40 protein-coding genes (2 of these 40 running past the window's edge) are annotated in these 57,671 nt (G+C 56.3%); 25 read left to right on the top strand and 15 right to left on the bottom strand.

Translation table 11 applies throughout. The features are described 5' to 3' along the window. On the top strand, positions 1–74 hold the 3' end of the coding sequence (locus O3S85_RS19080; protein WP_269542595.1) for a GntR family transcriptional regulator. Its footprint begins 1,078 nt before the window's first position; 74 of the gene's 1,152 nt are visible here — the last part of the coding sequence; its start codon lies off the left edge, out of view; the stop codon is at positions 72–74. Positions 75–160: 86 nt separating this feature from the next. On the opposite strand, the gene O3S85_RS19075 is transcribed toward O3S85_RS19080, so the two are convergent. Next, positions 161–3,289 (bottom strand): alpha-mannosidase, encoded by a 3,129-nt coding sequence (locus tag O3S85_RS19075; protein ID WP_269542593.1) that lies wholly within the window; start codon positions 3,287–3,289, stop codon positions 161–163. Between the two features lie 448 nt (positions 3,290–3,737). Between O3S85_RS19075 and O3S85_RS19070 the strand changes: the two genes are divergently transcribed. The 3 genes from O3S85_RS19070 (at position 3,738) to O3S85_RS19060 (ending at position 10,244) form a co-directional block, all read left to right on the top strand. Beyond that, a complete protein-coding gene (locus tag O3S85_RS19070; RefSeq protein WP_269542590.1) occupies positions 3,738–5,027 on the top strand; it encodes a Gfo/Idh/MocA family protein in 1,290 nt (429 codons plus the stop codon). Continuing rightward, a complete protein-coding gene (locus O3S85_RS19065) occupies positions 5,024–5,905 on the top strand; it encodes an alpha/beta hydrolase (RefSeq protein ID WP_269542587.1) in 882 nt (293 codons plus the stop codon). Before O3S85_RS19070 ends, O3S85_RS19065 begins: the two co-directional genes overlap by 4 nt. A gap of 136 nt (positions 5,906–6,041) precedes the next feature. Then, positions 6,042–10,244, top strand: coding sequence for a glycoside hydrolase family 5 protein (locus O3S85_RS19060; RefSeq protein WP_269542584.1), 4,203 nt, complete (start codon positions 6,042–6,044; stop codon positions 10,242–10,244). A gap of 365 nt (positions 10,245–10,609) precedes the next feature. Here O3S85_RS19060 and O3S85_RS19055 read toward each other — a convergent pair whose 3' ends face one another. Genes O3S85_RS19055 through O3S85_RS19040 form a run of 4 tightly spaced genes read right to left on the bottom strand, consistent with a single transcriptional unit; the run spans position 10,610 to position 15,986 of the window. Next, on the bottom strand, positions 10,610–11,671 hold the full coding sequence (locus O3S85_RS19055) for a hypothetical protein (RefSeq protein ID WP_269542581.1): 1,062 nt from the start codon (positions 11,669–11,671) through the stop codon (positions 10,610–10,612). 15 nt (positions 11,672–11,686) lie between these two features. Then, positions 11,687–14,605: a glycoside hydrolase family 5 protein gene (locus O3S85_RS19050; protein WP_269542578.1), complete on the bottom strand. Its 2,919-nt coding sequence runs from the start codon at positions 14,603–14,605 to the stop codon at positions 11,687–11,689. A gap of 49 nt (positions 14,606–14,654) precedes the next feature. Continuing rightward, the gene (locus tag O3S85_RS19045; RefSeq protein ID WP_269542576.1) at positions 14,655–15,338 is read right to left on the bottom strand and encodes a hypothetical protein; all 684 of its coding nucleotides are present in this window, start codon (positions 15,336–15,338) and stop codon (positions 14,655–14,657) included. Positions 15,339–15,350: 12 nt separating this feature from the next. Continuing rightward, positions 15,351–15,986: a prepilin-type N-terminal cleavage/methylation domain-containing protein gene (locus O3S85_RS19040; RefSeq protein ID WP_269542575.1), complete on the bottom strand. Its 636-nt coding sequence runs from the start codon at positions 15,984–15,986 to the stop codon at positions 15,351–15,353. A 111-nt stretch (positions 15,987–16,097) separates the two neighbouring features. On the opposite strand from O3S85_RS19040, the gene O3S85_RS19035 reads away from it, so the two are divergent. Further along, positions 16,098–17,132 (top strand): LacI family DNA-binding transcriptional regulator, encoded by a 1,035-nt coding sequence (locus O3S85_RS19035; RefSeq protein WP_269542572.1) that lies wholly within the window; start codon positions 16,098–16,100, stop codon positions 17,130–17,132. Between the two features lie 72 nt (positions 17,133–17,204). Here the strand turns inward: O3S85_RS19035 and O3S85_RS19030 are convergent, their stop codons facing one another. Then, entirely contained in the window at positions 17,205–18,071 is an 867-nt protein-coding gene (locus O3S85_RS19030) for a PEP-CTERM sorting domain-containing protein (protein WP_269542570.1), read from the bottom strand. A gap of 382 nt (positions 18,072–18,453) precedes the next feature. Here O3S85_RS19030 and O3S85_RS19025 point away from each other — a divergent pair, with 382 nt between their 5' ends. From O3S85_RS19025 to O3S85_RS19010, 4 genes are all read left to right on the top strand, one after another. Continuing rightward, the gene (locus O3S85_RS19025) at positions 18,454–19,806 is read left to right on the top strand and encodes an ABC transporter substrate-binding protein (protein WP_269542567.1); all 1,353 of its coding nucleotides are present in this window, start codon (positions 18,454–18,456) and stop codon (positions 19,804–19,806) included. Further along, a complete protein-coding gene (locus tag O3S85_RS19020; RefSeq protein WP_269542564.1) occupies positions 19,803–20,720 on the top strand; it encodes a carbohydrate ABC transporter permease in 918 nt (305 codons plus the stop codon). The genes O3S85_RS19025 and O3S85_RS19020 overlap by 4 nt, the downstream gene beginning before the upstream one ends. Continuing rightward, a complete protein-coding gene (locus O3S85_RS19015; RefSeq protein WP_269542562.1) occupies positions 20,717–21,559 on the top strand; it encodes a carbohydrate ABC transporter permease in 843 nt (280 codons plus the stop codon). Before O3S85_RS19020 ends, O3S85_RS19015 begins: the two co-directional genes overlap by 4 nt. Positions 21,560–21,636: 77 nt before the next feature. Then, the gene (locus O3S85_RS19010; protein ID WP_269542559.1) at positions 21,637–22,350 is read left to right on the top strand and encodes a type II secretion system protein; all 714 of its coding nucleotides are present in this window, start codon (positions 21,637–21,639) and stop codon (positions 22,348–22,350) included. 17 nt (positions 22,351–22,367) lie between these two features. Here the strand turns inward: O3S85_RS19010 and O3S85_RS19005 are convergent, their stop codons facing one another. Then, positions 22,368–23,390, bottom strand: coding sequence for a LacI family DNA-binding transcriptional regulator (locus O3S85_RS19005; protein WP_269542557.1), 1,023 nt, complete (start codon positions 23,388–23,390; stop codon positions 22,368–22,370). Positions 23,391–23,538: 148 nt separating this feature from the next. Between O3S85_RS19005 and O3S85_RS19000 the strand changes: the two genes are divergently transcribed. The 4 genes from O3S85_RS19000 (at position 23,539) to O3S85_RS18985 (ending at position 29,829) form a co-directional block, all read left to right on the top strand. Next, a complete protein-coding gene (locus O3S85_RS19000) occupies positions 23,539–26,034 on the top strand; it encodes an amylo-alpha-1,6-glucosidase (RefSeq protein ID WP_269542554.1) in 2,496 nt (831 codons plus the stop codon). A 53-nt stretch (positions 26,035–26,087) separates the two neighbouring features. After that, positions 26,088–28,244 (top strand): glycoside hydrolase family 66 protein, encoded by a 2,157-nt coding sequence (locus O3S85_RS18995; RefSeq protein WP_269542551.1) that lies wholly within the window; start codon positions 26,088–26,090, stop codon positions 28,242–28,244. An 80-nt stretch (positions 28,245–28,324) separates the two neighbouring features. Beyond that, a complete protein-coding gene (locus O3S85_RS18990) occupies positions 28,325–29,020 on the top strand; it encodes a hypothetical protein (RefSeq protein WP_269542549.1) in 696 nt (231 codons plus the stop codon). Between the two features lie 44 nt (positions 29,021–29,064). After that, a complete protein-coding gene (locus tag O3S85_RS18985; protein WP_269542547.1) occupies positions 29,065–29,829 on the top strand; it encodes a PEP-CTERM sorting domain-containing protein in 765 nt (254 codons plus the stop codon). Between the two features lie 95 nt (positions 29,830–29,924). Here O3S85_RS18985 and O3S85_RS18980 read toward each other — a convergent pair whose 3' ends face one another. Next, positions 29,925–32,810 (bottom strand): alpha-amylase family glycosyl hydrolase, encoded by a 2,886-nt coding sequence (locus O3S85_RS18980; protein WP_269542546.1) that lies wholly within the window; start codon positions 32,808–32,810, stop codon positions 29,925–29,927. Positions 32,811–33,189: 379 nt separating this feature from the next. On the opposite strand from O3S85_RS18980, the gene O3S85_RS18975 reads away from it, so the two are divergent. The 7 genes from O3S85_RS18975 (at position 33,190) to O3S85_RS18945 (ending at position 47,012) form a co-directional block, all read left to right on the top strand. Then, positions 33,190–37,359 (top strand): TIM-barrel domain-containing protein, encoded by a 4,170-nt coding sequence (locus tag O3S85_RS18975; protein WP_269542544.1) that lies wholly within the window; start codon positions 33,190–33,192, stop codon positions 37,357–37,359. A gap of 171 nt (positions 37,360–37,530) precedes the next feature. Then, complete coding sequence (locus O3S85_RS18970) at positions 37,531–40,425, top strand: alpha-amylase family glycosyl hydrolase (protein ID WP_269542542.1); 2,895 nt, start codon at positions 37,531–37,533, stop codon at positions 40,423–40,425. A gap of 25 nt (positions 40,426–40,450) precedes the next feature. Further along, positions 40,451–41,572 (top strand): ABC transporter ATP-binding protein, encoded by a 1,122-nt coding sequence (locus tag O3S85_RS18965; protein WP_269542539.1) that lies wholly within the window; start codon positions 40,451–40,453, stop codon positions 41,570–41,572. A 92-nt stretch (positions 41,573–41,664) separates the two neighbouring features. Next, positions 41,665–42,846 carry a polysaccharide deacetylase family protein gene (locus tag O3S85_RS18960; protein WP_269542536.1) on the top strand — a complete coding sequence of 394 codons (1,182 nt, stop codon included), beginning with the start codon at positions 41,665–41,667 and terminating at the stop codon, positions 42,844–42,846. A gap of 168 nt (positions 42,847–43,014) precedes the next feature. Beyond that, complete coding sequence (locus tag O3S85_RS18955; protein WP_269542533.1) at positions 43,015–44,262, top strand: hypothetical protein; 1,248 nt, start codon at positions 43,015–43,017, stop codon at positions 44,260–44,262. 123 nt (positions 44,263–44,385) lie between these two features. Then, positions 44,386–46,491 (top strand): polysaccharide deacetylase family protein, encoded by a 2,106-nt coding sequence (locus tag O3S85_RS18950; RefSeq protein WP_269542530.1) that lies wholly within the window; start codon positions 44,386–44,388, stop codon positions 46,489–46,491. Beyond that, positions 46,476–47,012 (top strand): hypothetical protein, encoded by a 537-nt coding sequence (locus O3S85_RS18945; protein ID WP_269542529.1) that lies wholly within the window; start codon positions 46,476–46,478, stop codon positions 47,010–47,012. Before O3S85_RS18950 ends, O3S85_RS18945 begins: the two co-directional genes overlap by 16 nt. Positions 47,013–47,047: 35 nt before the next feature. Here O3S85_RS18945 and O3S85_RS18940 read toward each other — a convergent pair whose 3' ends face one another. Genes O3S85_RS18940 through O3S85_RS18930 form a run of 3 tightly spaced genes read right to left on the bottom strand, consistent with a single transcriptional unit; the run spans position 47,048 to position 50,504 of the window. Next, entirely contained in the window at positions 47,048–48,529 is a 1,482-nt protein-coding gene (locus O3S85_RS18940) for a hypothetical protein (RefSeq protein ID WP_269542526.1), read from the bottom strand. Next, positions 48,489–49,679 carry a hypothetical protein gene (locus O3S85_RS18935; protein ID WP_269542523.1) on the bottom strand — a complete coding sequence of 397 codons (1,191 nt, stop codon included), beginning with the start codon at positions 49,677–49,679 and terminating at the stop codon, positions 48,489–48,491. Before O3S85_RS18935 ends, O3S85_RS18940 begins: the two co-directional genes overlap by 41 nt. Positions 49,680–49,688: 9 nt before the next feature. Next, positions 49,689–50,504 carry an ExeA family protein gene (locus O3S85_RS18930; RefSeq protein WP_269542519.1) on the bottom strand — a complete coding sequence of 272 codons (816 nt, stop codon included), beginning with the start codon at positions 50,502–50,504 and terminating at the stop codon, positions 49,689–49,691. Between the two features lie 283 nt (positions 50,505–50,787). Here O3S85_RS18930 and O3S85_RS18925 point away from each other — a divergent pair, with 283 nt between their 5' ends. Together O3S85_RS18925 and O3S85_RS18920 are read left to right on the top strand one after the other, a co-directional pair. Beyond that, positions 50,788–51,069 (top strand): FtsB family cell division protein, encoded by a 282-nt coding sequence (locus O3S85_RS18925; protein ID WP_269542515.1) that lies wholly within the window; start codon positions 50,788–50,790, stop codon positions 51,067–51,069. A 31-nt stretch (positions 51,070–51,100) separates the two neighbouring features. Next, entirely contained in the window at positions 51,101–51,526 is a 426-nt protein-coding gene (locus tag O3S85_RS18920) for a hypothetical protein (protein ID WP_269542513.1), read from the top strand. A gap of 25 nt (positions 51,527–51,551) precedes the next feature. Here the strand turns inward: O3S85_RS18920 and O3S85_RS18915 are convergent, their stop codons facing one another. Next, a complete protein-coding gene (locus O3S85_RS18915; RefSeq protein WP_269542512.1) occupies positions 51,552–52,127 on the bottom strand; it encodes a hypothetical protein in 576 nt (191 codons plus the stop codon). A gap of 215 nt (positions 52,128–52,342) precedes the next feature. Here O3S85_RS18915 and O3S85_RS18910 point away from each other — a divergent pair, with 215 nt between their 5' ends. Then, a complete protein-coding gene (locus O3S85_RS18910; RefSeq protein WP_269542511.1) occupies positions 52,343–53,689 on the top strand; it encodes a hypothetical protein in 1,347 nt (448 codons plus the stop codon). 42 nt (positions 53,690–53,731) lie between these two features. Beyond that, on the top strand, positions 53,732–54,001 hold the full coding sequence (locus O3S85_RS18905; protein ID WP_269542508.1) for a DUF167 domain-containing protein: 270 nt from the start codon (positions 53,732–53,734) through the stop codon (positions 53,999–54,001). A 346-nt stretch (positions 54,002–54,347) separates the two neighbouring features. Here O3S85_RS18905 and O3S85_RS18900 read toward each other — a convergent pair whose 3' ends face one another. The 3 genes from O3S85_RS18900 to O3S85_RS18890 form a co-directional block, all read right to left on the bottom strand. Then, the gene (locus O3S85_RS18900; RefSeq protein ID WP_269542506.1) at positions 54,348–55,160 is read right to left on the bottom strand and encodes a rhomboid family protein; all 813 of its coding nucleotides are present in this window, start codon (positions 55,158–55,160) and stop codon (positions 54,348–54,350) included. 452 nt (positions 55,161–55,612) lie between these two features. Continuing rightward, positions 55,613–56,701, bottom strand: a complete 1,089-nt coding sequence (gene holA / locus O3S85_RS18895; RefSeq protein WP_269542504.1) for a DNA polymerase III subunit delta — start codon at positions 56,699–56,701, stop codon at positions 55,613–55,615. A gap of 83 nt (positions 56,702–56,784) precedes the next feature. Continuing rightward, entirely contained in the window at positions 56,785–57,429 is a 645-nt protein-coding gene (locus O3S85_RS18890; protein WP_269542502.1) for a hypothetical protein, read from the bottom strand. 72 nt (positions 57,430–57,501) lie between these two features. Between O3S85_RS18890 and ribD the strand changes: the two genes are divergently transcribed. Beyond that, on the top strand, positions 57,502–57,671 hold the 5' end (the start) of the coding sequence (gene ribD / locus O3S85_RS18885) for a bifunctional diaminohydroxyphosphoribosylaminopyrimidine deaminase/5-amino-6-(5-phosphoribosylamino)uracil reductase RibD (RefSeq protein ID WP_269542500.1). 961 nt of this gene lie beyond the right edge of the window; the window shows 170 of its 1,131 coding nt (coding positions 1–170); it begins with the start codon at positions 57,502–57,504; its stop codon lies beyond the right edge, outside the window.

Here is a 57,671-nt window from a genome sequence, read left to right as displayed (position 1 = left end):
ACCGGAATAATCGCTTACCCTGCCACCTGGTCATTCGTGAGTCTTCAAAGAAAGCTGTGACTGTTGAGACTTAATCCGTGGTGATGACGCTCCAGCCCTTCATTTGCTGGCAGATCAAATACACCTGAGTTCGGTTTACAGGCCTTTTTTGTCGCTTACTTTATCGAGTCAGGCGGACGCTACGGATGCCAAAGGGGCGATGCCATTCCGGCGTGTCAACCGGTTCCTCAAGAAGGTTGCAATCCGTTTGCTGGGTCAGTGATGCGGCTGGCGTGAAGGCGAGCTTTGAGGCAGCACCGGCGGCGTCGTAAAGGCGCACAATAATACCTCGGCCGTCCTCGGCGGGCTTGATGGTTTCCACGACAGCATTGGGAGCGACGTTGTCGATTAGCGATGCCGTTTCGCGTGTGGCGCTGGTGTGAATCAACAGGGGCGTATTCTGCTCATAAGCAGGCCGCACGACCGACTCGACTGAAAAACCGCCATGATGAGGCAGCAGCGAGTAGGTGAAAAAGTGGAAGCCGCGGTCGCCGCGCGGGTCCGGGTGTCCACCACCTTTCATGAGGGACAGGCGAATCTTGCCGCCGCGAACCGAGAGGCCGTATTTACCATCATTGAGCAAGGCGACGCCGAAGTCCGCCTCCGACAGATCGCTCCACTTATGTTGGCTGACTTCGAAACGCGCACGGTCCTCGGAGAAGTTTGCATGGGTGCCGCGCTGCAGGTGCCCAAACTGGATTTCGTGCCGCGCCGTTGGGCTATGAATAGCGAGTGGAAACTCCGCCCCCAGGTAGCGATGCGGCTCCTCCCACTGGACCGCAGTTTCGAAGTCGACGCGTGCGGTGTGGGCGTGAAATACCATATCCTGCTCCAGCCAGGAGCGTGGTGTCAGCTGCACTTTGCGCCGCAGGCGTAGTTGCAGTGAGCCCTTGGCGGCGACCTTTATTTCGCACTTGGATACGAGAGGCGCGAGCTTGCTTTCGAGGTCGGCGTCAATGTCCCAATTGTCCCATTGTGCTGGAATGTCTTCGCCGAAGACCAGGTTGTTGAGTGGGCCTCGGTTTGGGGCGCGCAGCTCGCGTCCGCTGGCCAGGTCGATCCACGAGTCGATACACCCGGCCTCATCGAGTCGGATATTCGCGTATGGCGTTGTGACCACGGAACCGTCGAAGGTAAAAGGGCAATCGGTTTCGGCTGCCGCTTTGTTGGTATCCTGCGGTATGCGGTTGATTGGCAATACGGAGGCGCCGAGCGGTGGCAGATTGAGCCCGGCCAGGATGTGGCGACGCTCACCCCACGGCGTATCGATGGTTTGCGCAACGACGTTGGCGGGAAGAGGAAACTCGGCGGGGATCCATGCGGATTCTCTGTTCCAGCTCAAGGTATTGTGTAGGCTGATCGCGTCGGTGGCGGAGTCAGATAATTTATCCAGCAACTCGGTGCTGAAGGCGCGTGCATCGGCGACGAGAGCGCTGAGCTCCCGGATGGCGCGATCGTGAACTTCAGGGATTGAGGTGCCTGGCAGGATGTCGTGAAATTGGTTTAGGAGCAGAGTTTTCCAAAGGCGTTCGAGCCGTGCGCGATCGACATTTACGTCGGTTAATTGAGCGCGCGCGGCACAGTATTCGAGGTTGTGTAGGGCGAACTCTGCGGCGCGGTTTAGTCGCTTGATGGAGGCCTGCTGGGTGAAGACGCCGCGATGGCTCTCCACATAAAGCTCGCCGCAATAAAGGGGGGCGCGGACGGCGTGGTTTTCCAATTCCTGCATGAAGTCGGAGACGGTGGTGTATTCGCCACGCGGGCAGCCGTCGATGTCCCCCACACGGCGGGCCACCTCGAGCATGGTAAAGTCGGGCCCGCCGCCGCCGTCGCCCTTGCCGAAGGAGACAAGGCGCATCTGGTTGACGTCAGGGTGGCGCACACAGTTTTCTGTGGTGCGGAAGTCTTTGGGGCCAGAGCCAGCAAGCTTGTTGAGCAGCGTGCCGGGGTCGGGAGCGCAATGGATGTCGTTGAAGTGTGTAAATACCTTTGAGCCGTCGATACCTTCCCACCAGAAGGTGTCATAGGGGAAGCTGTTGGTCTCGTTCCAACTCAGTTTAGTGGTCAGGAAGTAGCGGATGCCGCAGCCGAGCAGGATCTGGGGAAGGGCAGCGGTGTAGCCGAAAGTGTCGGGCAGCCAGAACACATCCGACTTGTAGCCGAAATGCTCTTGGGTGAAGCCTTGACCATAAATGAATTGGCGGATGAGCGCCTCGCCGCCTGCGAGGTTTACGTCGGGCTCAACCCAGGCTCCGCCATTGGGCTCCCAGCGGCCTTCGCGCGCGCGTCGCTGGATGCCGTCGAAGATCTCAGGGTAGTGTTCGCGCATGAAGTCTGCGTGGAGTGCAGAGCTCTGAACAAAACGATATTCGGGATACTGCTCCATGAGGCGCAGTACGTTGCTATAAGTACGCGCGCATTTGCGGATGGTTTCGTCGATGGTCCACAACCAGGCAGTGTCGAGGTGTGAGTGGCCGACGAGCCCCGCCCGTGGTGCTGAATCGCCATTGCGCTTGGCCAAGACGGTTTTCAGGATTTTGGACGCCCGGCGTAGGCACTCACGCCAGACATTTTCTTCGACTGTGTCGGGTTCTTCCCAGATTGTGGCGAAGACTTCGCTCAGTGCGGCGAGGAGCTCGCCCTTGCGAAAATTGCGCTCCGGCAGGCCTTCCTCCAGCGTACGTGCCAAGTGGAGATCAATCACGAAGTCCATGACCTGTTCGTCACGGCGGAGTAGGTTGATCGTTTTATATTCGCGGGTGAATGGCGGGCGGTAGGCGTCCTGAGTTTCCGGCGTGTCGCCGGGATGCACGCCCACGATTTCATGACCGGCGTAGGACTCCACAGCGATCTCGAAGGTCTCTCCAGCGCGCGCGGATGTGGTCAGCAGCAGCGCGACGTGGTCGCCGCGCTGATGCTTGTAATCGGCATGGTTGAAGATGCCTGCAGGTTTGCCGTTGATCCAGAACATGGCTTCGCAGCCGCCGGTGTCGGCTGCGATGAAGAGGGGCTCATGGTAATCCTGGTCTGCGGTCCAGGAAGCGAGAAACCAGGCGCTGCTACCCGAGCTGCCCCACTTGAGGCCGCTATCGGCGTGTTGCCAGTTGGAATTTTTGGCCGGGACCGCGCGCCAGTGCTCGCTGGTTTCTAAATACTCGGAATTGAGCACCGATTGAGGAAGAAAGATGCGAGCGCGGTAATTTGCTTCGATGCGCGCCAGTTTGGCCAAAGTCTTTGGAGAGGTGATCACGATAAATTATTGGAACGGTTGAGACGTCTGCACTACGTCCAGCATGGGTGATTATCTTTAAGAAAGTGGTAAGACTGTAAAATGTTTTTTTTAGAAACAATTGGTCCGCGCCATTTCCCGACCTGAGTCGTTTCAGTGCTTGATCCTAACTTTTCCAATATTGAAGAAGGCGCAGGTAGGTAGTCCGGTAGGTTGCTGACTTACAGAGATTTATGATTCACTGTCTGAAATGCCGATCATCTACGAGATACTGGTTGTAATTTCGCGTGGATTTAACCCCCACAATCATAGTCTTCCTTCTGATGCTTATAGCCCGTCGCGATACGGGTAACGCAACCTCTAGGTTGAGACACTGCCTGAAAGTAGTGCTATTGTTTTTCCATCAATCTGAACTACCCCGGGCATTGATCGCCTCAATGATCTCCCGCCCAGTAAAAAGAAAGTGCCAGTGGGAATTGAAACCAAAAATGTCTACGTTGCTGGAATCGGTGGCTTCGCTGAGAAGCATCATGAAGTGCTCCTTCAGTTAGAGAATGAAGGCTTGTTGAAGGTCCGCGCCGTTTGTGATCCAGAGATCGAGAGTTTAACTGAGCTCTGTGAAGCTTTTCGATTCGCAGAGCGAGGGGTCGCGCTTTATGCAGACTTCGATCAGCTGCTGGCCGCGCATGCTAATGAATTCAAGCAAAACGATTGGGCGTCAATTGCTGCGCCATTCATCGTTCATGCGAAGATGCATCAGCAATGTATTGATGCCGGGCTGGCTTGTTATTTGGAAAAACCGCCGACGCTGGACCCGCTTGAGTTGGATGCCATGGTCAAGTATGATCTGCACGCGAAGCTGTTCACCGCAGTCGGTTTTAATCACATCGGTCAAACCGAACGGCTTGAGCTGAAGCAGCGAATCCTTGCCGGTGAATTCGGTGCGCTGAATCAAGCGCGCTTTGTTGGCGCATGGCGCAGGTCATGCGGCTATTTTCACCGTAATGCCTGGGCAGGGCGTCTGCTTCTTGGCGAACAATTAGTACTGGATTCCTGCTTTGGAAATGGAATGGCGCACCACTTGCACAACTTATTATTCTTTTGTGGCACTGGTGGGCTCTATTCTTGGGCAAAATGCGTGTCCTTGGAATCAGAGTTATATTCGGTGCAACCGATCGAAGGGCCTGATACGGTATTTGCTCAAGGGCTTTTAGAAAGCGGTGTGGTTGTGCGTATCGCGGTAACCAATGTCTGCAAAGAAATTGAATACACTTCGGAAGAACTATACTTTGATCACGCGCAAATTCACATTGCTCCGAATGACCACATAAAGATTACATGGAATGACGGTCGTAAGGAGAAAATTCCGCTAACATCTGATCGGCTGTTGGAGCAAAACATCCGTAACTTTCTAGCCTACCTGGATGGTGAATTCGAACGCCCGCCGACTACGCTTGAGGATTGCCAGGCGTTTGTTCAGCTCAATGCACTGACATACTTGGCGAGCCAGGGTATTTGCCGACTTGAACCGACCGATTATGCCTTTGTCCCAGAGACAAAAGACAAGAAATCCGTTCGCTATATTCATGGCATCTTGGATTGCCAACGACACTTTGCAGACAGCGGAAATTTTCCATCTAGCCAAGGCGTCTCGTGGGGAAAGAAAGGGGGATATGCGACGGTGGAACAATTAGAGAATCTGCATTCCCATGTTCAGTTAATCCAATCGCCTAAGGTTGCTTGCGTAAAGTCATCATGAAAAATTTAACTCTTACTTTATTTCTAGTCATCCTGTTTGGCCCAGCGATGAGCATCGCAGAAACAGACATCGTCGTGAAGCGCAACATTGCTTACTTGGGCGATGATCGCAGCGAAAAGCTGGACGTCTATTTGCCGCCGGATTCCTTCGAGCGACCGCGCCCAGCGGTGGTCGTCATCCATGGCGGAGCCTGGCGCATGGGCGACAAAAATGATCGCCGCGAACAAGCCTTTGGCAACGGGCTGGCCGAAGAGGGCTACGTGGTCTTCTCGATCAACTACAAGCTCAACGTTTTTCACCGCGACGAGAACGGTAAGTGGCTTGGCCAAACGGTCGCTTGGCCGCAGAACCTCTACGACTGCAAAACAGCCGTGCGCTACATCCGCGCGCATGCGGAGGATTACGGCGTCGATCCGAATCGCATCGCGGTGATGGGCGGGTCTGCCGGAGGACATTTGGCATTGCTGACCGGAAGCACGGTAAACGTGGAACGTTTCAACCAGGATGGACTTTACCTGGATCAGAGCAACGACGTCAGCTGCATCGTGAATTTTTATGGCACGGCGTGGGTGAACAATCCGCATCGGGCACCCAAGTTCGAGGGCGGCATCCCTGGCTTGCCCGAGGGGGAAAACGCGAAGCTCGCATCGCCCGCCACATGGCTAGGTGACGACACGCCGCCGATCCTCATCGTGCATGGCGATAGCGATCCATCTGTTTCAGTGAAGTTCTCGCGCAAGCTGGTCCCCATCCTACAGGAAAAGGGCATCGAGCACACCTACATTGAAATACCGGAAGCCAAGCACTCATTTGGTTGGACTGCCGCCGGGACTGATGTGAAGCCCGCTGTTCTGGCATTTCTCAAAGCGCATTTATAAACCTCGTATAGCCTTCGGAACAAACCCCCCAAAGCTTTCCCCGTGACTGGCAGCTATTAGCCGCCGTTACGTTTCCCCAACAATCCCAAACCTACACCCCCATCAACCAATGAAGACCCCCTACAGGTGGCTTTGCATGGCTACCGCATACCTTAGTTGCCCGCTCGTGGGTAACGCACTGCTCGTGGACGAATCGTTCGCGCTTGGTGGCAACGCCAGCGCTGGCGAATACACCACCAACAATGTCTACAACCAGGCGCCGACGGTGACTGGTTTTACCGGCCCTTGGATCATCACCGCTGGCGGCGGCCCGGCGGTCAGTGGCAGCACACTGATCTACGCCGACTCCACCGGTACCGTCGACACCACCGGCGGCTCGCTCATCATGGGCTCAAACAACTCCCGCGCCGCGCGGCAGCTGTCCGCCTCGCTCGACAACTCCTCCAGCGGCACGTATTACCTGAGCTTCGTTTACAAGCAAGCCAGTGATCTTGCTGGCTATCGCAGGATGGGCCTCTACGATGGCGGCGTTGGCAGCTCTTATCGCGAGCTCTCCCTCGGCGCCGATTCGAGCACCGACGGCAAGCTCAGCCTGAGCGCCTTTGGCAATACTGTGTCCGAGTTTGCCGACGTCGATAACAACGCCGTGTTCTTCGTTATGCGCTTTGACATGAGCACGACGCCTGGCGGCGACAGCTTTACGCTTTACGTGAACCCGGGCCTGGAGACCGAGCCCGGCAGCGGCATTGTCAACTTAAGCGGGCTGGACATCTCCTTCGACCACTTCGGGCTCGAACGCTACACCTACGCCAGCTACACGCACGACTTCTCGGTGGACGAAATTCGCATGGCGACGAACTACGACGACGTCACGCCAAGCAACGTAGTCTACGCCGGCGTCGTTTACGAAGATGACTTTGACCGCCCCGACAACGATGCGCTCGGCTTTACGCCGTTCCGCGGCAAAGGCTGGATCGAAACCGAAGGCAGCGACGATTCTGTGCGCATCGATAGCGACGCCATTCGTGTCACTAGCGTGGACCCCGGCGGCGCCGGCGCGCGCTTCTACGTCGACCGTGATCTGGACGAGCTTCTTAACTACACCATCGAGGCAACGCTTGACCTGTCGCAAATGAACGGGTGGACATTCGCTGGTTCCGGCCTCTGGCTGCTGCCCCGCGCTCAGGGCAACGATTTGCCGGGCAACCGCGGCTGGTATCTGCGCATGGTGGACATCACTGCGACGGACAGCATCTCGGTCTATCAATACGACGGCGCCGCGGCGGACGGTAACGGCAGCATCACCGGCACGGAGTTGACCTCGACCGTTTCCGAACGGCTCGACCGGGACAAACTGATCGATGTCCTCATCGAAGTGAACGGAAATGACGCCACCTTGACGCTCGACCAGTCGCCCTACGGCGGCGGCAGCTACACAGCGTCGACGATCGACGTCAGCGGCGGTTCCGGCTTTGCGGACAACGGCGTGGCCGACGTCTTCCTGATCGGCGCGCACCAAGTGCAAACCGGCAATCGTGATATCGACGCGAGCATCGATGACGTCGTCGTAAGCGCTTACGCGGGCGCCGAGATTCCGAATAAAAGCGTGGTTCTCGATTACCTCGACGGCTACCGCATTTTGCTGGAGCACCCGTCACCGGAAGGTTTGGAAATGGGCGCGGGCAAGGCGATCTTCGACCAGATGCACACGGCTTACCTGAACAGCAACATCACTGAGTTCAACGCCTACCGTGAAGACCTGCAAAATTGGTTCGCGGCCGTCGTCGCCTGGCATGCCGCGAAGGAGGATTACACCCACCGCATGCTGCACGGCCAAAATTACTCTGCCGCGCAAAGTTACTTGGACAGCGCGCTGGCGCTGATCAACAACAGCCAGTCCGCTGGCGTGAAAGCCGAGCTGGCCAACCTCGTGCCGCTGCAAGATGCTGCGGGCGCGCCGCCGGTTTCCTACACCGGTGGTGAGAATCGCTGGGGCTGGATCAAGAGCTTCGACACGATGGGCTTCCGCCACCACCCCGACCTTGGGGAAAACTTGGAACCCGACCCGTGGTTGAGCGTGTGGGAGGAGACGCACGATGGTTGGAAGCCGTCCAACTTCAGCTTCTTGCGCGAAGACCCTTCTTACGACTATGTTTTCTCGCGCACGATTAAGCAGATCCCCTACAGCGAGGCGCACTTTAATAACGTGCCGAACAACCACGTGTTCACTCACGAGCGCAACTGGACCACGACGCATTGGCTGCACGACGATGGCTGGGAAGTCATCTACTCCGTGTTGACGCCCCTCGTGCTCTTTAAGAATACCGACGAATTCTACCTGCGCATCCCGATTGCCTCGTGGACGGAGTATCCGGAAGTCATTCAGCAGCTATGGGTGCAATCCGGCGGCAGCTACACGGCCATCACGCCGAGCACGACCACACTGCCGACCATCGACTCCGCCAAGGCGATTCTCGAAACCACGGACGGTTATTACCTGATCGTGATTCCCGAATACGTGGACGACATCAGCATCACCGACCGCGAGCTGATCATCGAAACACAGTCGGCGACGAACTTCGCCTTCCACAAACTGCAGGGCGGAAACGAGCCCGATGGCGCGAACCCCAGCACGTGGCCCTACATGCTGGCCCGCGTGGATTTCTGGACGTCGGTGGCGCTCGATTGCCCGGTCTCCGTCGGCGAATCCATGCAGGGGAATACCGTCACTTACGACTACAATTACCTGACCACGAGCAGCGTTCACGGCGAAACTTCGCAGCGCATTGCGCCGGTTCCCGCCTTGGCGGTGCTGGCGGACCTCAGCATCACCGGTGTGCAAACCACGTCGTTCAACATCGCGACCAGCGAAGACTACGGCGACTACGAATACGTCACTGGCTCGCAAGTGAGCTTCGACATTCCGGCGATCACGCACCAGCCGTTGCACGGCGCCAATGTGCCGATCGACCGCACTGTCGATTACGAAGAACTCGCGGCTTACGGTGTGAAGGTGGCGCGGCTCTACCAGGCCTCGACCACGGATCGCCAAACACTGAAAGACATGTTCGAAGACGCGCTCGCTGAGTGCGAGGCCAACGGCATCAAGGCGATCATCGATCCGCATACCGCGCTCTACCGCATGAGTTATAACGACATCTTCGTTGGCCAGGAGTTGCAGGACTACATCGACTGGTGGGTCGAGCTCGCTACGCTGGCTCAGCCTTATAAGGACATCCTTGCCGGCTACGATTTCTACAACGAACCACCGCTGGACCGCGGTTCGTTGATGGATGACTGGGTGGCGCAGGCGCAGTTGGTCAGCGACGCGATTGTCAATGTCGACCCCGACACGCTGCACTACGTTTCGGCGATTTCCTATGGCGGCGCCGACGGCCTATGGTATCAGGATACGGAAATGCCGGACCCGCTGATGCGCCCGACGTTCCACTTCTACACGCCGTATTCCTTCACGCACCAAAAGGTGCCGCAGCAAACGAGCGACGCGCCGAACACGTATTACCCGTTCTGGGTGCCTGGTGTCGACCACGGCAACGACCACTATGGCTCGAACCGCGAACCGACTTTCTACGACAAGTGGAACGTGGGCGCGGCGATGATGCCGGTGCTCGAATACCTGGCCAAATACAACAGCGACATCCTGCTTGGCGAGTTCTCGCCGCTGGGTTATTCGCGCTCTGGTGGCTCGCAGGACGGCGCCGCAGTGTGGAACCAGCACGTTATCGAATGGGCCTCCCGCTTCGCGCTCGACACCACGCTCTGGGCCTACCATGGCTCGGGCCTGGAACACCCGGAAGTGGCCGACCAGATGATCGACTTCTGGGGCCTGCAAACGGGCATGCAACTCAATGCAGCCGACATCACCGCGTATGGTTCAGGGCAAAATGGCCAAGGCGGCCATGGGGCGAACTTCACGCTCTCAGCCGACAAGCGGGCCATCACGCTGACCGGCAACTCCTGGTATAAGTTCGCGCTGCCCGAAGGTTACACGATGACGCCCAACACGATGCTCGACGTGACCTTCAGCAGCAACTCCATTGGCGAACTGCACGGCATCGGCCTGGACGAGAATAACTACTATGGCGACCACGACCGCGCGGTACTACTCTACGGCACGCAAGGTTGGAACGGCGGCATCGCAATCAACTCGGCGGACAACTATTCGAACTTCGCGCCCGACGAAATGATCTACTCGATCCCGATTGGTTCGTTCTACAACACGACCAACACGATGGACTACCTAATCTTTGTGAACGATGACGACACGGATGGTTCCGGCGTCAGCGTTTTCAGCAACATACGCATCTACGAAAATTGATGCGCATATCATAAGGGTAAGGGGCGGGGGAGACCGATTTGGTCTCCCCCGTTTTTTTTTGCGCCAAGGCCGGGCGATGAGCTTCAAATTTTTCCAATGCTCTAGGCAGTGTCTGCGGATTAGGAAACTGCCGCGTTGAGGCAAAAGATTTTCCAGACACTCTCAAGCACGCCAAAAAAGTTTCCCTATGGGCAAACTGCGCGTTTGCCTACGTGTATTGCGACCGTTTGCCCCGGGGCATTGCAATCGTTTGCTTATGGGCATTCAACCTGTTTGCCCAAGGGCAAACAATCCGTTTAGGCATGGGCAAACGATTAGTTTGGGTATGGGCAAACTTTTGCCGCCAGTTGGCGGTTGCCGGTCGGCTAACTGACAAAGGGATTGCGCACGCGGCAGACGCGATTGAGCGCGCCGCTTTCGTCGGCTTCGTTGAAATAGATCCACCGGGCGTCGGGCGAAAAGGCCGGGTGCGGGTGGCGCGGGTGGGTGTCGCCCTTGCGGCTGCGAGCCACGAAGGTGCGCTCGCCAGTGGTCGCGTTGATGAGCAGGATGTCGCTGGTCGAGCCGGCGTTTTCCCAGCCGCGGCCCGGGGCGTCGTGCGGGCCAGTGGTGTCGGTGACGAGCCATTGGCCGTCGGTGCTGATGTTGACATGCCAGTCGCGGTCGCCCTCGCTGATAAGCTTCGGCTGTGCGCCGCCAGGTGAGCAGAAGTAAACGCCACGTGGGCCGCCGGGGCTTTCGCCGTAGGCGACAACAACGCAGCTCGTGCGATGAAAGCACCATCGTTCGTGACCGAACAACAAGCTGCTGCCGGTTTGATCAAACAGGCAGCAGCCAGTGGGAGCGTCTTCGCCGTGCCAGCCCCACACGCGGTCCATGATTGTAGGCGCCGCGCCTTCGTGCGAGAAGGCGATCCAGCGCTCGTCGTGCGGGCAATGGTGAAAGTGGTTCGCGTGCCAGGGCAGTTGAACGAGCTTCTGCGTTTTGCCGGAAGCGACGTCGACTTGCCATGCGCCGAATTGCTCATCGAGCCGCGACTCAAACAAGATGCGCGCGCCGTCGTCGGTGATGCTGGGCAGTTGTCCGCCGTTGGGCGGGGCAGGGTTCTCGGCGATGCGCGGGCTCGTGTCGGGTTCATTGATCAAACCGGAGAACCGATAAACACCATGGCCAGCGTTGACCGCGACGTCGTCGGTTTCGCGCGCGACATCGAACCACAAAAACTGTTCGCTCGGGTTGCGGTCTTTCGGCGTGAAGGAGCGCAGCAGCTGTGTGGTTTTCGTTTCCGGGCAATAGCGCACGAGGTTGACGTCGTCGCCAGCCTGCTGCCCGAACACCACTTGGCCATTCGAGAGAAAGCCGTTGGTGTGCGGGTAGGCAAGGTAGCAATTTTGCTCGAACTCGGTGAGGGCTTCGACGTCGTGCATCCTCTTGAGCGTGCCTTAACGTTCGTCCGCGGGCAACAGGGAATTGTCCGACCAGTGCGCCTTCGCGACATCGGCGACCGGCTCAATGACCAGCCCGAATCCCTGGTTCCACAAGTGCCAAGGGATACCGTGTTGCTCCAGCACGTCGATCGCGTCGCGCGTCCAGAGGCCCGAGCTGTCGGACGCTTTTTTGCGCGAGTAACCGATTGGCGCGACTTCGCCGCAGTGGAAGGCGACATCGTTTGCGGCGGCGAATTTCAGCACCGGCCACATCGACGCGGCGATGGTCCAGCGGTCCCACCATTGCAGCGGGGACTTGCCGTAAACTTCGTTGTTTTTCCAGTCGATCTGCGGAATCCAGCCCGGGTAAAACACGAAGGCATCGTTGGTCGAAGCGCGGAAAATCTTCTGGTGCGAGAATGAGTGCGGCGCGTAAAAGTGAAACGAGTAAACAAGGTTTTCCTGTTCGATGGGCGCGGCCTCGAAGTAGCCCGACGGGTTCGACATCTCGACGCCGGAAATGTAAATCGGCGTGTTCGGATCGATCGGGCGGATGACTTCAATCGCTTCTGTCGCGAGCTTGTCCCACGTGTGCCAAAGCGGCTTGCGGACCTTGAGCTCGTTGTAGAGATCGTAGCCAACGACGACGTCCGGGTGCTTGATGGAAACTTCGGCGAGGTTCTTCCACAGGTCGAGGAAGGCTTGGCGCTCCTCGGGATCTTCCGGAATGCCCTTGCTCCAGTCGTGAACCTTGAACTGGAAATCGTGCGGGTCGACGAGCGCCTTCATGCCGTGCTTGCCGAGGCGCGTTAGAACTACATCCAGTTCGTCATAAGCTTCTTGCGGATCGCCTTTAAAGTCCTTCGTGCCGAAGCAAACGCGCACCCAATCAATGTCCATGTCAGCAAATTCCTGCACGCGCCGTTCGTTCAAACGCGCAAGGTATTCGTTGATGCCGCGTCGCTGCGTGATGTTGCGCTCGCGCAGGGGAACCGTCAGTGTGTCGCTCTCAACGTAGCGGAACTCACCCGCGCTGGTGCGGTAGGCTGACGTCTGCCAATCGCTGTCCTTATTGTGCATCACCGTGAGCGGTGGGACGGGCGCAATGACCTTTGCTGGCGTGTCGAGATGGTTCGGGCGGTCGGCGTAAAGGTAGTGGTGGGTGACGGCGTCGTCCTTCGGCGCGTCGACGACATCCTTCGGCGCCTTGACCGCGACGCTGGCCCAGAATGCGGCTTCGGTCTTCACTTGGCCATCGAGCCACGCGGTGGGGATATGCATCAGCGACACGGAACCTTTTTCCGAAAGCGTGAGCGTCGCGTTGTTGCCGTCGCGATGCATGGCGGCGGGCTGAACGGTCGGAAAGAGCAGCAGTGAAAAGCGCGAGCCGCGCAGCCAATACCAGGCGCTTTTGCTTTGCGACAAGTCGATGCTCTGGTTGCTCGTTTGATCGAAGTCCATGCCATCCTGGCCAGCCCAGGCGAGCTTGGTCGGCGTGCTGGGGAATCCGCTGAGCGGCAGCTCGGTGATGTTGTCCACGGCGATGAGCGGCGTCAACACGGAGAAGGTGTAAGACGGACCGGCGGGGCTGCGCCAAGTATTGCGGACCCATGTGCGCTCGACCTCGAAGTCGGGCAGGGCGGGGCCATCTTGTGGCACGAGCGAGAGCGTGGAATCTTCCGCGCCCGCGCCGCCGGAGGGCCAAGTGATCGCGTTCGGGTATGGTTCGCCGGGCGTTAGGTCGTCGGACGGGCCGATGTAGCCCAGCGTCTCAAACACCTTGAGCCAGCTAAACGGATTGTAGTCCGTCATCGGAAAATAGCCAAAGCCGTATTGCTCGCGGACGGCGGTTTCGGCCTCGTCTAATGCCGTGCGCGCTTGGGTGCTGAGTTCCATCGAGCGGTCGAGCTCGGCGGCGTTCAATGCGGCGACGGCTTGGCTCTGGAGTTGGGCGATGTCCGTCGTGCTGGGGCCGTCGAAAATTTCGTTGAATAGCTGCAAATGCGTGAGGCGGTCCTGCACGTCATAGACGCGGCCCTGGGCGTCGAACCAGTCTTCGCTTTGGTTCACGAGATACTTGGCCTCGCTTTCGTTATCCGCGTCAAAGGCGGTGTTGGCTTCGGTGAGCCACTTCTCCGGCAGCTTGGTGTCCACGCCGGCAATGGGCGCTTTTTCCAGAATGCGCGGATAGGAGCGCAGCTTGATCGAGAGCACTTTTTCGACGGGCTCTTCCTGAACTTCGGTCTGCTGCTTTTCGATGGTGAAGCGCAGCACGTAAGTCTTCGGGCCGGGCTGTTTGCCGGTTTGCGAAATGAGTTGGGCGCGCGCTTCGCGGCGGCCGCTGGTGTTCCACACGGAGAGGACGGCCCAGTCGGTCATCTTGATTTCCGCGTCGACGCCGGGGATGACGATCTGGTTGCCGTTGCCCCAGATGTTTGAGATCGGCAGCGTGACGGTGCGGTTGCCGATCATGATGTTGCGGTCGTCAAAGCACTCGCCCTCGAACTGCACGCTGAGGAACGGGCCGCGTGAACGCTCCTGAATTTCGTATTCGACGGGGCGGTCCAGACGATACTCGACCTCTACCTTGTCGCCGCGATCCCAAACAGTCTGCTCAAACTTCATAATGGCGCCGCCTTTCGTATACTCGCCATGCCATTGCCACTGGTCGCCGGAAGCGGCGGGCGTAAGCGTGGGCGTCACGTCGTCCTGCGTTTCGCGGCGCCAGCCGGGCGTGTAGCAATCGACGGAGAGCATGGCCGTGCAGGCGGGATCGTCACCAGTGATGACGAGCTGGCCGTTGGTTTTGATGTCCACGGTCCCACCGTCGAAATCGAGGCGATGCATTTTCTCATCGGCCGCATGGGCGAGGGGCAGCAGCGCGGTTTGCGCGGCGGCGAGCATTAAGTACACGGCGGTGCGATGCCAGTTCATTGACTTCATGGATACGAGTAAATTGGTGAAGCGTCGAGCGCTCGGGTAATTAGTTGAGGGCGAAGCTGCCTTCGTAAATGACAACGCCGTTTTCCAGTGTTTCGGTTTCCTTCAGCGGAAACCTTACGGAGCTGCCGCCACCCCCGCCGACTTTCCAGACCGAGAGCGAGAGTCGCTCGGCGGAGGTGATGTCGAGGCCCCAGGCGGGAAACAAGACAGTGTCGCCATACGCCCAAAAATTATCGTCCGGTAGCGTCACCGATTTGCCGGCAACGGAAATGCCCTGGCCGGAAGAGCTGGCGCTGGGCATGACGGCTTCCAGGTGCGGGCCCTTTGAGGCGGACTCAAAACGAAAGCCCGGGTCCTTCTCCAGCCGGTAGCTAATGGTGACGCCGGTTTCCGTTGCGGTCACTTCTTCTGTGAGCACAGCCTTTACTTCGCCGGATTGTGTAAAAGTATTTGTCCAGACCCACTGGTTGTTGCCCTCGCTTTCGAGGCTCGAAGCGGAAGGGCCAAGCTTCCATTGAGAGCGTGGGCTCCAGCCGGGGGCATAAAATTCGACGGAGAGGTTTATCTCGCCCTGATCGGACCGGTAGGCAACCGCGCCGCTGGCGTCGAAGACCAATTTGCCCGCGCCTACTTTGATTTCGGGCGCTTCTCCCGCGCTGGCTGTGGATACTAGACATGCCGCGAGGAGGGCGGTGCCGAGAACTTGCTTGAATGGGTTTATCATAAAATTCGTATACTATTTATTGGGATTGAAGGCCGGAATGATGCGCTCATCGATTTCACTTTCATCCACGGATTCCACGTGACCATCGAGCATGGCCATGTTGGCCTTACCGCCGTGGCGGAAATGGACCCAATTTTTGATCTGAGATTCGGAGCTGTTTTCGCTTTTGGCGTGGTGGCCCTGTGAGAGGGTGCAGTCGATTACCGCCATTGTGCTGGATGGATTTGGAATGCTGTAAAAGCTTTTGCCGCTCAGGTATAAGTTGGACCCGTAGCTGGCGGTGTCGCGCCAGTCCTGATCGCTGTCGCTCTTGGCCGGGCAATACCAGATGTAGTGCTGGTCGCGGTTGGAATCGGGGTCGATTACGTAGTCGTAAAGTTGCTGCCGCCAATTTTCCACGTTGCCGCCGCCGGTAGCCTTGAAGGTGGGAAATACTCCGTCGTGATCTTGCGAATAGAGGAGAAAACCGCTGGCAATCTGTCGGACATTCGAAGCGCATTTCGCTTCATTTGCGCGGGTCTGTATGCTGCCCACTACGGGTATGAGAATGGCCGCCAAAATCGCGATGATGGCAATACAGACCAGCAATTCGACTAAGGTGAATCCAATGTTTGCACGGGGAGATGCGGTGATCTGGGGGTGATTCATTTTCGATGGGGTTGGTGGGCATATGACTCGCTCAGGAGATATTTTTATCATTTCACCATTGTATTGATGGATCAAACGCCTTTGTTTGTTACAAGTAACGCTGATCCCCCAATGAGCTCCCCACCTACTTTACAAGATATCGCTGATCATGCTGGCGTCAGTCGCATGACAGTGAGTCGGGCGCTAAGAAATGAACCGCGCTGTTCGCCTGAAACTCGAGAAAGAATCCAGAAGATTGCCAAGGAGATGGGCTATCGGCCCAACCCCTTGGTGGTGGCCCGGATGCAACAGATGCGCCAGCGTCACCCGTCCAGGGATACTTGTCTGGCCGTGGTCCAACCAGGGGAAGTGGGTAGCGGCCTCAAGGACAACGAAAATTCCCGACAATGGTATGCAGGCATTACGCAGCGAGCGGAAGAGTTGGGTTTTCGCACCGAATTGGTTAACTTACCCACACGTGCTGATGCCGCTAAAGCGGTGATACGGACCTTGGCTTATCGCCAGGTCGAGGGACTGTGTTTTCTACCCTTTCCGAAGTGGGGTTGGAATTTTGACTTGGATTTACGGCAATTTTCCATGGCGGCGATTGGCTTTACATTGCTTGAGCCGCATATCCACAGGGTAGCGTCTGATCATCGGGAAGGGTTGTCGATCGCACTGGCAAAATTGAAAGAACTGGGATATCGGCGCGTGGGCTTAGTGCTCGAAGAAAATACGAGTAGTCGCGTGGATCATCAGCACCTTGAAATTTTTCTGAGGCATCATTTATTTGACCAAGACATTTATCCAGTTTCTCCGCTAATAATTGAGGTCAAATCAACGCCTAAAACTCAAGCGCGCCGATTCCAGCAGTGGCGCAAGGCGGAGCAACCCGATGTGCTAATTTCAAATTTGGATAGTTTGTCTTTCATTAAAGGCTTGAAAATCGGAGTGCCTGAAGAAATCGGTTTTATTAGTTTGGACGTGCAGGCTAATCATCCATCGATCTGTGGCATAGACCAGCAGCCTCGCCGTGTTGGAGCCTGTCTAACTGATCGTGTAGTCTCGCAGATTTATTGCAACCAACGTGGGATTCCAGAATATCCTGAGCTTACCTTAGCGCCTCCCAAGTGGAAGGATGGTGATTCTTTGCGACCGCAGGCGTGAAGAAAACGTGTGCAGAAAAATGCCTCCCAGTCATAAACTGAGAGGCATCCTGTGTAATCGACCAACTAAATTTTAAGCCATGGCCTGGCGTCGCCGACGTATTACAAAGGCACCGGTTAAAATGCAAATTCCGGAAATCATTGCCGATGCGGTGGGCTCGGGAACCGCAACTGTCGTGACTTCATTGTAGTCTTGGCTCATGCGAATCTCATCGAGCCAAATGGTGCGGTTACTGCTTCCAGAGGTGTACCGCTCAAGGCCAATGTAGTCGAAGCTAATGTCCAAGCCGGATGCAGAGAAAAGTGCGACGCTTGGCTCGTTGGCAAGATCGGGGTTCATATACAGCGTAAAGGTATCGCTTTCGGCTGTTGAATTCATATCGAAGCGCATGACGAAGAATACGACATCCGTTCCAATCGTTGAGATATTGTCTTGTGTGGCTCCAAACGCGTTGATGTTGAGTTCATAATCGTTGGTGGAATCCTGCGTAAGCCCCAGGGTTCGGTTTGTGCTGCCGGTACCACCATCGAATAGATCGATGCCGCGATAGCCCGAGAATGTACTGGCTTGCTGATACATGAAGCTTAGGTAGTAGGTGCCACTGGATGAGTCATCCAGGCCGGCCGTTAGTTGCCGACCACCTCTGGAGTTATTATTCGTCATTGCGATGGCTCCGCCAGAACTGGCTACGGTTCCAGATGCATTGGAGTAGCTGAGACCAGCAGACTCAATGACAGGACCACCTCCGGCATTAATGTTCCATGCTCCTGTGAATCCCGTGACAGTTGGATTTTGTCCACTGACTGAGCCCACGGTATATTCACCGGCAGCTGGGTTTGCCCCGGTGAGAAAGTTTTCTTGGACGATAATCGCCTGGGCTGTAGACGTAACTAGGATGCTGCTTGCTGCAAGAATGGCTAGGGTATTTGGAGTATTCATTTTTCTAATTGGTAGTGAGTTTATATTTCTGAGTTAAACACGCTACCAGTGCTGTTTCTCTATTCAATGGAACATCTGCGGTATGAGTAACGCACTGCGGCATTATTGATAAATCACACAGTCCACCTCTCGCTTTCTCATGTGGATTTGCTTCTATGTTTTTTAGGGAAATCACTTTTTCCATATCCAGAAATCTACCGGGGAAGCGGTCAAATTGTCCGACAGGCAGCGCGAACCGCATCCGCTAATGAGCTTCACGAATTGTCTTGGACAAAGTCGATTTCGGAGAGTCGCTATTTAACTGATTAATTAGACGTTGGTCGCGCGCGAGCCGTTCCTGATTCTTAGATGGAAGCATGTGCTTAATGGCACATTCCCCATCATGATTTCGTTGAAGCCCTGGATACTAACACTTGCCTCGCTTTCCCTCATTGGTTACTTGCTGTTTGCCGGTAACCAGAGAGACGCGCAGCGGGCGGATGGGCGCATTGAGATCGAGTACTGGGAGAAGTGGACCGGTTTTGAGCGCGATGCGATGGCGAAACTCGTTGACGAGTATAACGCCTCGCAGGACGAAGTCTTTGTAAAGTTCCTTTCGGTCAGCAACATCGACCGCAAGCTGATGCTGGCCACCGCGGGTGGCAATCCGCCAGACCTTGCAGGGTTATGGACGGCGAATTTGCCCGTGTTTGCATCCAATGGAGCCCTGATGCCGCTCGATAAAATGTTGGCTGGGTCTTCACTGAATGCCGATGACTACCTGCCGTCGATCTGGCAACAGGTCGTCGTGTATGATCGCGTGTGGGGGCTGCCAACAACGCCGGGAACCATCGCCCTGCACTGGAATAAGCGCCTCTTCCGTGAGGCCGGGTTGGACCCCGAGCGTCCGCCACGCACCATGGCAGAGTTGGAGGCATTCAATGATCGGCTGACGCGCTACAGCGACGCCGGACGCATCCAAGTAATGGGGCACATGCCCATTGAGCCGGGGTGGTGGAGCGCGAATTGGAGCATCTGGTTTGGCGGCGATATTTGGAATGGCGAAGATAAAGTGACCGCCGATAGCGAGGCGAACATGGCTGCTTTTGAATGGATTGAGAGTTACCCAGAGCGTTATGGCGCGGAATCGTTGATGGCGTTTCGCCAACTGAGTGGCGTCTTCGCTTCGCCGGAGAATCCATTCTTTCGTGAGCGCATCGCGATGGTGTTACAGGGGCCGTGGATGTTTAACTTTATCAATAATTTTGCACCGGATGATTTCGAATGGGGCGTGGCACCGTTTCCCACTTGGCGAGAGGAAGACTATGGTGCGAGTCTGGTGGAGAGCGATTGCCTGGTAATCCCGCAAGGTGCGGCGCATCCCGAGGAAGCTTTTGCGTTCATGGAGTGGCTGCAGGAGCCGGAGCAGTTGGAGGCGTTGAGCTTGGCGCAGTTAAAGTTCAGCCCACTGCGGGAAGTTAGTGATGAATTCTACGAGCGGCACCCGAATCCGCACATCCATGTTTATCGTGAGTTGGCGGAAAACGAGCACGCCCGCATGCGCCCGCAGATGGTAACCTTTAACGAGTTCAGCAATGATATGGTCAACGCGATTGATGAAATAATGCGCGATGAAAAGACCGCGACGCAGGCTGCTGAGGAAGTGCAACGTCGGCAGCAAGATCTCTTCGCGCGCAAATACGAAAGCTGGCTCAAAGTGCGCGAGGCACGGCTAAAGGAATGGGACGAGCGATGACGAAAACTGAAAAACGCAACATGATCGTCGGGCTGTGTTTTATCAGTCCCTGGATCGCCGGGTTCATCCTGCTGACGCTTTATCCGTTGGTCAGCTCCGCCTATCTGTCGCTAACCGATTACTCCGTGCTGGCTGAGCCGGTCTTCATCGGCTTCGACAACTATGAGCGACTGGCGGTGGATGAGCTTTTCTGGAAGTCGATTTGGAACACCTTCTATTTCGCCGCGTTGTCGATTCCGATTAACCTCGTTTCGGCTTTGCTGCTGGCCGTGTTGCTGAATTTTGACCTGCCGGGGAAAAAGATTTTCCGGACCATTTATTTCCTGCCGTCGCTGGTGCCCATGGTGTGTTTAGGCGTGCTTTGGCAGTGGATGCTCAATGGCGAGATCGGGCTGATAAACCAAGCACTCGCCCCAGTGTGCGATGCGATTAACTACGTATTCGGAAGCTCGCTGCAACCACCCAATTGGCTCGTGAATCCCGCCTACGCGAAGCTGGGTCTCGTATTGGCGAGCATGTGGGGCGTGGGCAACGCAGTCGTGATATTCCTCGCAGGACTACAGGATGTTCCGCGCTCACTCTATGAAGCGGCGGAGCTTGATGGCTGTGGCTTCTGGCAGAAGACGTTTCATGTAACGCTGCCGATCATATCGCCGGTGATTTACTTTAACGGCATTATGTCGCTGATTGGTTCATTTCAAGTTTTCGCGGTGCCCTACGTAATGACCAATGGTGGAGAAGGCCCCGGGCGTTCGCTGCTGTTTGCTGCCACTTATGTCTTCAACAAAGGCTTCCAGGCCTGGAGCATGGGCTATGCATGCGCCGTCGCGCTGATCCTGTTTATCATCATTCTGGCGCTCACGTTGCTCGCGACGCACGTCTTCGAGCGCCATGTACACTACGCCGCCAAATGACTTCTCAATCTGCCAGTTTGGTTCAGCGCATCTGCATCTACGTGATCCTGTTGATCGGTGCCTTCGTCTTCATCGCGCCGTTTGCATGGATGGTTTCGACCTCGCTGAAGCCGCTCAATGAAACGCTGAGCATGCCGCCGCGTTGGTTACCGTCGACGGTGCAGTGGGAGAACTACCCACAGGCCATTGACGAAATGAAGATGTTTTGGCGCTACACGGCGAACACAACCTTTCTCTGTGTCATGACAGTCATTGGCACAGTGCTAAGCAGCTCATTGGCCGCCTACGGCTTTTCGCGCATCGAATGGCGGGGGCGCGATAAAATATTCGTCTTGGTTTTGGCGACGATGATGATTCCGTTTCCAGTTATCATGGTGCCGCTCTACACATTGTTCCGAGAGTTTGGTTGGATCGGCACCTACAAGCCACTTTGGTTTCCAAGCTTTCTCGCAGGTGCGTTCAATGTGTTTCTGCTTCGGCAGTTTTTTCTGACATTACCCAAAGACTTGGAGGAGGCAGCGAAGATCGATGGCGCTAGTGAACTGCAAGTCTTCTGGTTGGTGATTCTGCCGCTGGCCAAGCCGGCTTTAATCGTCGTGGCGCTATTTCAATTTATGGCCACGTGGAATGACTTTCTCGGGCCACTGATCTACTTAACAGACCAGGCTGACTTCACCCTGGCGCTAGGGTTGCAGGCTTACCAAAGCAAGGGCGGCGGCACGGATTGGCATTACCTGATGGCTGCATCAACACTGGTGGTCCTGCCCGTGATCGTGCTATTCTTTTTCACGCAGCGCTACTTTGTGGAAGGCATTGCGACAACTGGCGGCAAGGGTTGAAGGCGCTTTCTGCGGTTAACTGTTTAGCTTTGCTTTACTCGACTTTTAAGTGATAATCACAAAACATTGTTTTCAAGATGAATCTCGATACCCCCCAACACCCTAGAGCTGGATTCACCCTCGTTGAACTTCTGACGGTAATCTCCGTCATTGCGATACTGGGGGCACTAATTTTTGTGGCAGTGGGCAAGGCCATAGATCGGGCAAATATCACGAAGTCCGGCACGCAGATTCGCCAGATATGTTTGGCGGCCCAACTATATGCCAATGACAACCAAGGGCATTTGCCGAAAGTAGCGGCGGACAACGTTGGGTTGGATGATCCTTCTGATTACTTTTTTGTCACGCGCAACGGCGTAGCCGAATTGGAGAACACGGCCTTGGCCCGCTATTTGGAGAGCGCAGCCGCGGCTGAGGAAATTATCCAGGCACCCAGTGATGACGGGTTGACGGAGACTGGCGAGGCCGGCCGGAATTTTAGCTACTCTTTCAATTTTCTAATCAATAAAGGTGAGATCGCGCCCGGAGCTTCTTCACCCAGCGGTTTTGAAAAGGCGCTCGGAACGGTTAAAATGAATTACATTACAAGCCCGGAATCGAAGGCGATGGTTTATGAAGAAGATGCGCCCAATGATTCATTTTGCGTATGGTTTATTGACCGGCCAACGACGCGCTACAATGGACAAGCGCACATTGGCTTTGTCGATGCACACGTTGAGTTACTTCCCAACGAGGAAATCTATGGCAACGGCGACTTGGGCGATCTGGTACCGCCGAATCGCCAGTATTGATCGGTGTTCGCGCGCGGTTATTGTTCGCGAACGCTGGGCCCCGGCGTCCATTCACTCATAATGGTCACGCACTTGGGAAATGGCGGAAGGTGCAGCTCATTCCGATTCAACTTGCCAATGAGCATGTCGACCGCGGCCTTGCCGACATGTTCGTGGTTCTGATTCATGCCGGCCCAGTCTTTGAGGGATGGCTCGTGGTCCAGATGCACCAGCCCGATGTGATCCGGCGCGCTGACATTGATGGATTGTAACCAGCCTTTTATTTCAGGATGCAGGGTGATGATGACATCCGGTTGATGCTTCTGGAACCATTTTAGAAACGGCTCTTGGCCCGCCTCATCATAGTCGTATGGCGCGATCCAGTCCCGCTTGGGCAATTGGCGCTGCTCGACGAGAAAACCGCCACTCAGCCGCTGCTCAAGAATGCGGTCGACATACGGGTGAACACACAAGGCTGGCTTGCGGTAGCCCAGCAGCCGAACTTGAATCATTGCTTGGCGAACGGTGTTAAATTGATCGTTGATCACGCACGAGAGCGAGGGCTGAAACGGCCGCTCGCCAAGGACAACCGCCGCATACCGTTGCCAGAGCAAATCGTATTTGGCATCAATGGTGTTGTCCTGAAAAGGCCCGGTGATGATGAGCCCCTCAATGCCGCGCGAATCGAGCACTTTCATTAATCGCTCCGGGCGCAGTGGCTCCTTGGCCAATACAAAACGATCCACGCTGTAGCCTTGCTCAGTTGCGCGCTCAACGCTGGCATCGATCCAGCAACGAACCGTGCGCTCCTCGACATCTTTCAAGTGTTCGGCGGTATTAACCAGCGCCAGCGTGCTTTTGAAATTAGTGGTCTTGCTCGCCCGAACTTGAGCGATTAGCCGAGAGACAATGGGGTTGGGGCGGTAGCCTTCTTTGGCGGCAATGCCTTGCACCCGCTCACGCACCTGGGAGCTGATCCGGGGGTCATTTCTCAAGGCGAGGGAGACGGTGGCGGGCGACACGCCAGCGAGCTTTGCTACACTACGAATCGTTGGGGTCATGCCATATATTTTGATTGGAGGCAGTCCAAAATGTCAACCGCAAGTTAACTGTTTAAGGGCTCACGTTTTGATTTAACAGTTCATTTAGCGTGTTTTGGCAGAACTGAAAATCAGTCATTAACAACGCTTAACACACCCCGATAATTCTGTGGAATCCCCTTCGTTCATCCCGCTCAGTGGCGCAAAGCATCGTGCAACTTCTAAGGCGAATAATGCCCGAGGCCAACAGGTCACGATAGTCTCCGAGGCCGCAGACGGCGCACGTGTCTATGAGTTCGAGACAGACATCGAGCTGCGCGATGATTTGCCGCCCGGGGGGCGCTTGGAAGTGGCTGAGCAAAGCGATCAAGCACGTTGCCGTTCAGGCAACACACTCTTCGATGGCCTCTATGCGATGGCTATCGAGGAGGCGCGATTGAACGCTGTATCCAGCATCGAAGACGCCGATTATGCCCACGGTCAACCGATTGAAACCTGTGTCTATAAAACGGGTGAAAAGTGGAATTATGTTTGGACGCGTGACTTGGCTTACGCGCTGCATTTGGGCCTCGCTCCGCTGGATACAGATCGTGCATTGCGTTCGCTGAAGTTCAAAATCTCAGCGCTGAAGGAAAGCGTTCGCGATGGCTTAGGAAAGCAGATCGTTCAAGACACTGGCTCTGGCGGAAGTTACCCGGTTTCGACGGATCGCGTGGTTTGGGCGCTTGGCGCTTATGAAGTGATGAGCCATCTTACTTCCACGCAGCGCGCAGATTTTGTCTCGGAGGTTTATCCGTATTTGCAGGATACCATTGAGCAGGATCGCGTGTTGGTATTCGATGCGGCTGCCGGTCTGTACCGGGGCGAGCAGTCGTTTCTTGATTGGCGTGAGCAGACCTACCCGCAGTGGACGGAGAACGATACCTTGGCGATCGCGATGTCCAAGGCGCTGTCCGTGAACGCGCTGAATGTTTTCCTGCTGGAGCTTGCGGCAAGCTTTGCTGACTCGATGGGGCACACTGCCGAATGCGAGCGCTATGGTGCTTGGGCGAAAGACCTACGTGAGGCTATTCATCATCATTTCTATGACGCGGAGGCGGGTCTTTTTCGCACTTATGTGCTGTCGGAGTTTGGAGATGTTGACCTCTCGCTGCCGCGCTATGATTTACTGGGTAACTGTTTAGTCATTCTGTTCGATATCGCGAGTGAAGAACAGGCGTGCGACATCCTGAATTGCTACCCAACGGGACCGCATGGGCCGCCGGTAGTTTGGCCACAGGAGCGCCAAACACCAATCTACCATAACCAAGGCATCTGGCCTTTCGTGACTGCTTACTGGATCAAGGCAGCGGTAAAGGTTGGCCACGCGCCGGTAGTTGACGCGGGTGTGCAATCGCTGATGAAACTCTCCGCTGTGAACCTTTCCAATATGGAAAATTTCGACTTCGTATCCGGGCAGGCGTTCGTCAAGACTGACACTCAGGAGGGGCCGACGATTAATTCCCGCCGACAGCTGTGGTCCGTTGCGGGCTACATATCATTAGTGCAGAATATGTTGTTTGGGCTGCGTATGACGGACTCTGGCATGCGTATCGAACCGTTTATTACACGATGGATGAGAGCCAGTTTATTTGCCGATGAAAAGTGTCTGCGCCTGGTCAATGTCTCCTTTTTAAACGCGTCTCATTCAGTGACATTGCACTTGCCTGAGGCCGATTCATTCATGTCGGAGAAGGCGATTGTTAAACGTGTCTTACTGAACGGTGACGAAATTTCCGGGCAAGTGGTGAGTCAAGATGCGCTGCAGCCCCGTAATGATTGGGAAGTCTATTTGGATGCAGATGTTTCGACACAGACTCGTTGTTCTTTGCCGCTCGTTGACGTGCAATGCAAGGATGCTATCTACGCGCCACAACCGCCTGAGTGGAATGGGGAAGCGGGCGTAAGTTTGCAAGGTGGGTTGTTGCACTTGTCCTTTCGGCATCCCGATCCGGATTCGGTGTTAATAGATATTTATCGAAACGGCGCGCTTCACGCGACGATTAAGGATGCGAATACCTGGCTCGACTTGCGATCTGGGAATTATCCGAATCAACGCTACGTTTATCAATTGGTTGCGCGTTGTCGGCAGCGTGGTTTGACCTCACACCCGACACGTGGCCGACAATACCAAGAGCCATGGCAAACGCAGATTATTCGCTCCGATGAGATGTCGTGCGTTGGCGGGTGCTTGGTTGATGATCATCTTGAGGATTGGGGCCTGGATTGGCATGAGCTTATCGCCCGAGATGTAAGTGTTCGCCAGTCCGGGCAATATGCGGTTCAAGTGAATTACGCCAACGGTTCCGGGCCGATCAACACTGGCATCACCTGCGCAGTTAAACGGGTAGAGGTTTTCTCGGACCTGAATGAATGCTGCGGAGCGGGTTATTTCATCATGCCACAAACGAGCGACTGGACACGCTTTTTACTTTCAAACCGAATCGTCGCATCGCTTCAGGAGGAGCGACGATATGCGATTCGTATCAGTGAGGATGCCTACTGTCGCAATATGAGTTATCTCGCCAGTAATATTGCCTATACTGCCCGGGCGGGTGGTGGTGGCGATAGCTACAATTTCGTGAATATCGCTGAGATGCATCTTGGCTATATTGGCTCTTTATAAATTGATTTTAACCTAAGCACATGTTACTCACATTTACTGTTTGTTTTCCTCTCATGTTAACCCGTCTCGTCTTTAGCACCCTGCTTCTGCTGGCTACCTGCATGTTTGCGAGTGCCGAGGAGATGTCGGTAGCTAATCCGGATCTTGAAAACGCCCTAAGGCAATCAGGACCGCCGCTGTACGACGAGTCTGGCGTGCTTTTTCGCTTCGAACCAAACACTGACCTGAAAGTGGAGAATGTTTACCTCGCTGGGTCATTTAATAACTGGGCTAACAATGATAACGGGGTCGTTAATAACCCGCGCTTTGCGATGCAAAGTTATCCCTCTGGTGTTTGGTATGCGTTCATTGATCGTCCGGAACCGAACTTCCAGTATCGCTATGTTGTCGAGACAGCCAATGGGCAAATGATTTGGACGCATGACCCGCACGTTAAGGAGCGAGCAGGGGATAATTCTGCGGCGATTTTAAGTGAATTAAAGCCGATGAATAGCAATCAATCTTTGGCGAAAACAGCGAGCGAGGTGTCCTTGTCGCTCGCACTGGAGCGGGTATGGGTCGAGCCATCGGTAAGCAACCGTTTATACATCGATGTAGATTCAGCAGAGTCTGGCTTAGAGCTCGCGATTCAAATATCGACACCGCTCGGTCGCTCACTCTTCAGCGATAGTCGTAGCGCTCGAAACGGACGCAATGAAGTTAATCTTCCCGTAGTTGCCTGGACCGGTGGCTATGTGGTGAACGTTGAGCTGAAGCGTTCGGGTGAAGTAGTTGCTGCAGAAAAGATCATTTTATCGGTCACCGATAGTCCGGCTGATGACCTGCGTTATGGCTTCTTTGCGACGTATCCTGAGGGGCAGCAAGACTACGCTGCGAAAGCCGCGATGCTGGCAGATATCTACATTAATGCCGTTGAGTTTTATGACTACTTTCCCGCGCACGGCGACTATGCTCCGAGCGAGGCTCGCTATGCCTTTGAACCATTTGGCGTGGCCATCAATGGGCTGGATGTGAAGGCGAAGATCGAGGCTTGCCAGGAACGCGGTATCCTCGCGTTGGCTTACATATCTGCCTATGCTGCTTCTAAAAGTGTTTACGACAGAATTACTGATCCGATGACCGACATAGAAGGTCAGCCAAAGGTATTTAATGGCGAGATCATGACCGAGGCGGAAGCAGAAAGCCGGGGAAAACCCAAGTGGTTTTGGCTGATGAATGTTTCGGAAGGTTCCCAGTGGCGCTCTTACATCATGGAGGAGCTGCGGCAAACGCTGGAAGATAATCCGGGCGATCTAGTCGCTTTTGACGGCTTTGAAATCGATACCTATGGCGATCCAGCTGATGCGCGTTTCTACGCCAATGGTAGCCCGCATGACGGAGCCTCGTTGGCGGAGGTATTGCAGGGCTTTGTCGCGGACGTTGCGACGATGACGCATTCAGTGAAACCACACGGATTGGTCTCATTCAATAGCGTGAATGAGTTTGGCGTGCAGAACATGTATGAGGTGACGGACTTTCTGTTTCTGGAGATCTGGCGCTGGCAGGCCAAACGATTGAGCGATCTCGTGGACATCTGCTACTTCCACCATGGCGCGAGTGGGCAGCGCGTCATCCTGAAGCTCTATCCGGCGGATATGGAGCCGGCGCATACTTCTTGGCCGAAGTGGACGTTGGCGCGCGTTCTTGGCGCTACGATGACGGGTGGCGGGTCGCTCATGGTTGCAGGGGAGCCGGATGAAGCGGCTGGCGAAATGCACGCGCTGAACTCACTTTACTACCCCGACCACCAAGTGCTTCCCGAAGACCATGCCGAGCTGCTCAAGCGCTACTATGCGCACGACGCCATGCTCTACGAATACACGCACGGAGGCAATGTCTCCAATCTTGATTTGCGCGTTGCGTTAGCCGACGGCATTACCCGCAGCTTCCATGCGCCGGATCGCAATGCCATTTGCGTGCAGCTGCTCAACTTTAGCGGTCAGCCAGAGTGGGACGATTCGCCGGCCTCCATCTCGCCGCGCCGGGACGTCGCCGTTAATGTTCCCTTGCCGCAATGCATTTCGCCGCAGGCGGTGTTTTTTGCCAGCCCTGATAGCACTGAGTATGAACTGCCAAAGTCGGTAAACTTCGAGCTCAAGGATCAATCCATCACAGTCACGGTGCCCGAGTTGTTGGTTCACGGCACAATCATCATTAACTACAGTGAATAAGGGTTAACTGTTTAATACACAGGTGCTGGTCCAATGCACTACCTTCTACAGACTATATCTATTATAAATTTCCCCCACTCATGAAGCTTTTTGGTAAGCATGTTATCCCGTATGGATGGCTCACGCTGGCACCGCTTGCGTTGCTTGGCGCGGATTACGATGACGCTTCCCAGCCCGCCTATGCCGATGGCTGGGAAAACCTGGAGGATGGCTCCGCCGAAGAAGACGGATTGGGCGGCTGGGTGTTTGATGAGTCGGCCATTCGCTTTGGCGATAACATTGGCATCGAGACATCTGCTCTGAGAAAGAGCGGAGACAATATTGATACCGACGGACTCGCGTTTATGCTCCATGACCGCAATGGCCAGTTTGTGGAGCTTTACCGGTTCTTTGATCCGGCTGGTTTGAGCCCAGGCGAGACTTTTTCGATTGAGCTGATCGTGAATGGCGAAGCCGGGTATCAAGGTTTGGACCTGCGCAATGACCACGACCAAACGATTTTTAATTTTAACGGTGGCATTGAACCTTACACGGTGAGCAAGGCAAAGTCTGGCGACGGCGCATTGGATTTAAATGCCAAGACGCGGGCGCTTTTTCAGCTTAGCTTTAAGCAGCAAACCGATGGCGGTGAATGGCAAATCTCCGAAGCAGGGGGACGCAAGGTGTTGGCCCGTGGCCAATATCAAGGCCGTGCGCGCAGTATCCGGCTCTATGCTGGCGATCAAGGTAGTGCCGTAGCGAACGCGCTTTTCTTTAACCGCCTGGTAATCAAGTGACGATTTTCTCTGATCCACAAGCATCTTAATCCCAAGATATCGATATGAAAAAAATACACTACCTCGCAATGTCCGCCATCAGCAGCGTTGCTTTTACTTCCTCCTTATCTGCCGCCGTTGTCGGAACCGATAACGCAAGCGCTACTGCCTATAGCGGTGGTTGGCTGGATGGAACCGACGGCTCCATCACTGGGCCTGGCGCCTACGGTATTTGGTTCCTGAATCCTGGTGCCGATATTACTCATGAAGTGGCTTCCGTGAGTAGCCTGAGCGGTAACCCTCCCAGCCTCGACACCGGCGGCGTGTCTTTCCGTATGCTCGGCAATGGTGCTGAGGCAACCGCATTTCGTTTTATTGATCCGGCCGGCCTGAGCGTTGGACAGAGCTTCTCAATCGACCTAGCGGTAAACTTCCGAGGCGGCAACAAAGGCATCGACATGCGCGGATCCGGAGAAGCTACGATATTCAACTTTAACATCGGTGGTGACGACTACACGGTGAATGGTGCTGCGACTGGCAATGGCAGTATCGGCAGCGCCTACAGTGACGATACCTTGTTCACCCTTACCTTCGAACAAACTTCTGGCAGCGGTGGCAACTGGTCGATTGCTCGCAGTGGCGGAGTTACTGACCTCGACAGTGGAACTTACACGGGCATCGCGACAAGCTTTAAGCTTTACGCGAATGCCGGTGGTTCAAACGAAGACGCGCTCTTTATCAATAACCTCGCCACGGTTCCTGAGCCTGGCCAATACGCTTTGCTGTTCGGCATGGGCATGCTCGGGTTAGCATTCCTGCGCCGCCGCTAGTCTCGCTACATTGCCACGAAAAACCTCCAGCCGGATATCGGCTGGAGGTTTCTTTATGTCGACCACCCCCGGACTTTCACATGGCCGAAAAATAGCTAGTCCTTATAAAGCACCGTGACGGCAGTGCCCTCGGCCGTAATGCTGCCGTTGACGATGCGGTCGTTTCCTTCCGACGGATCTGCTTTTTCAATGGCTACATGCCAGTCGCCCGCGGGTAGGCTAATGGCGGTGTTGGAACCGGAGTTGTAGATGACGAAGATTTCGCTCCACGAGTCGCCATTGTTGGCCGCGCCGTGAATATGGTTGACCATAACGCCGGTTGCCGGGCTGTAGGTGTTGATGTTGTTATCGATCTCCTGCCAGGTGTTCATGCGAAAGCCCGGATGATTCAGCCGATAGCTAATGACATCCTGGTAATATTCAAAGATGTCGAAGTTATCCACCTTCAGCTGCCAATCGAATTGGTTGATGCTGTCGGGCGATTTGTAGCTATTCTTCTCGCCCTGTTTGGTGCGGAGAAACTCTTCACCGCCATGCAGGAATGGAATGCCTTGCGAGGTGAGCACCATGCCGTTGGCAAAGGTCGAGATGCGTCGCTTGTAGGTTGTGTTGCTGCTGTTTCCGTTGAGGTCCGCCCAGTCTTCGATTTTATCCCACAGGCATAAATTATCGTGCGCGGAAACGTAGTTGATGCATTGCTCAGGATCGTTGGCGAACATGGAGTCCCACGTGTTCACGGCCACGTTTGGGTTGTAGGCAAAGCGAATGCCGCCGCGGCTGCCGACTTGGATCTCCCACAGATTGCCAACTTGATTAAATGCAAAGCCGCCGCCGGCGCCGTCATCGTTATTCCCTTTAATGGCCTGCCGGTAGTTCGGATTGAAACAACCGACATGCGAGTCCGCGATTAGCCCAATCGTGCCAAGGCGCACGCGGTCGGCCTCGTCGGGATCAGTGGCGTAGCCGTTCCATGGCTCGCCGTAGATGAGCAAGTCTCGGTCGGGGAATTGGGCATTGAGGTAGTCGGCCCATTCGGCGACATCCTCGTAATCAAAGATGCCAATCAGGTCGAAGCGGAAACCATCCACGCCGATCTCGCCAACCCAGTATTCGAGGGAATCGCGAATCATTCGGCTTACCATCGCTTCGCGTGGGTTAATCGAATTGCCGGTGCCAGCTAAACCGTAAGTACCGGGCGCATTGACATTGAAATAGTCCATCGTGATGTCTGAAAACATCCGCTCGCCTTCTGGGTGAGAGAACTGAATGTTGCCATTGCCATCTTGCGTTTCGATGACCCAAGTGTGGTTGTAGACCACATCCATGATCACGCGAATGCCGTTGGCGTGCAGCTCGTCGATCATGATTTTTAATTCCTCGATGCGGCCCAGATAGTCGTTGGGGTCGATCGCGTAGCGCTCTTCGGGCACGTTGAAGTTTTCCGGATCGTAGCCCCAGTTGTAGCAGCCTGGCCCGTCTTCCGGATCTTTGGCAGAGCAAGTGCCGTAGTCATACATAGGTAACAGCTGGACATGGGTGACGCCCAGGTCCTTCAAGTGCTGAAGCCCGGTGCTAACGCCGTTGTAGCTCGTGTTGGGCTGGACCATCCCGAGGAATTTTCCGCGCTTATTGGCGTCTACTCCCGATGAACTGTGGATTGTGAAATCGCGCACGTGGACTTCGTAGATAACGGCGTCTTCGCGCTCGTTGAGCGCTGGTGGGGCCACGCGTCCGCCAATGGGATCCGTTAACGCCAAATCAATGACGATGTTGGTATCCGTTCCCGGAATGACCATGCGGCCATAGGGGTCGCGAACTTGCACGTCATCAATGAGAAAGTGATACTCTGACAGCAGGTGATCGCCATAAACTTGGATGGCGTAAACATCGGTGTAGCCGTTGCCATCGGGTTGCAGGAGCAGGCTGTAAACATCGCCATCCACGGAGACCTTTACGTTACTCGTGTCCGGAGACCAAATGGCAAAGGTGGTTACTTCCGGGCTGTAGTGATGCCCAAGCTGGATTTGCTCTGCCGCGCCGAGCGATTGTACCGAGTAGGCGAGGGTGTCGTCGTTGAACGAGATTAGGTAGCGGCCGGGCGCTATCGTAATGTCGTTGCCGCCTTGCTCGGAGATGCCGTCGGGTTGGTTGTCGCCATAGTATTCGGACCAGTCGCCGAAGCGGTCGAACTTGAAGCGGTCCGAAGCGTGGCCGACAAAGTTGGCTTCGATTTCCCAGGTATGGTTTCCCACGAAAGTCATCGCCGCGTTACCCCAGCCGTTTATTGTGCCGCGAAAATAAACCTGGTCGAAGTTCTTCGCGCTCATGTTGATGACGCTGTAGGCAAGGGTGTCGTCGTTGAGCAGGATGATATAATCGCCCGCTTCACTGATGGGAATGTCACTGCCGTTGGCCTCACTGACGCCATCCAGCGAGGTGTCGCCGAGCTTGCCGGACCAGTCGCGTGAGTAGTCAAAGACAAAGCGATCCGAAGGGTCTCCGGAGAAGGTAACCTCGGCCATCCAGACGTGATGATCCACGAGCTGCATCGATTCGCTGAGATCAAAAGAGTTCGGTGTGCCGCGGAAGAAAACTTCGGTGTAGTTACGCTTGGTGATCGCGTATTGCAGCGTGTTGTCGTTGAAGGTGATGCGGTAGTCGCCGGCCCCAAGCGGCGTTGGGATGTCCAAGCCGTCGGCGTCTGCAATGCCGTCCAGCTCGTCGTCGCCATAGTTGCCGGAGAAGTCAAATGAGCTGTCGAACTTAAAGCGATCAGGCCCATTGGCGTCGCCGAGTCCGTTGAAGGTTGCATCGGTTAGCCACAGATTATCCGCAATGAGCGTCATTGGATGAGTGCCCCAGGCATTGGGGGTGCCGCGGAAATGCAGTTGGTTAAAATTACTGGCTTGTCCGAAAGCCAGGCTGCCAGGACCGAGTAGGCCCAGCAGGAGCGTTGAATAGACTACGGTGGAGTGTTTCACGGGAATAAACGGGGTTGAGGATTGATGCGGTTTGGTGTCAGCCACGGCAGAGAAATACGCGCGCGGCTGCTCAAGGGCATAGCGCGGGTGGTCGGAATTGGTAATGTCTTTTGTTTTGGACAGTTGAATGCACGGGGCCACCGATACGGATTTGGGGAAGCCGTTAAACTGTCCAACTGCTTACCGCTTTATGTCCCTGTTCAAGCGTGTATGTTTTCTGCCGAAGCTAGATAATGCTTCATCCTTATTCCCCGAATCCCGCCCCAACGATGCCCCTTCTAACTGTGATAGCCAGAGTGTCCCCAGGCTGGATTCGTGCGCGCGTCTGAGAACTAACCATTAACTTCTTATCAACGAAACCGCACAAAAAAATATCGCCATGAAACCACACACAACTCGCCTGAGGCATTGCCTGGGCTTTAACTTCGGGAGATTGAGCGCGCTGCTGCTCCTCCTTTTTGCCGGATGGAGCACGTCTCTATTTGGTCAGACAACGACCGCCGGATCGGTGACGTCCGCCACCACACAAACGGAATCCGGTAAACAGAAAGCGGTCTTCGGACTGAGCACTGGCGGCGTCTGTGAAATCATTCCATACGCGCCAGACGTGATCCGCGTTAAGTTCGATTGGGGCGGCATTGAGTCGCATGAAGATGTCGCCATTGCCAAGCCTCTGGGTGACTGGCCAGCCTTTACTGCGACCTTCACCGATGGGTCGATCTATACGATCGAGACTGACGAGCTGATCGTGGAAGTGACCAAGAGCCCGAACATCAAAATCGACTTCGTCGACAAGACGCAAAGCGGGCAATACCTCCTCCGCGACAAGCGCATGGAATACGACACGGGCTACAATCCGTACGGCGACACCACTTTCCAACTCCTGAAAAACAGCAACGACATCGCTGCCTGGTATCGGGTGCGCGTGGTCAAGGAAAGCCCGGCCAACGAGTCTTATTTCGGCCTCGGCGAAGTGCCCTTCCAGTTGAACCGTCGCGGCCAAGTCGTGCAGGGCTGGAATTCGGACTCCTTCTATTGGAACGACCAGAAGAACCCGATGTATATGACGATGCCGTTCATGTATGGCGTGCAGACACCCAACGGCAGCCACTCGGGCTTTACCTACGGCGTTTTCTGGAATAACCCGGCGCGTCCCAACTTCATGTTCCAGCGCGAGCGCCCCTACGGCGGTGCCCAGCGTAACCAACTGACCACGGTCAATGACCAGTTCTCATTTGAAGCAACGGAAGGCTATATCGACTACTTCTTCTTTGGCGGTGGCGATGACCACACACCGGCAGCCGTGCTCAGCCGTTACTCGGAGTTGACGGGTATGCCCGCACTGCCTCCTCGCTGGGGCCTCGGCCACCACCTGTCACGCTGGACCTACACCGAGGACCAGATGCGCAACATCGTGGCGACTGCCCGCTCCCAGGGTTACCCGCTGGATGCCATCTACTTCGACATCGATTACATGGACAGCGATCCGCACATCGTTCCGCCCGGCGGCACTTTTCAGGATGATGAATATCGCGGCAACAACGACATGCGCCAGCTCACCTTTCAGGACGATCCTAATAATTCCAACTATTGGTTCAAGGATGGCGTTAGCTTGATCAGCTATTTGCACACGAACAACGTTAAGGCCGTACCGCTGATTGAAGCCTGGTTCGCCACGGCGGATCCACTGTGGACCGAAGCGAATAACAACTCGCACTTGATCTCGAACAACAACGGCAGCACATCGATCAACTGGCTCTTCTTCGGCGATGTCTCCTACCTGGACTTTACTAGCTCTGCAGCGCAAAGTTGGTGGAAGACCAAGCAGAAGAATTACCTGAGCACTTACGCCTTCGATGGTATCTGGAACGACCTGAACGAACAAGCCGACGAACGCGACACAGTTGCGCAATCGCAGCCCATCCCGCTCGATGGCCTCTATGATGCCGATGGCCGCTACGGCTCCAGCACGAGCGATTATCGTCGCCAGCAAATCTACCTGAAAAACACTTACAACGTTTATCAGGCGAGCAACACCTACGACACGTTGGCTGAGCAATACCCGAACACACGGCCCTTTGTTCTGTCTCGCGCCGGCTGGCCTGGCATTCAGCGATACGCCTTCAACTGGAGCGGTGACAACGTTAACGAAAGCGCTGGCGGCGCCTACGGGCAAGGCCCGAGCTTGCGCGTTGGCTTGAGCACGATGATCTCCGGTCAGGTTTACTTCGGCCACGACCTTGGCGGTTTCCTGGGGAATGTTTCTAGTGAGTCGATGACCCGTTGGGCGCAGTGGTGCAGCCTCATGCCGTTCTTCCGCAACCACTCCGGTAAGTGGGACCAACTGCGGGAGCCTTGGCTCTATGCCAACTCAGCAGAAATCAAGGCGGCGCTGGAACTGCGTTCCGCGATCATGCCGTATTTCTACTCGCTGGCTTACCGCGCATCGACCACGGGCTTACCGTTGAACAACCCGCTGTTTTTCTCGTTCCCGAATGATGCGCAAACGCACCAGGCGAGCAGTGACTACGACTTCATGGTCGGCCCGTATTTGCTGGCGTCACCCGTTACGCAAACCGGGGCCACGCAGCGTAGCACCTACCTGCCGAGTGGCACAAACTGGTATTACTGGCACGATGATTCCTTCCACAGCGGTGGTTCGTCGGTCACGAAGTCCACACCGATCAGCGTCATGCCGATGTATGTTGCTGAGGGCGGCATCATCCCGATGCGCCCCGTGCTGCAATACGCCAACGAGTTCCAACCCGAAGAGCTGACAATCCACGCTTGGCCCAGCGAAGACGAAACCACGTTCACGCTCTACGATGACGATGGTGAAACCTTCGACTACGAGAGTGGCGAGTATGCATTGACCGAGCTGACCAATCAAACCACGAGCGGTTTGTGGACCTTCACGATCGGTGCAAAGCAGGGAACCTACGACCACGGCCATGATTACTACATGGTGGTGCGCCACGCAATCGATGCACCGACCTCGGTTGAAATTAACAGCGTTGCCGCATCATCGTTTGGCAGCCTCGGCGCTTTGCAGGCTGCTTCTTCGGGCTACTTCTACGATAGCAACGAACGCTGCCTCTACGTCCGCACCGACGAGACCAGCCAAGCGGTCACGATTACCGCAGGAGATAACTCGGCAAACCAGATTACGCTGTATTACATCACCGACTTCGCGAACCTGATTCATTACGATGCAGGCATTGACGGATCGTGGACAACCTTCCCGGGCGAGGCGCTCAGCAGCAGCATCTATCCCGGCGTAAAGTCCTTCACGATCAACGACACCAGCGCGGAGTTTGCCTTCACCGACGACGGCACGAACTGGGACAACAACGGCGGCGGCAACTACACGATCAATGCTGCCGGAACCTACACTGTGGATCCGGTTTCAGGAACGATCGTTAGCGGCGCGCCTCAGGAGTTCACCATCCATTACCTGCCACCCGTGGGCTGGACTTCGGCTCTTATGCACTACAGCGCCAATGGCGGCGATTGGACGGCATTCCCCGGCACCAGCATGGGCGTTAGCTCGGCCGACAGCGATTACTTCGAGCTGACGGTTTATGGCAACGAGTTGACGCAGATCGCGTTCACCGACGACGGCACGAACTGGGAGAACAATGGTGGCAGCAACTACACCATCACGACGCCTGGCACGTACACCATCGACTCGACGGATAACTCCATCGTCAGCGGTCCTCCCGGGGGCATCCAGCTGTTCTATGAAACCACCTGGACCAACGCCTTCATCCACTATAACGCGGACAGCAGTGGATGGACAACCGCGCCTGGTGATCAAATGCAGGCCACCGCGATGTCGAACTTCAAATACATTGAGATCGACGCCGATACGCTGGAGTTCGCCTTCAACGATGGCGCTGGCACATGGGATAGTAACAACGGCAACAACTATAGCATCACCCAGCCAGGTCTCTACACGGTCGGTTTCGGTGGCAATCTGTTGCCCAACTACAATCCCATCCGGATCGAGATCTACTATGACTCCGCCTTCAGCCCGCAAACGCACATGCACTACAATGTGGATGGCCTCGGCTGGACCACGATCCCCGGCGACCTGATGGACGAAGACCCGGCGTTCCCTGGCTATGAGCACATCATCATCGAAGGCACATCCATCGAGGTAGCCTTTACCGATGACGGCACCAACTGGGACAACAATGGCGGTAGTAACTACACCATCGCGAACCCCGGCGTTTACAGCATCGACTCGTCGACGAACAGCGTGACCTCCGGCTATCCGGCGGTGACGATCTACTACTCGACGCCGTGGACCAACGCCAACATCCACTACAACGCAGACAGCAGCGGATGGACAACCTCACCGGGCGTCGCGATGAGCAATAGCTCAGTCTCGGGCTACAAGGTTGTGACGATCGATGCGACCAATGTCGAATTCGCCTTCAACGACAATAACGGCACTTGGGATAGCAACGGCGGTAACAACTACAACATCACCGGCAAGGGCATTTACACCGTAGAAAACGGTACCGTGTCCACCGGCGCTCCGTAAGATTTGTTACCGGTTTCTTTCAAGCGCGCAGCGGATTTGCTGCGCGCTTTTTTTATCAAAGCGCGAGCGTTGAACTGTAAAACACAGCAACGCTACTCACATGCAATCCAACGCGTATAGTCGATTATGTTGGAAGCGTTTTCCAACGGTTAACCCTGTCCTCGTAAACTCATGATACCCATCACCGCCTTAAAGAAATTTACCACGATGCTCCTTAGCCTCGTTGGCTTACTATCGATCATTCCCTCCGCGCATGCAGAATGGTTTTTCCGTGGCACTCCCAATGGCTGGGATAGCGCGCAGATGACTCAAGTCGATGCTACTACTTACGAAACGATTCAGACCTTCAACGGCGAGGACACAACGGCTCGCTTTAAAATCGACCGCTACGATGACTGGACGGAAAGCTATCCCGCGCAGGACTACCTTGTTACCGATTTTAAAACATACAAGATCAGCTTCGACACCAGCACGCAGGCCATCACTGTCACCGAGTATCCGGCCGTGTGGTATTTTCGCGGCACGTCGAACAGCTGGAACACCGCGCAGATGACTCACCTCGGCGGGGACATGTTTGAATACACTGCGACCTTTAGCGGAGAAGAATCGCCCGCGCGCTTCCTCATCGATCATTACGGAGATTTTTCCGAGCGCTACCCGGCGCAGGATTATCAGGTGACGGATAACAAGACCTACCGCATTACCTTCAACCAAGCCACGAAGGACATCGCGGTCGAGGAAGTCTGGCCAGCCGATCAGTGGTATTTTCGCGGCACGTCAAACGGCTGGAATACCTCCGCGATGACGCGCCTATCCGCCAACACTTACGAATACATTGCGACCTTCAATGGCGAAGAAACACCCGCGCGTTTCCTGATTGACCATCATGGCGACTTCTCGGAACGCTATCCGGCACAGACCGATTACGCGGTGACTGACGACCGGATTTACCGCATCACGTTCAACAGCGACACCAAGCAGATTACCACGGAAGAGCTCGGCGTCATCGAGCCCTGGTATTTTCGCGGTACACCGAACAGTTGGAACACCGCCGCAATGACCCACATCGGCGACGGCTTCTATGAATACGTAGCAACCTTCAATGGCGAGGATACGCCCGCACGTTTCCTGATTGATCGCTATGGTGATTTCACCGAGCGCTATCCTGCGCAAGACTACCAAGTCGCCGACAACAAGACTTACCGCATCGTCTTTGACGTCGTCACGAAGAACATCGAAGTCAACGAGCTTGGCGCTACAGGTAGCGACTTCCGCGAGGAGACGATATATTTCCTGATGACCACGCGCTTCTTTGATGGCGATGCGTCGAACAACATGAAGTGCTGGGATGGATCGCTGAACCCGGCTTCCGATCCCGCCTGGCGTGGTGATTTCAAGGGCCTCATTGAAAAGCTGGATTACATCAAGGCGCTCGGCTTTTCCGCCATCTGGATCACGCCGGTCGTGAAGAATGCCAGCGGCTACGACTACCACGGCTACCACGCCATTGATCACTCCGAAGTCGACTTCCGCTACGAGTCGCCCGGTGTGACCTACCAGACGTTGATCGACGAAGCTCACGCCCGCGGCATCAAGGTCATCCAGGACATCGTGCTCAACCATTCCTGCAACTACGGCGAGGAAAATCTCTACCCGTTGTTTGATCGCTCTGAAGTGATCGACTTCAACGAAGACGCCGACAGCGCCGTCACCATTACCGATCCGAACAACGTCCTGCCCGCCAATTACCTGACGCTCACGCCCAATGCCCAATACGGTGCGCGCATCGATGCGATGAAGGAAGACTACACCGACGTCGACTTCATCTACCACCACGAGAAGTCACTCCAGTGGGAAGGCTACACGGTCCAGACTGCGCAGATTGCGGGCGATACGGTGGACCTGAACACCGAGAACCCAATAACCGCGCAATACCTGATCGACGCCTACAACCAATACATCGATATGGGCGTGGACGCCTTCCGCGTCGACACGGTGAAGCACATTTCACGGCTCACGTTTAACAATACCTTTGTCCCGGCCTTCAAGGCGCGAGGCGGCAATGATTTCTTTATCTTCGGCGAAGTGGCCACGCGCTATCGTCAGGTTTGGAACAGCAACATCCCGGCGATCTCCACGCCGTTTTACACTTGGGCGGAAACCCAGGCTTATCCGTGGGGGACGCGTGTGCAAAACGAAGCCTCGACCTTCCAACATTGGCAAGACAACGACACCGTCGACAACGAGCCGACCAGCAACAACCACCTGCTCGTGGGCAACGACTATCATGCGCCGGATCACTCGCTGAACTCGGGCATGGCAGTGATTGATTTCCCCATGCACTGGAACTTCCAGAATGCCTACGACGCCTTCAACGTCGCGCTCGGCGGTGACCTCTGGTATAACGACGCCACCTACAACGTCACTTACGTGGACTCGCACGACTACGCTCCCGACGGCGCGCCAGAGAATCAGCGCTTCGCCCAGCCTCAGGATGTGTGGGCGGAGAACCTGAGCCTCATGTTTACCTTCCGCGGCATTCCGTGCGTTTACTACGGCAGCGAAATCGAATTCCAGAAAGGCCTGGTGATCGACGTCGGCCCGAATGCGCCGCTTTCCCAAACGGGCCGCGCCTATTTCGGCGACCACATCGAAGGCAGCGTGTCCGTGTCGGACTTTGGCGAGTATTCCAATGCGACTGGCGCGATGGCGACTACGCTTAGCCATCCGCTGGCACAACACATTCGGCGATTGAATCAAATTCGTCGTGCCGTGCCCGCATTGCAGAAGGGGCAGTATTCCACGAGTGGCGTTAGCGGCGGCATGGCCTTTAAGCGGCGCTTCACCGATACCAATGTCGACAGCTTTGCCTTGGTCGCCGTGAGCGGCGGGGCGACTTTTAGCGGTATCCCTAACGGCACCTATGTCGACGCTATCACCGGCGATGTGCAGAACGTTGGTAACGGCAGCCTGACCGCCAGCGTTAACGGTAAGGGCAACCTGAAGGTCTACGTGCTGAACGGGCCGGGCAAGATCGGCGCCGACGGCGCATACCTGAAACCTTAATCACATTAAATCTACGACGAGTCGCATGGCAACGGTCACCCTGAATAACCTTGAGAAACACTACAACTCCGGCAAGCGCGATTCCTTTCACGCCGTCAAAGGAATTGACCTGGAAATCCGGGATAAGGAGTTCATGGTGCTCGTTGGTCCATCCGGCTGTGGTAAGTCGACCACGCTGCGGATGATCGCCGGTTTGGAAGATATCACCGGCGGTCATCTACGCATTGGCGAACGCGTCGTGAACGACGTGGAGCCGAAGAGTCGCGGCATCGCGATGGTCTTCCAAAACTACGCGCTCTATCCACACATGAGCGTGTTCGACAACATGGCCTTCGGGCTCAAGTTATTAAAAACACCGCGCGAGCAAATCCGCCACCGCGTGGACGAGGCCGCGGACATTCTTGGCCTGTCCACGATGCTGGAGCGTAAGCCGAAGGCGTTATCCGGAGGTCAACGGCAACGGGTGGCGGTCGGCCGCGCCATCGTCCGGCAACCGGATGTTTTCTTATTCGATGAGCCGCTGTCGAATCTCGACGCGAAGATGCGCGTGCAAATGCGCACGGAGATTTCGCGCCTGCATACCCGGCTCAATGCCACGATGATCTACGTGACCCATGACCAAGTGGAAGCGATGACGATGGGCGACCGTATTTGCGTGATGAAGGACGGCCACATCATGCAAGTCGACGAGCCGCTGGCGTTGTATAACCATCCGCAGAATTTATTCGTCGCTGGCTTCATTGGCAGCCCGCCCATGAATTTTTTTAACGGTCACTGTGTCATCGAAAACGGCAGCGCGTTCTTTGTAGAAAATCCGGTGAATGGCTCGCCGGGCTTTCGATTAAAACTGCACGACCGTTTGCGAAGCGCTGCCGCCAAGCAATCCGCCCGGCCCACGGTCCTCGGCATTCGACCTGAACATATTCAGGTCACCAGCGAATCTAGTGTCGGCAGCATCACCGCCACGATTGACGTTTCCGAACCAATTGGCGCGGAAACCTACCTGTATTTAAACACACCCGCTCCGCATGCATTCATTGCGCGAGTCGAAGCCGACCATGCATTTAGCGTTGGCGGCTCCGTTCACCTGAGTTTCGACCCGCAGCGCATCGCGCTATTCGATCAGGAAACTGAACAGGTGGTCTAGGCAATGCGGGGCAGCAATTCCTCAACTAACTGGGCAGAAAGCGTTTGCACAGTCTGTGATTTCGGGCTAGGGCTATGGCGAGATTTATCCCTATGCCAATTCATCACGCCCTTGTTCTAAACTTTCACCAGCCGCCCAATAATCTAGACGACCTGCTCGAAACGAATCCGTGGGAGGTTAAGGAAATTCTGTTTGCGATGGATCGCATGCCTCGCGCGTTGTGGGGCTATGAGGATGTGGCCCGCGTGCACCTGTCGATGTCGGGCACCTTGCTGGAAACACTGTCCTCGCCGGAATTTCAGGAAAAGGTGTATGGCGTCGTCAAGGTGGGTGACTTGCTCTGGCAACTGCAGAACACCCGGCTCTTCGAGATCCTGGGCACAGGCTATTATCACCCGGTGCTACCTCTGATCCCGAAGGAAGACTGGCAGGAGCAGCTGTCGCGCTGGCGCGGTCTGGCACAGCATTTGTTCTGGCGCGAAGATTTTGGCGGTTTTTGGCCGCCGGAAATGGGGTTCACCGAGGAGCTGATCCCCTTGCTCAAGCGCATGGGCTACCGCTACGTGCTGGTGGACGATGTTTATCTGGAGCCAGCCGAGGGGGAAATGTCCTGGCCTGAGCTGCGCTACCGTCCACACGTGGCGGAGTTTGGGGGAGAGGAGATCATCGTGATTCCCCGTGAGCGTGAGCTTTCTAATGCGCAGCTTTCCGGTATGGACCCCGATTGGTTTGAAAACGAGGTCAAGGAACGCACCAAATTTTGCGACTTCGAGCCGCTCGTCACCACGGCGTCCGACGGTGACAACGGCGGCTGGTTCCGCAATTACACTGAGGAGTCCAACTTCTGGCACGCGTTCTACCAGCCATTTCTAAACAAGGCGCGCCTCACAGGCGAAGTCATGCCGACCTACATCGAGGACTACATCACCAAGCATGGCGTGGGCGGCAAGGTGAAGGTAAAAAAGGGAGCCTGGAACACCGAGATGCACTACGGTGATGACTTCACCCAGTGGACCGGCACGCAGGAGCAAAAGGACGCCCTGGCTCGCATCCACGAGATCAGCGATGCCTTGCACTTTGTGAAATCGCAACGCAAGGACAGCTCTCCGCGCAACCCGGAGCATGTGGACTACCATTTTGGTGAGGCCTACTGGCGACTCCTGCGCGCGGAAACCAGCTGCAACCTATACTGGGGCAAGGCCTGGGTGCAGAAAGTCCACGACGACCTCGATGCCTCCTGTGCCGAACTAGATAACGCCCGCCGCGGTTTTTAGTGCTTTGGTTGTCGCGCCTGTTTGGGCGGTATTTACCTAATCCTTGATGATAAGCTTCTATCTTCTGGCCGGGGGCGGGTAGGGTATAAATAAGACCCTGTTGGCCGTATTAATTTTGGGGATTTCTATGCGATGATACGCTTAAGGGTGTATTATCGAATGAGGAAATTGGCTTTATTATTTGCCGGGGCATTTACTGTATTACAGTTTGTCTCGAATGTCGGCTATGCAAACTCGACTTGGAGTGGCGCGGCAAACAACAACTTTAACAACGCTGGCAACTGGTCCAGCGGTGGCGTGCCGATTACCGGCAATGGCTCGGAAAATTTAATCCTTACCTTTGGCACCGAATCAGGCGGTTCGCCGGATTACACCGTGCTCTTGAATCAGGGCAAGTCCAGTGGCGGCGTGACACAGCAAAATGTTGCCTTTTTCAATATCACCGGTGGCAGCGGCTACACGTTCAATGCCCTGAACAGCAACTACAGCTACATTACAAATGGATTGGCGAATGACGGTCGCACGATCGTTAACTCCAGTGGTAGTTTGGTGACTTTTAACGTGGCGATTTCGCAGAACAGTAATTCTGGCTTTGATGAGAATATCTGGGATGCGGGCACGGGAGGCCTTCTCTTCAACGAGACTGTTTCCTTTGCGAACAAGGCGAAGAACCTCTCGCTCGAAGGCGGTGAGTTTAACTTTGACGGTGGGGTCTCGATTGCGAACACCACGGGCTCCAGCACGATCGTTTATGCATCCGACGACTCGACGGTTTACATCAGCGGCACGCTCGGGATACAGGGCGGTAATGCGGGTTTGCATGGTGTTGGCGTGCGTGGTGGCACGATGCTGCTCGATGGCCCGTCGGGGGTTGACCTGATTCAGGACTCCGATAACGACGCCCGCGGGACGCGTCTGCAATTGGAAGGCGGCACTTTTGGTTTCACCGCGGAGGACAGTAACGTGCGCCAGGCTTCCTTCTTGCGGGCCTTGACGTTGACCACTGATTCGGTGGTCCAATTTGGCGATGATGTCGGCGGTGGGGAAATTAGCTTTGTCGATACCAACTCGGCTTCCAGCAGCATCTCCGAAAATCTTCTGATCACGAACTGGAACGGCACAATGAACACGGGTGGCGGCACGGACCAATTCATCTTTGCCCAGTTGGAGAACCAGGGCTCGACTGTGAGCGTAGGAAACCATTTCACGAATATCACGTTCAGCCTCGACGGCATGATATGGAGTTCAAAAATCATCGCCAGCCCGACTTACCCGGGCATGATGGAAATTGTTCCAGGATATGTCATCCTTCCCGAGCCCTCGACTTATGCGATGGGCGGAGTGCTGGTCGGCGCGTTGGGCTTCATTGAGTGGCGTCGCCGTAAACAGCTGGTCAGGAAGCGCACAGCGGAATAAATTCGCGAATATATTGCGCAATTCCTTGGCTAGCGGCGGCGCTGGCTAAAGTCGCCCGGGGCAAACTCCAGACTTCCTCTCACCACGGGAAGGCATTACTTTGGTGCGCAATTTTTAAAGACCATGAGCACCATAACCACTTTCTCGAACATCGTTTCCACCGAGTTGCCGGAGTCCGTACAGGCCGCTGCTGACACGCGTCGCGCGCCGGCGGTGGAGCTTTCTTTCACGGCGGATGGCGCGGTGCCGTTTCCACAGATCATTGTGCGTGGGCCGGCGGGTGAGATCGTCTTCAATGGCGAGGAGCTGACCGGCGACGACATTAAGGGCGTCTACAAGCTGGAAGTGCCCGCGGGTAAGCTGGGTGTGGGTCGCTATGAGGTGCAGTTCGAGGGCTGTCGCAAGGTCAACTGGCGCAAGTCCGGTGGCGATGACTGGATCAAGGCTTTCGGCCACTTCGAGGTAACGCCTGCGCCGCGGCCACGCGCTAAAACTAGCGACAAGAACGCGGTCAAGATCTTCTACGGCATCCACAAGCATATGCATCAGCCGTATTATGACGCCGCCAACCCCGATTATTGGGACGGCGAGAAAGGCGAAATCTTCGGTACGCGTCGCGGTGCTTATTCGAGTTTTATTCCCACGGCGATTCGCCACTACATTAATGGCGGTTTGCCTCACGGTGGCCTGTCCACCAGTTGGAGCGGCTCGCTGATCGAGCAGCTCAACGGCAAGGGCGGCTTCCCCGGTTGGGCCGATCAATTGCGCGAAGTGGCGCAGGAAAAGACCACGCTCGGCAATCCGCGTTGCGACTTCACGGCTTTCGGTTTTTTCCATCCACTCATGGCGCTCACCCCGGGTCGCAACATTGTCAAACAGATCGAGTGGCACCGTGGGCTGATCGAGTCCACCTTTGGCGCTCCGGCCAGTGAGGTGCTTTTCCCGCCGGAGACGGCGTTTCACGTGCGCATGATTCCGGCGCTGAACGAGGCGGGCATAAAGGCCGTCATCTACGATAGCATTCACCGCTTCCGCGCCTGCCAGGAGTATCCCTACGCCGGCTTCGAGGAGGGCATGCTGCCGCCGAACCAGAGCGAGCAAGTGAACCCGCCGGTCGACGACTGGCAGCAGCTCAACAACATCTGGGCGGCGAGTAAAATCAGCCCCTCATTGCTGCGCCCGGAGTACATCGTTTACACCGACCCGGATGGCAAGGAGCACAAGATCATCGGCGTCCCGGCTGAGCGCTACATCGGCAACGAAGATGCGCGCGGCGGCTTTGGTGCGCTGCAATATCCGTCCATCCTGGGGCAGATTCACGACCAGATGGTCGAGCTCGGCACCTTCGATCCCGAGCACCCGCCGTTCTTCCTGCTGCATAGCGATGGCGATAACTACGGCGGCGGCACCGACAGCTACTACGACCACAACACGCGCCAAATGGTGGAGTGGCTGCAGAACGATCCGCGCTTTGAACTGTGCACGGTCAAGGACTACCTGGAGCAATTCCCGCCCGACCCAAAGAACGCCGTGCACGTGGAGCCCGGTAGCTGGGCTGGTGCCGACAACGGCGACCCGCAGTTCATGAAGTGGTTCAGCCGCTATGACCAGCAATACTCGCCCGACTTGAATAGCTGGGCCGTGCTGACTGCGCTGCAAAACTGCGTGCATGCGCTGGAAGATTCACAGCCCGACCACTCTTCGCTTGGTGAGGCGCAGCGCCTCATGCTGACCGCCGAAACGAGCTGTTATTGGTATTGGACTGGCCAGCAAAATTGGGACCAGCAGGTCACGAACGCAGCCAACAAAGCGCTCCACTTGATCGGCGATGCGCTCAACTCTGTATCGCAAAGTGACTCGACCGGCCCGACCATTTTCGCACCATGGGTAATGCCGGAAAATCCGGGTGGCAAGACTTGGGGTAACCACTGCCTGACTGATGCCCCGCGTGAAGCGCAGGTCCACACCTTCGTTTACGACTTGTCCGGCCTTAAAGAGGTGAAGCTTACTTTGCGATGCAAAGGTAAGAAGGCCAAGACGATCAAGCCGAGCAAGCAAGCGCCGTATCACTCGGAAACGGGTCCCGCGCGCACGGCGGATCACGTCGTGTTCGATCTGCCCGTTGGTGCTGGTGACTGCCGTTACTTCATTACCGCGACTGACCAGAAGGGGAACGTCAGCCAGTCCGCGTTGGAGCGCGTTTATCTCGCCAGATGTTGCCAGCGTTGATCATCGGTGGGGTCTGCCTGACGGGTAAGACTACCTTGGCTAAAGAGATCGAGCGGCAGGCGGACTTTCGCGTGCAGGTGCTGGAGGGCGACGAGATGCATACCTCCGTCGCCATTGCCAAGATGCGGGCCGGCGAGCCGCTCGACGAAGAGGATCGCCAGGTGTGGCGCGACCGCGTTGGCGTGCGCATTGCCCAGCGGCCATCCGACCGGCTGCGGGTAATCACCTGCTCGGCGTTGACCCGCTATACGCGCGATACGCTACGTAGCCATGGCGAGTGCCAGTTTATTTTTTTAATGATCCCGCGTGTGTTGGCGGAGCTGCGGGCGGCCCGCCGACTCATGGAAGACCAGGAGCATTTCTTCCAGCCGGCGAAGTATCCCAAGCTGCTCGATGGGCAATACCGCGACCTCGAAATACCCGGCGCGGATGAGCCAGACTGCCGCGTGGTGGATGGCGACAATTTAGACTCCGTGCAACTGGCAGCCGAGCTGGTGGAAACTTACACGCTGGCCAAGTAAGGTGCTAGCTGACGCAACGCGGTGGTTGACCAGCGTTAAAACTCCTTCTCGTATTTCACGCCGTTGGCGTCTTCGAAATACAACAGGCCGAGCGCCTTGTCCTCACCGATCCAGCGTATTTGCATGGTCGGCTCGACGATGGCTCCGGCTTGATAGGTTTGGCCGTTGAGAATCATTTTACCGCGACCAAACTGTATACCGCTAAGATTCTCAACCCAGTCGAGCACTTCCGGGTCCTGCTGATCATAGACGACGGCGCGCGGACCTTCTATCATTGGCGCAGGCTCAGGCACTACGGTTACCGGTGTGGGTGCGGCAGGCGTCTCCGTGGTTGCTTTGGTGGTGGTGGCTGCCTCGCTGCCGCCGAGAATCTCATCGGTGCTGGATTTCTCGTTTACTTGGGCAACGACGGCCTTGGCCTGATCAATGGAACTCTTGGGAATGTCGGCAATGCGCTCGGGCTTCTTCGCCTCGGTGGTTTCCGCCGCGATTTGCTTGGGCGTGGCGTCATCGTTACCACCGGAAAAGAGCATGACACCCACTGCGACAATGGCCACGAGCAGAAAAATTAAAATGCCGGCCGCAATCAGGATGTGCTTGGTGTGGCTGGACTTCTGGCTGAGCTCCTGGTCCACCAAGTCCGGTGCCGCTTTTTTAATGGGAGGTGGAGCCTTGGCTCCGGTGGGCGGTGGTGGCGGAGGAGCACCGGCGCCTGGAATCGGCGGTGCCGAAACGCCTGGAATCGGCGGTGCCGAAACGCCTGGTGGTGGCGGTGGTGGCCCGCCAACAGCAGTGGGGGGAGGAGGCGGCGTGCCCGGAGGTGGCGGAGGCCCACCCGAAGGAGGAGAGGGAGGCCCACTGGTGGCGGCCGGAGGCAGGGGGGGAGCACCCATGGGGGGCGTGCTCGATCTGGCAACCGGCGGTGGCGGGCCAGCTTGCGGAACGGCCGGACCGGCAGAAGGAATGTCTTCGGAGGCGCTTTGCTCCTCTTCGGAGAGACCCCAGCTCATGTCATCCTTGGGCGGGGTCGGCTCGGTAGATTCATTGGAGGCACCGCGTTTGAGGCCGAGCTTTATCTTTTTCTTCGGTTGCTCAGTGGCTTCGGGCTCCGCGGCAGGCGGTGGGGTTCGGCGGGCGGGTGGCTTGGGAGCGGTGGGTGGTTCCGGTTCCTCGGGCGCAGCTTGCTCCGGTTCGGGCTCGGAATCACGCTTGAGGCCGAGCTTCATCTTGGGCTTTTCCGGCTCCGGTTCAGGCTCGGGTGCGGCCGGGGCCGCGGGGGGAATGGGCGGCTGCGCATCGTCGGTCGAGACCGGGGCGATGGGAGGCGTGTGCTCCTTGGCGGGCTCTGCATCCTGCTGCTTGATCTCATCCGGCGAGCGCTTGAGGCTCATGCGAATGGGCTTCTTTTCCGCCGGTTCTTCGGCGGCGGGCTCAGGCGATTTGGACTCTCCTTTTTTGCGGAGAACCAGCTTCTTTTTACCGCTGGAACTGTTTCCGGTATTCGACTCCTGACTCATCGACGAACTGAATTTCGTTAGTTTTGATAGCGGTGATTTTTAGTTGGCTGCTGGCTTCAACAATCGAGCCCACCTTGAACACTTGATTATTCATCAGCACGCGGCTTTTGCTTCCTGCAACCTTGATGCCTGTTATGCGTGAAGCTTCCAGGAAGGCAATGATTTTCGGATTCGCCTCCTGCTCGACGGCGGCCGGTTGAGGCGCTGCGGGCTCGGGCTCGGCAGTGGTGGTGACCGGCTGTTGCGGCATTGGCTGTAGCTCGGGTTCGGGCGCAGGCTGGCTGTCGAGGTTTAGCGTCATCGGCTCCTGGGGGATGATGACTGGTGCTGCGGGCTTGGGTGTCGGCACCGGTGCTGTTGCGGCTGGCGCGGGCTGGGGCGTTGTCGCGGCGACGGTGGTGGGTTCCGGCGCAGGTGCCGGGGTTGGCTGCGGCTGCGGAGCTGCGGCAACGGGTGTGGGTGCCGGGGTGGAAACGGGTTGAGCGGCGACAGGCTTGGGTGCGGGAGCAACGGGCTGCGGCGCGGGCGGGGGTTCCGGTTTTGCTTGGGCGATAGTTGGCTCCGGCGCGGGCTCAGACTTCGCCTCGGTGACAGCGCTTGGCTTTGGCGTAGGTTGCGCGGCAACCGGTGATGGCACCGGTGCGGGGGCAGGCTTGGGGGCAACGGATTGGGGTTGAGGCGCGGGTGTGGCTTGCGGGTTGATGTTGGCGACTGTTTGATCCTTTGGCGGGGCAATGACCGGTGCCTCAATGCGGGGCGTGACTGGCGTGGGGGCCGGAGTCAGGCGATCTGCGGTGCGGGTGGATTCGTTTGGCTTCGCCGGTGGCGCAGCTGGGGTTGCAGTGCTCGGCTGGCCGGAATTGGGCGATGGCACGATGGTGACGGGCACTTCGGTGATCTGCGGCTCTTCTGGCGGTGGGCTTTTCTTGAGCGCGTTGACCAGGATACCGATCGACGCGATCAGCACCGACAGCACCATGCCGCCAACGACGAGTGCGCGGACGATTTTAAAGCTGGGCTTGTCTGCCGGATTGCCGCTGCGGCGGGGTGGCTTACTGCCGCCGACGCTGGGGATGTCCTGCTTGGCTGGTTTATCGCCGCCCTCGCGTTCGCGCTGGGCCTTTTTCAATGCATCGTTAATGAGGGACATGACGTTTGGTTAGCCGAGGCGTTTAAGGTCTTTGATGGCGCGCGATACATCGCCAAAGCCGATTTCTTCCGAATCGCGAATATAGGCGGCCAGTAGCGCTTTGTCACACAGATTGTTGATGAGGCGCGGCGTGCCGCGGGTGTAGCGGTGGATGCGCCACTGGGCCCACCAGGTGAAGCGCGGGCGGCCATTGCTGCCGGCGGTGGTCAGGCGGTGGCGAATGTAGTCCTGCGTTTCGGTGCGGTCCAGTTGGCTCAAATCGTAGTAAACGAGCACGCGCTGGCGGAACTGACGCAGACGTTTTTCGCGGAGCTTCTCGTTGAGCTCCGGCTGGCCCATGAGGATGATTTGCAGCAGCTTTTGGTCGTGGGTTTCGAGGTTGGACAACAAGCGGAGCTGCTCCATGACCTCGAAGGATAAATTCTGAGCCTCGTCGATAATCATGACGATTTCTTTGCCGCTCAGAATGCGCTGCAGGAGTGCTTCGTTGAGGCGGGCCGTCAGGTCGACATTGCTGCTTTCGGGGATCTTTTCGCCAAGCTCGTGCAGGATATTATAGAGCAACTGCTGCTCGGAAATACGCGGATTGAGGATGAGGATGGTTTCGACTTCGGGCTTGTCGTCGAGCTCGCCCAGTAGGGTGCGGCAGAGGGTGGTCTTGCCGCAGCCGACCTCACCCGTGAGCACGATGAAGCCTTTTTTCTCCTGAATCCCATAGCGTAAATGCGCCAGCGCGTCCTGGTGCGTGGGACTCAAGTAGAGAAACTTCGGGTCCGGCGTCACGTTGAACGGCATTTCGCTGAGTCCGAAAAATTCCTGATACATGAGTTTGGCGTGTGTCGTTAGCGGTCTTGGTTGTCGCCAAGCGGTGTCTTAACTAGGCGCTGTTAAAGCGAAATTTCCCACCGAGCACAATAGCGCGTAGTTTTTTTCCAAAATTTTCAATAATGGCGACATTCAGGTTGTGAGCGCGTAGTGGTAGCAGCGGTGCGCCCGGGAAGTCATTAGGGGTAGTCATACAATGCATAAACGCGAGGGTTTTTTCCTTGGCAATGGATGCTTTGTTTTACAAAGTCAGCCAGTCGTAAATGGCTCTGTTATGAACGTAATGCGCAAATATCAACTCATCCTTCCTGCTTTGGCGGTTGCCCTGGCGGGCGCTTGTGCGGTGTTTGGCGTGGTGTTGATGCAGAGCTGGCGCGAACATCAGGCTTTCCAGGAGCGCAATGAAGCTGCCCACGCCCGCCTGATCGAGCTCAAGGAAAACAACGCCGCGCAACAGGCCTACCTGACCGAGCTGCAGAGCAATCCGGACATGGTGGAACGCGCCGCCCGCGAGCGCCTCGGCTACTCCCGCGAGGGCGAGCTGATCTTCAAATTCGACCGCTGATTCGGGGATTGTTTACGGTTTGTGAAAACCGGTGATTCCTATCACCGATGGATTGCGTTTTTGGCGGTATCTGGGTAGTTTGCCCGGTATTATGTTGCGGGAGTTTAAGCACGTTAAGCAGGAGCCCGGCCCCGGCAAACGCCGCTGGTGGGGTGGCGACGGCTTGGAGTTGACCGCCTGGTTTGACGATGAGGAGCAGCTGACCGGCTTTCAGCTCTGTTACCGCGATCGCGCGCTCACGTGGAATACCAATGGCTACTGGTCGCACGTGACGGTTGGCAACGGAATCAATGAAGATGCAGGGCGCGTGGGTTACTCCGTCGCGGTGTTGCAGGTCAATGGCGCGCCACTGCGTCCGCCGAAGCAGCTCGTCGCGCAATTTGAGCAAGCCTCGTCGACGTTGGCGGATGCTTTGCGCGACACCGTCAGCCGCACGATCCGGACTCTGGCGGCCTGATCGGCTAAGTTAGTTAAAAAGTGCTCTAGGAACCCGTCGAGCGCATGGACGGCTCGGAGGTGGGTTCGATAGCGGGGGCTTCAGGAGTGGGTGCTGCCTCATCGAAGTCTTCGCCGCGCTTGGCCTTCCAGGTTTCCTCCAGCTTATTGTAGAAAGACTTGTCGCCGCCGTCGGCGCTGACAATCAGGATAAACCAATCGCCGTCCTTCATATTTACAGTGATGATGGAGTCATCGATCCACGACTCGCCCGGCTCGAAGTCCAGGGACTGAATCTCGGGATAAGTGGCCTCATAAACATCCAGTTGGCCATCGAAGCTCTCGTAGGAGATCACGCGCTTGTCGGTGAAGAGATTGCCGTCTTCGAGCACGGAGAGGAAACCGCCCATGTAAATGTAGTAAACCTGCTCGTCGGCGTCGATGATGTTGGCCTCTTGCAGCTTGCTGATGTAGCGCGGGTTGATGTCTCCCTTGGCCAACGCGGTGGCGTCAGGCATGTAGCCCTTCTCGATCGCGTAGCCCAAGCCGAAAAGGCCCACGAGGATGAGTCCGATAAAACCGAAAAAGAGAACGGCACAGCCGATGGCGATGTTTTTAAGCATAGCAGTTTAATACGTGTTGTTGTGATTTGGGATAATCCGAATGAGCCAGAAGGCAATAGCTTTATCCGCGCCATTAAATTTAACGGCGTCATCTAAAAGCGCTGCTAACAAGTAGCATTGGCTTTGCTTCAAAAAACTGAGATGAGCTAAGCTAATCTTTTGTTTTCTTTGGATAAGATTATGTTTCGTTCTCTATGTGGAGTACACGCAAGAGAATGGCTGGGCTGATGGCGCTGTTGTTGGCCGGTGGTGTGGGTTCGCTGGTGGCGGATGACAGTGCACAGGAGATGGCGGAGCTGCGGGCAATGCTGAAGGCGCAGCAGCAAATGATCGATGAGCTGTCGCAGGAGGTGAAGTCGTTGCGGGGAGAGCTGGGCTCGGTGCGGGAAGGGTATGTCGCCGTGGAGCCGCCCACCAACCCGAGTGTGGAAGTCGCCGCCAATGAGCAACTGCCACCCCCCGAACCGCCGCCCGTTGACCCGGACCTCAGCTTTACGCACCACGATTGGCAGTTTGAAGTGTATGGCTTTGTGAAGCTGGATATGGCTTACGACACGCATGGCGTTTTTAATGGCGACTTCGTGCGCTACGTTTATCCCGAGGGGCCCTCCAGCGACAGTCAACTGAGCTTTACTGCGCGCGAGACGCGGCTCGGCTTGAAGATTAACGGCCCGCAGTGGGATGGCTGGCGGACCGGTGCCCGTGTCGAAACGGATTTTTATGGCGACTACAGTAGCTCGACGCCGACCCTGCGCATGCGCCTGGCCTACGCCGAGATGGAAAAGGGGCCTTGGCTGTTCCGCGCCGGTCAGGATTGGGATGCGCTGACGGTGGCCCTGCCACGCACGGTCAACTGCGGGGCGTTTGCTTATCAGGGCGCACTGTGGTCGCGACGCCCTTTACTCAAAGCGCAGTGGCAGGACGCGGTTGGCCCCGGGAAACTGAGGGTGACGAGCGCCATTGCCGGGGCGATCAGCGGAGACATCGACGGCGGCGGCACGCCCGATGGCAAGGACTCCGGTGTCCCTAATACCGAGCTGACTATCGCCTACGAACTCGACCTCGCCAAGGACTGGACCCTCACCACCGCAGTTGGCGGCATGTATGGGCAGGAGGCGTTCGACAACGCTTCCGGCGGCGAAACCGACTACGACACCTACGTGGGCATGTTCACCGGCGTGCTCAACTGGAAAGACCGCGCCAAGCTACTCGGGGCCATTTGGTCAGGCACCGATTTGGGCAGCTTTAACGGGGGCGTCGGCCAAACGGTCAACCTCGCCAAGAGCACGTCCGTCGACGCCTGGGGCGGCTGGATTCAGTTACAGACATTTCCCTGGGAAGACATCAACTGGAACATCGGTGCCGGCATCGATAACCCGCGGGACGCCGACTTGAGCCCCGGCATGCGCAAGTTTAACACCACGGCGACGACGTCCATCTTTTACAAACTCACTCCCTACCTGACCATTGCTGGCGAATATAGTTTCCTGACCACCGGTTACGTCGGCCTACCGACGGCAGACAGCCAGCGCTTCCAGGGCTCCGTCATCGTGGAGTTTTAAGTCCGGTTGACTTCGGTGACCGGCCTGTAAGCATGGGCTGGTATGTCCGCCAAACTCAGCATCCTCGCCACGCCGAAGGCTTCCCGCAGCGAAGTCGTGGGTTGGCAGGAGGGGGCGCTGAAGGTCCGCATTGCCGCGCCGCCGGTGGACGGCAAGGCCAACGCCGAGTTGCTCAAGTTTCTCGCTAAATACCTGGGCGTGGCCAAGCGTGATGTCGCACTCGTGAGCGGGGAGGGGAGTCGGCGCAAAGTCGTGGAAATTGCTGGGGTGACCGAGGCGGAATTATTTGTGAAGCTGCCAACTGAGCAGTAGCACACGGCCAAGGTGTTGTAGGCCAGAAGGTAGGCGGATTGCGGCGTGAATCCGGACGGGTGTTGGCGTGAATCCGGGCAGTTGTTTGGTGCGCATAAGCGTGGATTTTGGTCGTTACGTCCACGGACGTAGCCCCTATACGTCCTGGGACGTAGCTTCCTTACGTTCGCGGGCGTAACCTGCCTACGTCCATGGACGTAAGGGGTCACTGGCCCTCGGACTATGCACTAAGAGCGCCGTAAGCCGGAGTCGATAAACGGCTGGATTCAGCGCGGTAACCGTGGCGGTCGCGGGCTGACAACTTCGGCAGGAACCGCATGGTGATCCTACGGCTGCGGATGCCGTGCTAATTACTTTCTTTAGCTGCCTGGCGCTTGTCCATTTCGGCCCAATGGTCCTCGCAGTAGCCTTCACCGTCGAGGTAGGCGAACTCCATATCCGGGTCGCTTTTATCGGTCTTGCCGCAGATAATGCAGGTATGGAAGGCCTCGCTCTCGATTTTCTTTTGCTCTCTTTGGTGGGCTACGCGGCGATTACGCGCCTTGGCTCCTTGGAAGAAGCTGCGACCAAAGAAGAGAGTGACGTTTACCAGTGAGGCGAGCATCAGCGTCCAATCAAAGATGCTTCGCGCGGTAAAGACCCACACAACAATGGTAAACAACGCGATCCACTTGATCTTGACCGGCAGGACAAAATACAGGCGTAGCTCGAAATTCGGATAGACGATCGCAAACGCAAAGGTCACCGATGACATCAGGTACCAGTTGGTTGCGGCGTAGAGTGGCTTGATGTCGGCGGGAAGTAGCGCCCAGTTCATCAGCGAGGCCACCACGGTGCACACCATGCCAATGAGGATAAAAATGTTGAAGCGAAACTCACCCCAATGCTCTTCCAAAGCGGAGCCAAAAATGTAGAACAGCCAAAAGTAGAATATTAACCAAATGGGGCTGATTGCCGGGCTTTCCCATATAAAGGTGAATACGCGCCAGATCTGTCCTTTGAGCACGAGATCGGGGTAGAGCATCAGATTCTCAACGGGAAATGTCGTCAGCAGGCCAAAGCCAAACACCGCGATCTGGCCAATCATTATCCAAAAGGTCAGGTTTTTGATCGCGAAGCGGCCGAATCGCTTGTCCAACTTGTCGAGAAGTGTCGCCATAAAAAAGAACCAGCAAACGCCCATTCGCCGCCGGTTCAAACTAAAACGGATAATTGCGTGGTTGGGGGCGTGTGGGCGATTGTTGCCACGGGTTGTGTAGATGAACGCGGACGCCAGTGAATTAAGTTCGTTACTGATATAGGGTAGCGCAGGCGCGTCTCGCGCCGCACCCCATCAGAGTGGCGTAGGTCGGTCACTTTAGTGGCCGACATGTATCTTAGGCCGAAAGGCAGAGCATAACCAACATGCGGATGGCTGAAGCCAACCGCGCACGCCGTCAGCATGGGGTGCGGCGCGAGATCACCGCTTAGCGGGACAGGCGCGCCTGCGCTACCTTAGTGAGAAAGGCAAGGTCTGCCTCCAAGCTCCCCGTTCTTCCCGTTCTTCTTGTTAAAACGATCTGCGTCTATCGGCGCTATCTGTAGTTCAAAAAACCACGCCTCGCTCGCCAGCTACCCGAGGCACTCGATGGCCAGGTCGCGCATGACGGCGTCCTGGTCCTGCGGTTTGCGCATAAGGTCTTCGAAGGCTTTGGTGAACGAGACCTGGAAATCCACGAGCTGCTTCAGCTTGAGCTGGCGACAGGGCGGGGCGACTTTGTTGCCCAGATACCAGAGGTTTTGCGTGAAGACGTTGAAGTTGCTCTTGTCGTCGAATCCGCCGAAGTGCTGGCTGTATTTGCGCTGGGCGGCCTCAAAGGTGGCCTTGGCAAAGCCACGCGGGCCGAGGGAAATTTCACCGCTGTCCATGAGCACGCGCAGCTGGATCATCAGGCGGTTGCGACCCTGTAGATTTACGATTAGCGGGCGCGCCTCCTTGTGAATGAAGAAATACCGGCGCAGTGCGTCGAGGGTCCAGTTGAGATCGAGCGAGAAAAACGCCTCCACCGGCTCGAAGAAATCGCCTTCGCCAAAGTGCGGCACCATTTGGATCACGATCTCGTCGGTGACCTCGCCTTCCTCGCCGACAAAGGTGCACAGCTTGCGCGTCTCCTCCAGCACGAGCCGGGTGTTGCCGCCGACGAGGCCGATCAATGCCTGCGAGGCACCGTGGGTAAAGTTCGTCTTCAGTCGCTTGCTCTCGGTGTGGATCAGGTCGAGGAGGAAGTCGTCATTGGAGCCGGACTTGAGGTCGGTGTATTCGGAGTTTTTCGCGAACCACTTAAACTCCTTGCGCCGGCGGTCGACGGGGTGCGCGGTGATCAGCACGTCGACGGCATTGGGATCGAGCTTGGCGAGCTCTTCCTGCCATTCGGTGACGAGTTTCTTGGTGCCCTCGGCCCGGCCCGTCACGCTGTCGGCGAAGAAGCTGACGTCCTTGAGCCAGACGACTTTCTTGTCGCCAAACATGGACAGCGTCTGCGTGGCGGAGCGAAACTGATTGAGCGCGGTTTCGACCTCGCCCATGTTCTGGGCGGCACCGTCGATGGTTTCCTTGGAGAAGTCGTCGGTGATGTCCTTGGCCTTTTCGGCAAAGACGGCCTGCCCCTCCCGGGTGACCAGGAAGTCGTCATCGCCACAAATGAAGGTAAAGGGTTTCATCGAATGCTGCCCTACATTGAGCGCGTCCGGCGGGTGGAGGCAAAGCGAAAGTTCGGTTTCGCTCGGTCTGGCTGAATGTTGGCCTAGCGCGCCACGATAAACGAGGCGATTACCGAGAGGAATACGAGTGCTGTGAGCGACCAAAATGCGAAGGAGAAGGTCTTATCGGCTGGTTCGAGCTCGAAGTCTGCGAGGGGCTCATACTCGTAATTCTCATCGTAATATTCGTCGTAATACTCATCCTCGGAATCCTGGTCAGCCATGGTTTCCGGCGTGGATACTTGCTCGACGATGGTTTCGGTTACTACATCCTCAGTTGGCGATTCGTCCGGTTCGGGGAGGCTTATATCGCTGGTGCTGATAACGCTAACGTCCTCTGCCGGTTCGTCGTCCATGACGATGTGGTCATCAATCGAAAAGCGGTAGTTCGCCGGAACCGGTTCGCCATTCAGCGTCCAGCCTTGTCCGGTCATATAGACGAATTGGGAGACGCCGTCCGGTGCCATGTAATCCATGTCAAAGCCGTCCGCCGTGTTGAGGCGGCCCAGGCGGAGCTCCAGCGAGCCGCCGGTATACATGAGCACTTTCTTGGAGGTTCGGCCTATTTCAGAATTGGGCGGCCCGATGGCGTCGATAATTTCCTGCTCGGTCATGCCGCGAAAGAGGTCGGCGGCGTGGGCGTGGCCAGCCAGGCCTACCAGCAGGCACAGTAGGAGTGTTCGTAGCAAATGGCAGCGTATCATTACGCGCGTAGTCTTAGTGATTGAATACCGCCGCGCAACCTGTCTTTTTGTATCTTTATGCCCCAGGACCTAGAGACAGATGAATTTTACATGCGCCATGCGATAAACGTTGCCAAGCGGGCCTGGGGGGATACGCACCCCAACCCAATGGTCGGCGCGATTATTGTGGAGCGCGACCGCATCGTCGCCGAGGGCTGGCATGAGCGGGCAGGGGGCGACCACGCTGA

The organism is Cerasicoccus sp. TK19100 (genome assembly GCF_027257155.1).
Taxonomy (GTDB): domain Bacteria; phylum Verrucomicrobiota; class Verrucomicrobiia; order Opitutales; family Cerasicoccaceae; genus Cerasicoccus; species Cerasicoccus fimbriatus.
The sequence above is the reverse complement of the archived record's forward strand: the minus strand, read 5'-3'. Positions and strand labels throughout refer to the sequence as shown.

What these genes read in the sequence shown, in the direction of transcription:
- O3S85_RS19010 (WP_269542559.1), top strand. Translation starts at nt 21,637, where the DNA reads ATGAATCTCGATACCCCCCAACACCCTAGAGCTGGATTCACCCTCGTT.
- O3S85_RS18915 (WP_269542512.1), bottom strand. Translation starts at nt 52,127, where the DNA reads ATGCTTAAAAACATCGCCATCGGCTGTGCCGTTCTCTTTTTCGGTTTT.
- O3S85_RS19035 (WP_269542572.1), top strand. Translation starts at nt 16,098, where the DNA reads ATGAGCTCCCCACCTACTTTACAAGATATCGCTGATCATGCTGGCGTC.
- O3S85_RS18940 (WP_269542526.1), bottom strand. Translation starts at nt 48,529, where the DNA reads ATGAGTCAGGAGTCGAATACCGGAAACAGTTCCAGCGGTAAAAAGAAG.
- O3S85_RS18970 (WP_269542542.1), top strand. Translation starts at nt 37,531, where the DNA reads ATGATACCCATCACCGCCTTAAAGAAATTTACCACGATGCTCCTTAGC.
- O3S85_RS18930 (WP_269542519.1), bottom strand. Translation starts at nt 50,504, where the DNA reads ATGTATCAGGAATTTTTCGGACTCAGCGAAATGCCGTTCAACGTGACG.
- O3S85_RS18975 (WP_269542544.1), top strand. Translation starts at nt 33,190, where the DNA reads ATGAAACCACACACAACTCGCCTGAGGCATTGCCTGGGCTTTAACTTC.
- O3S85_RS18995 (WP_269542551.1), top strand. Translation starts at nt 26,088, where the DNA reads ATGTTAACCCGTCTCGTCTTTAGCACCCTGCTTCTGCTGGCTACCTGC.
- O3S85_RS19065 (WP_269542587.1), top strand. Translation starts at nt 5,024, where the DNA reads ATGAAAAATTTAACTCTTACTTTATTTCTAGTCATCCTGTTTGGCCCA.
- O3S85_RS18935 (WP_269542523.1), bottom strand. Translation starts at nt 49,679, where the DNA reads ATGTCCCTCATTAACGATGCATTGAAAAAGGCCCAGCGCGAACGCGAG.
- O3S85_RS19055 (WP_269542581.1), bottom strand. Translation starts at nt 11,671, where the DNA reads ATGCACGACGTCGAAGCCCTCACCGAGTTCGAGCAAAATTGCTACCTT.
- O3S85_RS19045 (WP_269542576.1), bottom strand. Translation starts at nt 15,338, where the DNA reads ATGATAAACCCATTCAAGCAAGTTCTCGGCACCGCCCTCCTCGCGGCA.
- O3S85_RS18950 (WP_269542530.1), top strand. Translation starts at nt 44,386, where the DNA reads ATGAGCACCATAACCACTTTCTCGAACATCGTTTCCACCGAGTTGCCG.
- O3S85_RS18990 (WP_269542549.1), top strand. Translation starts at nt 28,325, where the DNA reads ATGAAGCTTTTTGGTAAGCATGTTATCCCGTATGGATGGCTCACGCTG.
- O3S85_RS18925 (WP_269542515.1), top strand. Translation starts at nt 50,788, where the DNA reads ATGCGCAAATATCAACTCATCCTTCCTGCTTTGGCGGTTGCCCTGGCG.
- O3S85_RS18910 (WP_269542511.1), top strand. Translation starts at nt 52,343, where the DNA reads ATGGCTGGGCTGATGGCGCTGTTGTTGGCCGGTGGTGTGGGTTCGCTG.
- O3S85_RS19020 (WP_269542564.1), top strand. Translation starts at nt 19,803, where the DNA reads ATGACGAAAACTGAAAAACGCAACATGATCGTCGGGCTGTGTTTTATC.
- O3S85_RS19060 (WP_269542584.1), top strand. Translation starts at nt 6,042, where the DNA reads ATGGCTACCGCATACCTTAGTTGCCCGCTCGTGGGTAACGCACTGCTC.
- O3S85_RS19015 (WP_269542562.1), top strand. Translation starts at nt 20,717, where the DNA reads ATGACTTCTCAATCTGCCAGTTTGGTTCAGCGCATCTGCATCTACGTG.
- O3S85_RS19030 (WP_269542570.1), bottom strand. Translation starts at nt 18,071, where the DNA reads ATGAATACTCCAAATACCCTAGCCATTCTTGCAGCAAGCAGCATCCTA.
- O3S85_RS18965 (WP_269542539.1), top strand. Translation starts at nt 40,451, where the DNA reads ATGGCAACGGTCACCCTGAATAACCTTGAGAAACACTACAACTCCGGC.
- O3S85_RS19050 (WP_269542578.1), bottom strand. Translation starts at nt 14,605, where the DNA reads ATGAACTGGCATCGCACCGCCGTGTACTTAATGCTCGCCGCCGCGCAA.
- O3S85_RS18945 (WP_269542529.1), top strand. Translation starts at nt 46,476, where the DNA reads ATGTTGCCAGCGTTGATCATCGGTGGGGTCTGCCTGACGGGTAAGACT.
- O3S85_RS18985 (WP_269542547.1), top strand. Translation starts at nt 29,065, where the DNA reads ATGAAAAAAATACACTACCTCGCAATGTCCGCCATCAGCAGCGTTGCT.
- holA (WP_269542504.1), bottom strand. Translation starts at nt 56,701, where the DNA reads ATGAAACCCTTTACCTTCATTTGTGGCGATGACGACTTCCTGGTCACC.
- O3S85_RS18960 (WP_269542536.1), top strand. Translation starts at nt 41,665, where the DNA reads ATGCCAATTCATCACGCCCTTGTTCTAAACTTTCACCAGCCGCCCAAT.
- O3S85_RS19005 (WP_269542557.1), bottom strand. Translation starts at nt 23,390, where the DNA reads ATGACCCCAACGATTCGTAGTGTAGCAAAGCTCGCTGGCGTGTCGCCC.
- O3S85_RS18900 (WP_269542506.1), bottom strand. Translation starts at nt 55,160, where the DNA reads ATGGCGACACTTCTCGACAAGTTGGACAAGCGATTCGGCCGCTTCGCG.
- O3S85_RS19025 (WP_269542567.1), top strand. Translation starts at nt 18,454, where the DNA reads ATGATTTCGTTGAAGCCCTGGATACTAACACTTGCCTCGCTTTCCCTC.
- O3S85_RS19040 (WP_269542575.1), bottom strand. Translation starts at nt 15,986, where the DNA reads ATGAATCACCCCCAGATCACCGCATCTCCCCGTGCAAACATTGGATTC.
- O3S85_RS18905 (WP_269542508.1), top strand. Translation starts at nt 53,732, where the DNA reads ATGTCCGCCAAACTCAGCATCCTCGCCACGCCGAAGGCTTCCCGCAGC.